The sequence below is a fragment of the Arthrobacter sp. AZCC_0090 genome, from assembly GCF_014207375.1.
Lineage (GTDB): Bacteria > Actinomycetota > Actinomycetes > Actinomycetales > Micrococcaceae > Arthrobacter.
In genome coordinates this window covers 57,387-112,481 of sequence record NZ_JACHEE010000014.1, presented here as the reverse complement: position 1 = coordinate 112,481, position 55,095 = coordinate 57,387, and the positions used below count along the sequence as shown (strand labels likewise).

The 55,095-nt window shown below is 63.1% G+C and carries 59 protein-coding genes and 3 tRNA genes (2 of these 62 running past the window's edge); 41 read left to right on the top strand and 21 right to left on the bottom strand.

The window, feature by feature from the left end; translation table 11 throughout:
• Together HNP00_RS19750 and HNP00_RS19745 are read left to right on the top strand one after the other, a co-directional pair.
• On the top strand, positions 1-179 hold the 3' end of the coding sequence (locus tag HNP00_RS19750) for a LacI family DNA-binding transcriptional regulator (protein WP_260405076.1). The gene continues 874 nt to the left of window position 1, outside the view; only the last 179 of its 1,053 coding nucleotides appear in the window; the start codon falls outside the window, past its left edge; it ends in the stop codon at positions 177-179.
• A 28-nt stretch (positions 180-207) separates the two neighbouring features.
• A complete protein-coding gene (locus HNP00_RS19745; RefSeq protein WP_184741413.1) occupies positions 208-1,131 on the top strand; it encodes a carbohydrate kinase in 924 nt (307 codons plus the stop codon).
• Between the two features lie 63 nt (positions 1,132-1,194).
• On the opposite strand, the gene HNP00_RS19740 is transcribed toward HNP00_RS19745, so the two are convergent.
• The gene (locus HNP00_RS19740; RefSeq protein WP_184741412.1) at positions 1,195-2,103 is read right to left on the bottom strand and encodes a DMT family transporter; all 909 of its coding nucleotides are present in this window, start codon (positions 2,101-2,103) and stop codon (positions 1,195-1,197) included.
• 276 nt (positions 2,104-2,379) lie between these two features.
• On the opposite strand from HNP00_RS19740, the gene HNP00_RS19735 reads away from it, so the two are divergent.
• The 14 genes from HNP00_RS19735 (at position 2,380) to HNP00_RS19670 (ending at position 9,954) form a co-directional block, all read left to right on the top strand.
• A tRNA-Glu gene (locus HNP00_RS19735) sits at positions 2,380-2,452 on the top strand.
• Between the two features lie 84 nt (positions 2,453-2,536).
• Positions 2,537-2,610 (top strand) — tRNA-Asp (locus HNP00_RS19730).
• Between the two features lie 50 nt (positions 2,611-2,660).
• A tRNA-Phe gene (locus tag HNP00_RS19725) sits at positions 2,661-2,736 on the top strand.
• Between the two features lie 1,189 nt (positions 2,737-3,925).
• On the top strand, positions 3,926-4,414 hold the full coding sequence (locus HNP00_RS19720; RefSeq protein ID WP_184741411.1) for a hypothetical protein: 489 nt from the start codon (positions 3,926-3,928) through the stop codon (positions 4,412-4,414).
• Entirely contained in the window at positions 4,411-4,941 is a 531-nt protein-coding gene (locus HNP00_RS19715; protein ID WP_184741410.1) for a hypothetical protein, read from the top strand. The genes HNP00_RS19720 and HNP00_RS19715 overlap by 4 nt, the downstream gene beginning before the upstream one ends.
• A gap of 249 nt (positions 4,942-5,190) precedes the next feature.
• The gene (locus HNP00_RS19710) at positions 5,191-5,814 is read left to right on the top strand and encodes a hypothetical protein (protein ID WP_184741409.1); all 624 of its coding nucleotides are present in this window, start codon (positions 5,191-5,193) and stop codon (positions 5,812-5,814) included.
• A 276-nt stretch (positions 5,815-6,090) separates the two neighbouring features.
• Positions 6,091-6,282 carry a hypothetical protein gene (locus HNP00_RS19705; RefSeq protein WP_184741408.1) on the top strand — a complete coding sequence of 64 codons (192 nt, stop codon included), beginning with the start codon at positions 6,091-6,093 and terminating at the stop codon, positions 6,280-6,282.
• Positions 6,283-6,516: 234 nt separating this feature from the next.
• Positions 6,517-7,017, top strand: a complete 501-nt coding sequence (locus HNP00_RS19700; RefSeq protein ID WP_184741407.1) for a hypothetical protein — start codon at positions 6,517-6,519, stop codon at positions 7,015-7,017.
• A gap of 167 nt (positions 7,018-7,184) precedes the next feature.
• Positions 7,185-7,586: an Asp23/Gls24 family envelope stress response protein gene (locus HNP00_RS19695; protein WP_184741437.1), complete on the top strand. Its 402-nt coding sequence runs from the start codon at positions 7,185-7,187 to the stop codon at positions 7,584-7,586.
• Positions 7,583-7,774 (top strand): DUF2273 domain-containing protein, encoded by a 192-nt coding sequence (locus HNP00_RS19690; protein ID WP_184741406.1) that lies wholly within the window; start codon positions 7,583-7,585, stop codon positions 7,772-7,774. The genes HNP00_RS19695 and HNP00_RS19690 overlap by 4 nt, the downstream gene beginning before the upstream one ends.
• Complete coding sequence (locus tag HNP00_RS19685; protein ID WP_184741405.1) at positions 7,771-8,154, top strand: hypothetical protein; 384 nt, start codon at positions 7,771-7,773, stop codon at positions 8,152-8,154. Before HNP00_RS19690 ends, HNP00_RS19685 begins: the two co-directional genes overlap by 4 nt.
• Positions 8,151-8,837, top strand: coding sequence for a DUF6286 domain-containing protein (locus HNP00_RS19680; RefSeq protein ID WP_221451663.1), 687 nt, complete (start codon positions 8,151-8,153; stop codon positions 8,835-8,837). Before HNP00_RS19685 ends, HNP00_RS19680 begins: the two co-directional genes overlap by 4 nt.
• The gene (locus HNP00_RS19675; RefSeq protein WP_184741404.1) at positions 8,834-9,445 is read left to right on the top strand and encodes a hypothetical protein; all 612 of its coding nucleotides are present in this window, start codon (positions 8,834-8,836) and stop codon (positions 9,443-9,445) included. The genes HNP00_RS19680 and HNP00_RS19675 overlap by 4 nt, the downstream gene beginning before the upstream one ends.
• Before the next feature lie 203 nt (positions 9,446-9,648).
• Positions 9,649-9,954, top strand: a complete 306-nt coding sequence (locus HNP00_RS19670; protein WP_184741403.1) for a hypothetical protein — start codon at positions 9,649-9,651, stop codon at positions 9,952-9,954.
• 122 nt (positions 9,955-10,076) lie between these two features.
• On the opposite strand, the gene HNP00_RS19665 is transcribed toward HNP00_RS19670, so the two are convergent.
• On the bottom strand, positions 10,077-11,870 hold the full coding sequence (locus HNP00_RS19665; RefSeq protein ID WP_184741435.1) for a glycoside hydrolase family 13 protein: 1,794 nt from the start codon (positions 11,868-11,870) through the stop codon (positions 10,077-10,079).
• Positions 11,871-12,108: 238 nt separating this feature from the next.
• Here HNP00_RS19665 and HNP00_RS19660 point away from each other — a divergent pair, with 238 nt between their 5' ends.
• The 5 genes from HNP00_RS19660 (at position 12,109) to HNP00_RS19640 (ending at position 16,791) form a co-directional block, all read left to right on the top strand.
• On the top strand, positions 12,109-13,389 hold the full coding sequence (locus tag HNP00_RS19660; RefSeq protein WP_184741402.1) for an ABC transporter substrate-binding protein: 1,281 nt from the start codon (positions 12,109-12,111) through the stop codon (positions 13,387-13,389).
• A 74-nt stretch (positions 13,390-13,463) separates the two neighbouring features.
• Complete coding sequence (locus tag HNP00_RS19655) at positions 13,464-14,471, top strand: carbohydrate ABC transporter permease (protein ID WP_184741401.1); 1,008 nt, start codon at positions 13,464-13,466, stop codon at positions 14,469-14,471.
• Position 14,472: 1 nt separating this feature from the next.
• A complete protein-coding gene (locus HNP00_RS19650) occupies positions 14,473-15,354 on the top strand; it encodes a carbohydrate ABC transporter permease (RefSeq protein WP_184741400.1) in 882 nt (293 codons plus the stop codon).
• The gene (locus HNP00_RS19645) at positions 15,351-15,608 is read left to right on the top strand and encodes a hypothetical protein (protein ID WP_184741399.1); all 258 of its coding nucleotides are present in this window, start codon (positions 15,351-15,353) and stop codon (positions 15,606-15,608) included. The genes HNP00_RS19650 and HNP00_RS19645 overlap by 4 nt, the downstream gene beginning before the upstream one ends.
• Before the next feature lie 118 nt (positions 15,609-15,726).
• A complete protein-coding gene (locus HNP00_RS19640) occupies positions 15,727-16,791 on the top strand; it encodes a LacI family DNA-binding transcriptional regulator (RefSeq protein ID WP_184741398.1) in 1,065 nt (354 codons plus the stop codon).
• Between the two features lie 12 nt (positions 16,792-16,803).
• On the opposite strand, the gene HNP00_RS19635 is transcribed toward HNP00_RS19640, so the two are convergent.
• The 5 genes from HNP00_RS19635 to HNP00_RS19615 all read right to left on the bottom strand — a co-directional run bounded on the left by HNP00_RS19635 (position 16,804) and on the right by HNP00_RS19615 (position 21,042).
• Positions 16,804-17,673: a hypothetical protein gene (locus HNP00_RS19635; protein WP_184741397.1), complete on the bottom strand. Its 870-nt coding sequence runs from the start codon at positions 17,671-17,673 to the stop codon at positions 16,804-16,806.
• A gap of 34 nt (positions 17,674-17,707) precedes the next feature.
• Complete coding sequence (locus HNP00_RS19630; RefSeq protein WP_184741396.1) at positions 17,708-18,514, bottom strand: exodeoxyribonuclease III; 807 nt, start codon at positions 18,512-18,514, stop codon at positions 17,708-17,710.
• A gap of 65 nt (positions 18,515-18,579) precedes the next feature.
• On the bottom strand, positions 18,580-19,146 hold the full coding sequence (locus HNP00_RS19625) for an HdeD family acid-resistance protein (protein ID WP_184741395.1): 567 nt from the start codon (positions 19,144-19,146) through the stop codon (positions 18,580-18,582).
• A gap of 40 nt (positions 19,147-19,186) precedes the next feature.
• Positions 19,187-19,813, bottom strand: coding sequence for a response regulator transcription factor (locus HNP00_RS19620; protein WP_184741394.1), 627 nt, complete (start codon positions 19,811-19,813; stop codon positions 19,187-19,189).
• Positions 19,810-21,042 carry a sensor histidine kinase gene (locus HNP00_RS19615; protein WP_184741393.1) on the bottom strand — a complete coding sequence of 411 codons (1,233 nt, stop codon included), beginning with the start codon at positions 21,040-21,042 and terminating at the stop codon, positions 19,810-19,812. The genes HNP00_RS19620 and HNP00_RS19615 overlap by 4 nt, the downstream gene beginning before the upstream one ends.
• 161 nt (positions 21,043-21,203) lie before the next feature.
• Between HNP00_RS19615 and HNP00_RS19610 the strand changes: the two genes are divergently transcribed.
• Positions 21,204-21,764, top strand: coding sequence for a heme-binding protein (locus tag HNP00_RS19610; protein WP_184741392.1), 561 nt, complete (start codon positions 21,204-21,206; stop codon positions 21,762-21,764).
• A gap of 113 nt (positions 21,765-21,877) precedes the next feature.
• Here the strand turns inward: HNP00_RS19610 and HNP00_RS19605 are convergent, their stop codons facing one another.
• Genes HNP00_RS19605 through HNP00_RS19595 form a run of 3 tightly spaced genes read right to left on the bottom strand, consistent with a single transcriptional unit; the run spans position 21,878 to position 24,518 of the window.
• Positions 21,878-23,098, bottom strand: coding sequence for an acetyl-CoA acetyltransferase (locus HNP00_RS19605; protein ID WP_184741391.1), 1,221 nt, complete (start codon positions 23,096-23,098; stop codon positions 21,878-21,880).
• Positions 23,095-23,775, bottom strand: coding sequence for a CoA transferase subunit B (locus HNP00_RS19600; RefSeq protein ID WP_184741390.1), 681 nt, complete (start codon positions 23,773-23,775; stop codon positions 23,095-23,097). Before HNP00_RS19600 ends, HNP00_RS19605 begins: the two co-directional genes overlap by 4 nt.
• Before the next feature lie 26 nt (positions 23,776-23,801).
• The gene (locus HNP00_RS19595; protein ID WP_184741389.1) at positions 23,802-24,518 is read right to left on the bottom strand and encodes a CoA transferase subunit A; all 717 of its coding nucleotides are present in this window, start codon (positions 24,516-24,518) and stop codon (positions 23,802-23,804) included.
• A 212-nt stretch (positions 24,519-24,730) separates the two neighbouring features.
• Between HNP00_RS19595 and HNP00_RS19590 the strand changes: the two genes are divergently transcribed.
• From HNP00_RS19590 to HNP00_RS19555, 8 genes are all read left to right on the top strand, one after another.
• Positions 24,731-25,525 (top strand): IclR family transcriptional regulator, encoded by a 795-nt coding sequence (locus tag HNP00_RS19590; protein WP_184741388.1) that lies wholly within the window; start codon positions 24,731-24,733, stop codon positions 25,523-25,525.
• Between the two features lie 617 nt (positions 25,526-26,142).
• Positions 26,143-26,556 (top strand): hypothetical protein, encoded by a 414-nt coding sequence (locus HNP00_RS19585; protein WP_184741387.1) that lies wholly within the window; start codon positions 26,143-26,145, stop codon positions 26,554-26,556.
• 1,039 nt (positions 26,557-27,595) lie between these two features.
• Positions 27,596-28,201 (top strand): ATP-binding cassette domain-containing protein, encoded by a 606-nt coding sequence (locus tag HNP00_RS19580; RefSeq protein WP_184741386.1) that lies wholly within the window; start codon positions 27,596-27,598, stop codon positions 28,199-28,201.
• Positions 28,198-29,289 (top strand): hypothetical protein, encoded by a 1,092-nt coding sequence (locus HNP00_RS19575; RefSeq protein ID WP_184741385.1) that lies wholly within the window; start codon positions 28,198-28,200, stop codon positions 29,287-29,289. Before HNP00_RS19580 ends, HNP00_RS19575 begins: the two co-directional genes overlap by 4 nt.
• Before the next feature lie 219 nt (positions 29,290-29,508).
• Positions 29,509-31,008, top strand: a complete 1,500-nt coding sequence (locus tag HNP00_RS19570; protein WP_184741384.1) for a CoA-acylating methylmalonate-semialdehyde dehydrogenase — start codon at positions 29,509-29,511, stop codon at positions 31,006-31,008.
• The gene (locus HNP00_RS19565) at positions 31,008-32,054 is read left to right on the top strand and encodes an enoyl-CoA hydratase/isomerase family protein (protein ID WP_184741383.1); all 1,047 of its coding nucleotides are present in this window, start codon (positions 31,008-31,010) and stop codon (positions 32,052-32,054) included. Before HNP00_RS19570 ends, HNP00_RS19565 begins: the two co-directional genes overlap by 1 nt.
• Positions 32,047-32,970, top strand: a complete 924-nt coding sequence (gene mmsB, locus HNP00_RS19560) for a 3-hydroxyisobutyrate dehydrogenase (protein WP_184741382.1) — start codon at positions 32,047-32,049, stop codon at positions 32,968-32,970. Before HNP00_RS19565 ends, mmsB begins: the two co-directional genes overlap by 8 nt.
• A 94-nt stretch (positions 32,971-33,064) precedes the next feature.
• Positions 33,065-33,844 (top strand): enoyl-CoA hydratase, encoded by a 780-nt coding sequence (locus HNP00_RS19555; protein WP_184741381.1) that lies wholly within the window; start codon positions 33,065-33,067, stop codon positions 33,842-33,844.
• Between the two features lie 16 nt (positions 33,845-33,860).
• Here the strand turns inward: HNP00_RS19555 and HNP00_RS19550 are convergent, their stop codons facing one another.
• The 6 genes from HNP00_RS19550 to HNP00_RS19525 all read right to left on the bottom strand — a co-directional run bounded on the left by HNP00_RS19550 (position 33,861) and on the right by HNP00_RS19525 (position 40,134).
• Positions 33,861-34,688 carry a sulfurtransferase gene (locus tag HNP00_RS19550; protein ID WP_184741380.1) on the bottom strand — a complete coding sequence of 276 codons (828 nt, stop codon included), beginning with the start codon at positions 34,686-34,688 and terminating at the stop codon, positions 33,861-33,863.
• A gap of 155 nt (positions 34,689-34,843) precedes the next feature.
• On the bottom strand, positions 34,844-35,518 hold the full coding sequence (locus tag HNP00_RS19545; protein ID WP_184741379.1) for a TenA family protein: 675 nt from the start codon (positions 35,516-35,518) through the stop codon (positions 34,844-34,846).
• A 166-nt stretch (positions 35,519-35,684) separates the two neighbouring features.
• Complete coding sequence (locus HNP00_RS19540) at positions 35,685-36,194, bottom strand: MarR family winged helix-turn-helix transcriptional regulator (protein WP_184741378.1); 510 nt, start codon at positions 36,192-36,194, stop codon at positions 35,685-35,687.
• Between the two features lie 29 nt (positions 36,195-36,223).
• A complete protein-coding gene (locus HNP00_RS19535; RefSeq protein WP_184741377.1) occupies positions 36,224-37,963 on the bottom strand; it encodes an AMP-binding protein in 1,740 nt (579 codons plus the stop codon).
• Positions 37,964-38,214: 251 nt separating this feature from the next.
• On the bottom strand, positions 38,215-39,036 hold the full coding sequence (gene nadE / locus HNP00_RS19530; RefSeq protein ID WP_184741376.1) for an ammonia-dependent NAD(+) synthetase: 822 nt from the start codon (positions 39,034-39,036) through the stop codon (positions 38,215-38,217).
• Between the two features lie 75 nt (positions 39,037-39,111).
• Entirely contained in the window at positions 39,112-40,134 is a 1,023-nt protein-coding gene (locus tag HNP00_RS19525) for a LacI family DNA-binding transcriptional regulator (RefSeq protein WP_184741434.1), read from the bottom strand.
• 185 nt (positions 40,135-40,319) lie between these two features.
• Here HNP00_RS19525 and HNP00_RS19520 point away from each other — a divergent pair, with 185 nt between their 5' ends.
• The 6 genes from HNP00_RS19520 (at position 40,320) to HNP00_RS19495 (ending at position 46,570) form a co-directional block, all read left to right on the top strand.
• A complete protein-coding gene (locus HNP00_RS19520) occupies positions 40,320-41,675 on the top strand; it encodes an ABC transporter substrate-binding protein (protein WP_184741375.1) in 1,356 nt (451 codons plus the stop codon).
• Positions 41,676-41,687: 12 nt separating this feature from the next.
• A complete protein-coding gene (locus HNP00_RS19515; protein WP_184741374.1) occupies positions 41,688-42,683 on the top strand; it encodes a carbohydrate ABC transporter permease in 996 nt (331 codons plus the stop codon).
• A gap of 95 nt (positions 42,684-42,778) precedes the next feature.
• Entirely contained in the window at positions 42,779-43,600 is an 822-nt protein-coding gene (locus tag HNP00_RS19510) for a carbohydrate ABC transporter permease (RefSeq protein ID WP_221451671.1), read from the top strand.
• A gap of 2 nt (positions 43,601-43,602) precedes the next feature.
• On the top strand, positions 43,603-44,448 hold the full coding sequence (locus HNP00_RS19505; RefSeq protein WP_184741372.1) for a sugar phosphate isomerase/epimerase: 846 nt from the start codon (positions 43,603-43,605) through the stop codon (positions 44,446-44,448).
• A complete protein-coding gene (locus tag HNP00_RS19500; RefSeq protein WP_184741371.1) occupies positions 44,445-45,662 on the top strand; it encodes a Gfo/Idh/MocA family protein in 1,218 nt (405 codons plus the stop codon). The genes HNP00_RS19505 and HNP00_RS19500 overlap by 4 nt, the downstream gene beginning before the upstream one ends.
• The gene (locus HNP00_RS19495) at positions 45,659-46,570 is read left to right on the top strand and encodes a sugar phosphate isomerase/epimerase (protein WP_184741370.1); all 912 of its coding nucleotides are present in this window, start codon (positions 45,659-45,661) and stop codon (positions 46,568-46,570) included. Before HNP00_RS19500 ends, HNP00_RS19495 begins: the two co-directional genes overlap by 4 nt.
• Before the next feature lie 78 nt (positions 46,571-46,648).
• Here the strand turns inward: HNP00_RS19495 and HNP00_RS19490 are convergent, their stop codons facing one another.
• Complete coding sequence (locus tag HNP00_RS19490; protein WP_184741369.1) at positions 46,649-47,290, bottom strand: NAD(P)-binding domain-containing protein; 642 nt, start codon at positions 47,288-47,290, stop codon at positions 46,649-46,651.
• Positions 47,291-47,536: 246 nt separating this feature from the next.
• Between HNP00_RS19490 and pyrE the strand changes: the two genes are divergently transcribed.
• On the top strand, positions 47,537-48,121 hold the full coding sequence (gene pyrE, locus HNP00_RS19485) for an orotate phosphoribosyltransferase (protein WP_184741368.1): 585 nt from the start codon (positions 47,537-47,539) through the stop codon (positions 48,119-48,121).
• Positions 48,122-48,197: 76 nt separating this feature from the next.
• Complete coding sequence (locus HNP00_RS19480) at positions 48,198-49,247, top strand: thioesterase domain-containing protein (protein WP_311770624.1); 1,050 nt, start codon at positions 48,198-48,200, stop codon at positions 49,245-49,247.
• 65 nt (positions 49,248-49,312) lie between these two features.
• Here the strand turns inward: HNP00_RS19480 and HNP00_RS19475 are convergent, their stop codons facing one another.
• Together HNP00_RS19475 and HNP00_RS19470 are read right to left on the bottom strand one after the other, a co-directional pair.
• Positions 49,313-50,005: a tyrosine-protein phosphatase gene (locus HNP00_RS19475; RefSeq protein ID WP_184741367.1), complete on the bottom strand. Its 693-nt coding sequence runs from the start codon at positions 50,003-50,005 to the stop codon at positions 49,313-49,315.
• A gap of 9 nt (positions 50,006-50,014) precedes the next feature.
• Positions 50,015-50,845, bottom strand: coding sequence for an HAD-IIA family hydrolase (locus HNP00_RS19470; protein ID WP_184741366.1), 831 nt, complete (start codon positions 50,843-50,845; stop codon positions 50,015-50,017).
• A 187-nt stretch (positions 50,846-51,032) separates the two neighbouring features.
• Here HNP00_RS19470 and HNP00_RS19465 point away from each other — a divergent pair, with 187 nt between their 5' ends.
• The 3 genes from HNP00_RS19465 (at position 51,033) to HNP00_RS19455 (ending at position 53,259) form a co-directional block, all read left to right on the top strand.
• Positions 51,033-51,668 carry a TrmH family RNA methyltransferase gene (locus tag HNP00_RS19465; protein WP_184741432.1) on the top strand — a complete coding sequence of 212 codons (636 nt, stop codon included), beginning with the start codon at positions 51,033-51,035 and terminating at the stop codon, positions 51,666-51,668.
• 80 nt (positions 51,669-51,748) lie between these two features.
• Complete coding sequence (gene fbaA / locus HNP00_RS19460) at positions 51,749-52,840, top strand: class II fructose-bisphosphate aldolase (protein WP_260405074.1); 1,092 nt, start codon at positions 51,749-51,751, stop codon at positions 52,838-52,840.
• On the top strand, positions 52,840-53,259 hold the full coding sequence (locus HNP00_RS19455; RefSeq protein ID WP_184741364.1) for a DUF3151 domain-containing protein: 420 nt from the start codon (positions 52,840-52,842) through the stop codon (positions 53,257-53,259). The genes fbaA and HNP00_RS19455 overlap by 1 nt, the downstream gene beginning before the upstream one ends.
• Before the next feature lie 144 nt (positions 53,260-53,403).
• On the opposite strand, the gene HNP00_RS19450 is transcribed toward HNP00_RS19455, so the two are convergent.
• Both HNP00_RS19450 and HNP00_RS19445 read right to left on the bottom strand, forming a co-directional pair.
• Positions 53,404-54,036, bottom strand: a complete 633-nt coding sequence (locus HNP00_RS19450; RefSeq protein WP_184741363.1) for a uracil-DNA glycosylase — start codon at positions 54,034-54,036, stop codon at positions 53,404-53,406.
• 255 nt (positions 54,037-54,291) lie between these two features.
• Positions 54,292-55,095 carry the 3' end of a phospholipase C gene (locus tag HNP00_RS19445; protein WP_184741362.1) on the bottom strand. The gene runs 894 nt beyond the window's last position, so only the last 804 of its 1,698 coding nucleotides appear in the window; the start codon falls outside the window, past its right edge; its stop codon occupies positions 54,292-54,294.

The window sequence follows — 55,095 nt, the reverse complement described above, 5'->3', positions numbered from 1 at the left end:
CCCCTCACTTGCGTCCCGGGCTGACGACGCTTGAGCTGCCGTTTCTGGAAATGGGCCGGCGCGCCGTTGAACTGCTGCTCGCGGGCGCAGACCGCGACGGCAGGACCGAATACTTTGAGTGCCCCCTCGTGGAACGCCATTCCGTGGCGGCGCCACTGAAATTCACTAATAGCCACTGAAACTCCCCAACCAAGGAACAGGAACCGCATGAACCACTTCGCGCCCCTCGCGCCAGAGCCGCTTGACGTCGTCGTGGTCGGCGAAGCGCTCATCGACATCGTCAACTCGTCCGAAGGGCAGACCGAATACCCCGGCGGCTCGCCGGCAAACGTCGCCTACGGCCTCTGGCGGCTCGACGTGAAAGCCGGGCTGCTGACCGCCGTCGGGCGCGACTCCCGCGGTGAGTCCATTGCGGCTCACCTGGCAAGCGCCGGTGTGGTTGTCCTGCCGGGATCGCAATCGCTTGAGAAAACCGCGACGGCGACGGCGGAGATCGCCGCGGACGGTTCGGCCGAGTACACGTTCGACATCGAGTGGAAGCTGGCTCCCGCCGCCCTCCCATACGCCCCGAAGGTGCTCCACACGGGCTCGATCGCCACGTTCCTCGAACCCGGCGCCGGCGTCGTCAGGACCCTCCTGGAACAGGCCCAGGGCGGGTGCATCGTCACGTACGACCCCAACATCCGCGCCGATCTCCTGGGCAGCCACGGCGAGGCGCTCCGCATTTTCGAGGAGCTCGTACCGCTGACCAGCGTGGTGAAACTCAGCGACGAGGACGCATTCTGGCTCTACCCGGGAAAATCCCTGGAGGAGACTGCCAAGCACATCCTGGACCTCGGCGCAGGGCTCGCCGTGGTCACGCGAGGGGCGGAAGGCTCCCTCATGGCGACGCCGCACACCCAGCTGTTGGTTCCGGCTGTAACCTCGGTGGTGGCGGACACCATCGGCGCCGGCGATTCCTACATGTCAGCACTGATCCTCGGACTGCTGCTGCGCGGGAGCCAGGGGCTTGCGCCCACGGTGCTCGAGCGTATCGGCCAGACCGCGTCCATGGCCGCGTCCATTACGGTCGGGCGCCCTGGAGCAAACCCGCCCACGCACCGTGAGCTTCTCGCCGGGATGGCGAGGTAGGGCCGGGTCCCCTCGACGGCGGCGCCGCGGGCGCGCCTTTGCGCCGGCGCGGCGCAGGTGGCCCTAGCGGGACCGTCGACGCGTCAGCCCGACGCCGACGAGGCAGATCACACCGCCCACCAGCCCCCAGATGGTGGGGATCTCCTTGAGCAGTGCCCACGAAATCAAGATGGTGGTGCCCGGAACCAGGTACGTCGTGGCGGCGAGCTTTCCGGCCTCGATGAGGGACAGCGCGTAAGCCCAGGTGGTGAAAGCGATGGCCGTGGGGAAGATTCCCAAGTACACCAGGCCAAGCGTGGCCGGAAGTGGCGCGGCCTGGACTTCAGCCACCAGCTGTCCGGCCCACGGGAGGCAGCACACGGCGCCCACCATGATGCCGAACCACGTGGCTTGCGCAGCCGAGAACGTGCGCAACACTGGCTTCTGGACAATCACGCTCACCGCGGCGAGCACAGCGGCGAGGAGGCACAACAGCACTCCGGCGACGTCCGCCGTCGAGTGCTGTCCCGATCCGAGGGCTATCAGCGCAACCCCGCCGAACGCCACGAGGCTGCCGATGATCAGCCAGCGCGGAAAGCCCTCTTTCAAGATGACGCCGGCGAGGACGGCGATCAGGATAGGCGAGACGTTGATGAGCATGGCGCTGGTTCCGGCGTCCAGCATGTGCTCGGCAGCGTTCAGGGCCAGGTTGTAACCCGCGAACCACATAACGCCGTAGGACAGGATGGGCCACCATTCGCGGCCCTTCGGCCAGCGCTTGAGCCTGGGCAGGGCGACAATGCCGAGCGCGACGGCGGCAACTGCCAGCCGCCCGAGCGTCAAGGAGCCGGGGGAGAAGCTTGGTCCCACGGCGCGGATGCCTACGAAGGCGGACGCCCAGAGGACAACGGTGACGACGACGGCAGCGATGCCGAGCTTGCTGATGGTCCGGGAGCTGGTGGTCGCCGGTGAGGTTGGGGTGCTTGTGGCCATGATGCCAATCTAGTCCGCCAAGGACAGGACGGACTGGCGGAATTCGGACGTCTTCCAACAAGAAACCGCCAACTCTGACCGCGCGGATTTGAACGCTCGGTTGAGGCCTTGGTCTGAGTCCAGGTTGCGTCCTCCGTTTGAGCCTCGTTCGCGTTCCGCAGCGCGCGATTTGGGAATATCCCTGACTATGCTCTAAAGTTTTAGAGTCCAGTTCGGACGAGCGAGAAGCGGAAAACACATAGCGTTGTTGTCTGCCGCGAATTCGGATTGTTCCAGGCCCCCATCGTCTAGCGGCCTAGGACACCGCCCTTTCACGGCGGCGGCACGGGTTCGAATCCCGTTGGGGGTACGCAAGGAACTGGTCAAGCCGGCCTGAAAAGTCTGGTAGGCTGGAAGCCTTGAAAAAAGCGGTAGAGATGCTGCAAACAAGCAAGGCCCTGTAGCGCAGTTGGTTAGCGCGCCGCCCTGTCACGGCGGAGGTCGCGGGTTCAAGTCCCGTCAGGGTCGCTCTGATTGCCGGAAGAAATTCCGGCAATCATGGTGACATTGTCACCTAAGGCTCTGTAGCTCAGTTGGTAGAGCGTTCGACTGAAAATCGAAAGGTCACCGGATCGACGCCGGTCGGAGCCACCAGCTAGAACCCCGCAATTCCCGTGTTTATATGGGAATTGCGGGGTTTTTTCATTGCGGGGGCGACGATTCAGTCCGAAATCAGTCAAGTTCCGGGACGGGCCTTTGGTGTTCCCTTTGGTGGAAAACGAACCGGTTAGGCTGCGACCGACCGGGAGGAGATCCGCGACAAGTGAGCTCCGAGAGGAAGTGGCTCCACGTAATACCCAATCGGAAGGCTACGTACTCTTGGACGAGATGGCGGCTCCTATCTGCGTACACCAATGACTGATAGCGGTTCAGCCATCTCCGGTCGGGGAACTCCAAATGCTGAGCGGTCTTGCTGGGTGCCAGCAAGACCGCTCAGCTGCTTAGCCCTCTCCGCCTGAATGGTAGCTGTTGAGATCCGGATTAGATCGAGAGATCGGGCATCCACCGCTCCCAGATAGCACCGCCGGAATCCGCGAAATTCCGGGGGTCTTTCGATGCCTGGGCAGTCGTGGCCCAGTCGTTCAATCCGTGGCAATTCCTGAGAAATCGCCGCCTTTTTCTCTGAAGGGTGGCTCCAAATTGGCTACGCCGTCAGGTGGTAGTAGTCTTCTGGGATTCGAAAAGGGGGCTCCGGTGAAGCGAATCTTCCCACTTACGCTGGCGTAAGCCGGATCCCGGCTTACGCCGCAAGCTAGAGGGTGAGCCGCAGGCACCTAGGTTACGCCACCCTGTCTTAGAGTGGGGCGCAGGCTACAGCGGAAAAGTTGGGGGATGGAGATATCGGTACTGAGGAAAAGAGCGTGAACCTGTGGTTTGCCGGTAAGGACGTAGATGTTACCTGCTGCGGATCAATCGACGGCCCCTAGCCGGAGAGGGAGCCCATCGGCTCTTTGATGATCAGATGCATGAAGACGTCGCGAAACATGCTCGGGCCGTTCTGGCCCTTTCCGATTCTGCCGAGCTAGGACGGCGGCACAAGCGGCTATGGAGGGTGGGGAACCTTGATTCTGGACCCAACGACGAATGGTTCACTGGCCGGTTGGGAGCTCAGAGCGCTGGCAGTAAGACTGAGTTTGGCTGGAACGACGAGGACAAGTCCTGGGACCAGGAAGTCCGGCCGACCGATCACTCGGTCGTGACGCCGTTTGCATTCCTTCGTGATGGCCGGGTTGTTGCCGTAATGCGGCATCCGGAGATCAAAGAGGGCACGGCCGCGGCAGTCTTGACGGAGCTTCTGAATCAAGGCGAACGTTTGAGTGGTGTTTCCGGGACAGACTGGTCGGTGGACCCTATCCTCGCTGAGGAGGAATTCGACCGGTGGGTGAACTCCGTGGATCGAGTCGTGAAAGTGAAATTTGTTTTCAAGCGGCCCAACCCTGACAAGGCTGACGATCTTGAGATCCTGTCCGACCGCTTGGACGCCTTGAACGCGGAATACATCGCTGAAGAAGTGAAGGCAAAAGACTCACGCATCGGTCTTGATAAGGACGGGCTCAACAACGACACAGAGTTCCGCAAACTCAAGTCGGCCGCGGTGCGCTCGTGGGCCTTCATAACGGCTTTCGGCTACCTGAACAACAAGAAGATCCGGTTCAGTCAGAACTCGGCAGTGGCGCGAGAGACGGCACATTCGGTCGGCCCCACGTGGCAGGATGCTCAAATGGCAACACTTGAGGCTGCAAGGCGAGGACGGAGCGAGAGACTGCCATGAGCAAATTTCGGAGAGAGCACGGGTTCTGGGCCGCAGTCAGTGGGCTGAGACTGAGAGAACTCCTCTCGGCCGAGATACTTGTGGGTGTCCTCATCGGTGCCGGGGTTGCGACGATACAGATGGTGTGGGGCAACAGGGAAGCACGGATAGGGTTGGCCGGCGATTTCTTGTCGATAACATCGGCACTGCTTGGAGTTGTGTTTGCCGCATTTGCGTTGCTGGTGGCGTTCTTCTCCCCGGGTTACGTGTCTCTTCTGAACGCGATACCTTCCGGAGTGAAGGGGTTTCTTCAACCATTTCTGATGGCCATCGGCGTGCAGGTCGCGCTGATCCTTGGCGTCGTCCTATTTAGGTCGTTGCCGGCCACCGTCCCCGACTGGGTGAGCGGCATCGGCTTCTATGCATTGTCAATCACGTTCGCCGCCGTTCTCATGGACGTCGTGGCCTTGGCACGGTCAGTGCTGATACACGGCGTGCTGCGGGGCAAACAGGAAGCGCTGACTAGCAGGAATGACAACAAGCGGTAGAAATGCTGCAAGTGGGCGCAGGGAAAAACGCATGCGATTTCGCGGCCGCCACGATGGGCCTCTAGGCCTCACGCCAGGCATGGGAAGGCTTCGGACATGAATCCGGAGCCTCTCATGTTTGGGCCCGTCATCAGGCCAGCTCCTTAAATAAAACCGGTTATCCGGATTGTTTTAAGCCAATGCCTCCTGTATCGTCTGGCCCACCTGGTAGTCCAGGCTGACATATACAGTTCATTGATTAGGGGAATCATGAAACGCAGTCTCATCGGAATCGGCCTGGCGGCAACAATTTGTATCACTTCGGCATTCCTCGTAGCAGCACCGTCTCGGGCGGAAGATATGTTTGACCCGCTGAAAGTTGTTCAGGAACGCGGCGGTCTCCTCGACTCTCAACTTCAGGTAAAAACAGTGACCCCTCCGCCCCAGGTGAGCGGAGCGCGCGTGTCGACTATCCGCTCGCTTGACATTTCGCCTGTGTCACCCGGCTCAACCAAGCGGATCACGGCGGCCTCCGTCCGTGTTGAAGTCGCAAGGTCGACATCCTATGGATTCGTCACGGGAACCAGAGACAATAGGAACGTCAGCTATATCGTCATAAAAGACGCATCCGCGCCGTCTGACTACCAGTTCACTATTGGCTCCTCTGACGAAGGATTGAAGCTGACTCCGGACAATCGCGGCGGCGTGACAGTTTCAGATTCCACGGGGAGCTTTGTAAATACGATCCTCGCGCCTTGGGCAAAGGATGCCAATGGCGATAGTTTGCGGACAAGCTACTCGGTTTCCGGGAACGTAATCACTCAGCATGTTGATACCAAAGGGGCTGCGTTCCCTGTGGTGGCAGATCCCCAATACGGCTGTGGGTTCGGCTGATGTTCAGTGTATTTTGACAAGCGAGAAACGCATGACATCGCTACGGGAGGAATCGCCGCGCTTGGCGGTGCGACGGCGGCATGTGGCGTAGGCGGGTCGGTAGCCATTGCGGCCTGCGGACTAGCCTCGGGCGCGATCGCGTGGACGGCGATCACCGCGGACAACCATGGCAACTGCGTCGGGTTGTCGTTTTGGGGTGTCTATCCAGCTATCGGATGGAATCCTTTTGAATACAATGGTGTGCAGTGCAGATAACAGCCGAGCTGAGGAGCACTTATGTCTAGGGACAGAATCATCTATTTGGTCGGGGTTACGGTTATCGTCGCCGTAACGTGGTTCCTTTTGGTCCCGATTACTAGAACGACGTACGAAGGACTGCTTTACGCCTTCCTTGCCGTCGGAGCAGGCGCGCTGCTTCGCGTGTGGTATGCGGCCGCCGTTCGCCGCAGAAATGCGCGCAGCCAGTAGCCGACTGAGGTTGCCGGCCCGGGCGCGCGATGTCCGTCCTGACCCTGTTTGCAGCGCGGGAGCCTGTGAATGACGCGACTCGCCGTGTCGCAAACGGTTTCCCAATCCAAAGAAGGTCAGGACGGCCTGGGCTGTCGGGGAATGATCCAGAAGCCCGGCCCTATTCACTCAAGTCTCCGGGGCATATTCTTTCCACATTGGCACGTCTTACGCGCGAAAAAATGGGGAGAAAAAATGAAGAACATGCCGCGGCTGCTGCTTGCCACTTTGGTGGCCTCAACCTTGGCCTTGAGTGGCTGTGCATTCCAATTGCCAACAGCCCAAGGCACCCAATCAGCCCAGAAGACCCAATCAGCCCAGGGCAAGCAACAGTCGTCAGCTGCTCCTACGCCCACACAAAGCAGCGAGCCGAGCGCTGGACCCAGCAGCACGGATGGCTTGTACGGCGCTTTCGGTTCGATGAACGAAGCCTGCGTTTCCGTCAGTGCCACATGGCTCAGCATTTCCCTCCTACCGTTAGCGAGCTTGGCCGGCGGCAACCCCGATGACGTCAAGAAGGCCCAGGACGAGCTGGCCAAGATGCAGGGCAAGGTTCCGGACGAACTGAAGCCGCATTTCGCAAAGCTCAAGGCCTTCATCGATTCAGCCGGCAGTGACTACAGCAAGTACGGGACTGGTGAGTTCGAGGCACTCTCCAAGCCGATCGAGGACTGGGTCAACAAGAACTGCAAGTAATAGGCCTGAGCTGCCGTCTTCCTCTTTGTATTCCCCTTTGTCTCCGCCTTGTCACAGGCAAGCGCTAGGGTGGTACTCAACAGAAGGGAGGCTATATGGAACAGCAGGAAAGCTTTACCTCGCCTGAACCGGAAGCCATTGGGGCTCCGGTTTCGGAGGACCGGCAAATGGTGGCAGGAAGTGGCCGCACAGTGATCTCGGATTCCGCTGTCGCCAAGGTTGCCGGCATTGCCGCGAGGGCGGTTGCGGGTGTTTACTCCCTCGGCTCCGCCCCGTCACGCGCCCTCGGTGCCATCCGCGATGCCGTCGGTAGCCAGGACCATGCTGCGGGCGTCCGCGCCGAGGTCGGCGAAACCCAGGTAGCCGTGGACATCAACCTCGTGGCCGTCTATGGGTACCCTTTGCATGATGTCGCCAACCAGGTCCGGGCGGCCGTCTACAAGGCGGTCGAATCGTTGGTGGGACTGGAAGTCATTGAGGTCAACGTCGAGATCAACGACGTCTACGTTGCCCCAACTGTTAAAGCCGGAACAAAGAGCGCATCATCGGAAAGGGAGCCACTCCAGTGAACATGACCATTGTCGGGATCGGGATCGGCGCCTTCGTGGCGTTCATGGCTTTCCAATTCGGGCTATGGGGTTTTGTCATTGCCCTTCTGTTCATGGGCATCGGCGCGCTTCTGGGCCGCGCGGCAGACGGAAAGCTTGACCTGCGCAGCGTGCTGGACGCGCTCACCGGCCGGCGCTCATCGTCATGAGCTCCATGGCTGAGGCGGTGCAGCCCGCCATCACGATGGCCGGCCACAACCGGATCAGCACCCAGGCCCTCACTACTTTGGCGCAGGCCGCCGCTGCGGAGGCACTGGGTGTCTCGCCGCAGGATGTCCGAGCCGATTGGTCAGACGACGACGGCCTTCTGGCGCTCTCGGTGGCCGCCCCGATCCGCGTGCCCTCGCTGACGGAGGTCCTCGGGGATCCCCAACGGATTGAGGGATTCGGCGGCTCGGTTTGGGACCGCGCTGTGGCTGCCAAGACGGCCATCCTTGAACGCGTCACCGAGCTCAGCGGTTCCACCCTGAGCCGCGTCGATATCCGGATCAGTGGCGCACGCATCAGTGAAGGAGTGCGTGTCCGATGAGCCACGTGCAGACCCCGCACGGCCAGGGGCATCCGGGCGAAATCCAAGTGCCCGACGGCCAGCACCCCGGCAGCCAGGAGCCGGGGACCGCAGAGGGCGGCGATCCGATCGACGCCGGACTCCGGCGCATCCTCAAACGCGAGACGCGGTCCTCTCGTGCGGGAATGTCCGGGCTCGCCGCAGTTCTTGTTATCGGGGCCTGCGTCTATGCACTCCTCGAATCCGCCTTGCGCGCCATTGGCCAACCACCGTGGCTCATTGATCCGCAGACGGCCGCTGAACGTCTCATAGCCCTGCCCGAAGGTATTTCGCCGTTGCTTCTCGGCTCCCTCGGCGGCGTCGTAGCCATGGTGGGATTGATTTTCTTCTTGAATGCCGTTCTGCCCGGCCGGAAGTCCCGGCACTTGCTTGAGGATCCCCGCGCCGGAGTGGTGGTGGATGACGAGGTCATTGCTTCAGCGCTCGCCAGGGCCGCCCGGACAGCGGCGAACGTCACCCAGGAGCAAGTCATGGTGGTTGTTTCGCAGCGTCAGGTGGTAGTCAACGTCCGGCCCACCTCGGGTGTGCCCATACACGAGGAACGGATCATTGCCGCCGTCGAAGATGAACTTCAGAAGATGGCGCCTTCGCCTATGCCGGCTGTCCGCGTCAACGTGACTACCTCCGGGGTGATCGGCGCATGAATGGTACTCCGCACGTCCTCAACCGCATCCTGATCGGAATTCTTGGACTGAAGCTGATGCTGATCGGCATATTCCTGGTGCTGCTCGCCACTGTTCCTGCGGTGAGGCATTGGTGGCAAAGGTGGTCCGCAGGAATCTGGGAGCACGCCAAGTTCCTCTCGGAGCAGACCCGGATTCCAGGCCGTGAGGAAAGTTGGCTCTGGGTTGCCGCGCTAGTGGTGCTGATCGTGCTGATCGTGCTGATGGTGGCTTGGGTATCGCAGCAAGGCAAAGGCCGCGCCAATCTCATCGTGTCGGAATACGACGATCGCCGGACCCCTGGCGATGTTCGCATCGGCGGGAATTTGGCTGAGCAAGCACTGAAGGCGGCGCTCGCCGATCGTCCGGATCTTGCGGGCGTTACGGTGGCAACCTATGAGGTCAAGGGCCGTCCCGGCCTCAAGATCCGGGTCCAGCCCCGTCAAGGCGTATCCCCACGTACCCTAGCCGCGGACGTTTCCCGCCTCGTGGAGGCGCTGGATGTGGTGGTCGGACGCAGGACCCCCGTGTTGATTCATATTGGGGCCGGAGCGCGGGCCAGGTTTAGCAAGGCGGAGCGCGTCCGTTAGGCCCGGAGGCGAGGCCAATGTTAACCGCGCCGCAATGTTCCTACCCGGGCGTTTTGTGTTGCAGAGCTGAGCACGGGGCCATAGTTTGAAGGGTGAAGGGGGAACTCTTCCCTTTGGTTGGGCTTGCCCGGCCGGCACCGGACCCTGGGTCTGAGTCAAGCCGATGGTCCAGAACATTCTGGACCAGGAACAAGGAGAACACCATGAGCGAAGAAGTTAACGACATCAAGAAGACCGCCGAGGCCGCCGCGGAGCACGCGAAGCATGTTGCTGGCGACGCCGTCGGGAACGCGAAGGAGTTCGCTGGCGACGCCGCAGAGAACGCGAAGGAGTTAGCTGGCGACGCCGCAGAGAACGTCAAGGAATTCTTCTCGGGTGACGTGGCTGAGAATGCCAAGGAACTCGCGGGTGACGTAGCCGAGAACGCAAAGGAGATCGCCGGAGACGTAGCCGAAAACGTCAAGGGCTTGGGCTCCAAGATCGCCGGCTTTTTCAAGGGGGGCAAGTAGGCTCCGACTCCGCGACAGTGGCGCCTTCCTGACCCTTTTTGCCCATCGAGCGGGGCCGACACGCAGCAAACTCTGCGCGTCGGCCCCGTTTTTGCGCGAAAGAAGGTCAGGAAGGGCGGCCCTTACTGCGCCAAGAGGTACGCCCCGCTATTCGGGAGAATCGAAGTCCCACCTGATCCGCCGTCACTGGAGAGGCCAACCTGGAAGCCCGCCGGTGCTGCGAGGGCCGTGGTGCCCATGTTGACCACCACCAACACGTCCCGATTGTGGAAGGCAAGGACTCCGTTGGCCGGATCGTGCTCCTCCGCCCACCTGAACGTGCCTGATCCCAGGCGGTGGGCCTTGCGGAACGACAGAATCGAGCGGTATAGCTCAAGGGTGGAACCGTCGACGCCGGCCTGGAGGTCCGCGGCAAGCTCGCCGAACGATTCAGGCTGGGGCAGCCACGTCGCAGGCGCTTTGCTGGTGCTGGCCGCAGGCGCTTTGCCGGCGATCCCCGCAGGCATGTCGCCGTCCGTTGGCGCATCCGCCGAGGCCGCTTCCGAAAATCCGAAGCCCGGCTCGGCGGACCTCCAAGGTAACGGCACCCGGCACCCATCGCGGCCGCGCTCCACACCCTTGGTGCGGAAGAACGTGGGGTCTTGGCGCGCCTCGGCTGGCAAGGACGTGTGCTCTGGCAGGCCAAGTTCCTCACCCTGGTACAGGTAGGCCGAGCCGGGCAGGGCAAGGGACACCATGGAAGCGGCGCGTGCCCGTGCCAGGCCAAGGGTGGCGTCGGGCTGTTCGTCTTCCGCCGCGATTCCCTTGGGGAAGGTAGTGGGGTCTGCCAGGCCGAAGCGGCTGGGGTGACGGACGGTGTCGTGGTTGCTCAGGACCCAGGTGGAGGGCGCTTCAACGGATCCCGCGGCGTCCAGCGACGATTCGATTGCCTCCGCCATGCGCTCTGCGTCCCAGCCGGCCAGCAGGAAATCGAAGTTGAAGGCCTGCTGCATCTCGTCCTTGCGGATGTACCGGGCCAACCGTTCAGCAGGCTCAACCCAAGCCTCGGCAACCAGCATGCGGTCGCCGTCGTACTCTGAGAGGACTTCGTGCCATTCCCGGTAGATGTCGTGGACGCCGTCCTGGTCGAAGAAGGGCGACGGCGGGTCCAGCGGCGGCTTGACCTTGTGTTCGACGGCGGTGGCCACCGTACCCGCGATGTTCCCGGCAGTCGCTTTTCCATCAACGGCGTGGGGATGGGCCGTGTGCGGTTCGAGGGCCTCGCTGTGGGCGCCGGGTGCGGATAACCCACCTTCGACCATGGCGGCAGCGCCGTCCCAGTCCGGCAGTCCTGCTTCCTTGACAAGTCCGTGGGCAACATCCACCCGGAAGCCGTCAACTCCTCGGTCCAGCCAGAAGCGTAGTACCGAGCGCATCTCTTCGTGGACTTCCGGGTTCTCCCAGTTGAGGTCCGGCTGCTTCGTGTCGAAAAGGTGCAGGTACCACTGGCCGGGAGTGCCGTCGTCGTTCGTCAGGCGCGTCCACGCGGGGCCGCCGAAGATGGATCTCCAATTGTTCGGGGCCAAGGCCCCGTCCCCGGAGCCCGGCTTGGAGTCCCTGCCGGGGTGGAACATGTAGCGCTCGCGTTCGGGGGAGCCTGGAGCGGCGGCGAGGGCCTCGCGGAACCAGGCATGCTCATCCGAGGTGTGGTTGGGGACCAGGTCGACGATCACCTTGATCCCCAGGCCGTGCGCCTTGTCCAGCATCGCGTCAAAGTCAGCCAAAGTGCCGAAGAGGGGGTCGACGGCCCGGTAGTCCGCGACGTCGTATCCGGCATCAGCCTGTGGGGATTTGTAGAACGGGGAGAGCCAGACGGCGTCCACACCCAACTCCTGCAAGTACGGCAGTTTCGCCGTGATTCCGGCAAGATCGCCCATCCCGTCGCCGTTGGCGTCGGCGAAGGAACGGGGATAGATCTGGTAGACGACGGCGCTTGCCCACCATGCTGAAATGCTGGAACCGGGGGTTGGGATCGGGGAGCGCGGCACTGGATTCCTCTCGATGACATTTTTTGTGTAAACGCTTGCATTACCAGCAGGAAGCTTACTAGTGTGAGGCTCACCACATCAACCGCACTGCGGAAATACCTGGTCCACTCACTGAGGAGTTCCCAGCATGAACACACGCAAGTACCTTTTGCCGGCGGCTGTTGCCGGCGTGCTCGCCCTCTCCCTGTCCGCCTGTGGTGGCGGCGGTGGCGGCAGCACAGCCTCAAGCGGCGGAGATGCCGCAGCAAACCTCGACGGCCGCGGACCCATTACTTACGTGCAGGGCAAGGACAACAGCAACGTTGTGCGCCCGCTCGTCGATAAATGGAACGCTGCGCACCCGGACCAGAAGGTCACTTTCAAGGAGCAGTCCGACGCAGCCGACCAGCAGCACGACGACCTCGTGCAGCACTTCCAAGGGAAGGATGCGAACTACGACGTCGTCGACGTCGATGTCATCTGGACAGCGGAGTTCGCGGCGAAGGGCTGGCTGCAGCCGCTCAAGGACAAGACAGCATTCGACACCTCGGCCATGCTCCCCGCGACCGTCAAGACGGCCACGTACGGCGGCACCCTTTACGCGGCGCCGCAGACCTCCGACGGCGGCCTGCTGTACTACCGCAAGGATCTCGTCCCCACGCCGCCCAAGACCTGGGACGAAATGATGAGCATGTGCTCGATCGCGAAGCAGAACAACATGGGTTGCTACGCGGGCCAGTTCCAGAAGTACGAGGGCCTGACGGTCAACGCCTCTGAGGCGATCAACTCATGGGGCGGCAAGATCGTAGACGACTCCGGCAAAGCGGCGGTCAACTCGGCCGAGGCGAAGGCAGGTCTCGGCAAGCTCGTAGAGGCGTTCAAGAACGGCAACATCCCGCAGGAGGCCATCACCTACAAAGAGGAAGACAGCCGGACCGCCTTCCAGGACGGAAAGCTCCTGTTCCTCCGCAACTGGCCGTATGTCTACAACATCGCAGGCAAGACCGACGGTTCCTCGAAGGTAGCCGACAAGTTCGGCATCGCCCCGCTTCCCGGCAAGTCCGGCCCGGGCGCCTCGTCCCTCGGCGGTCACAACCTGGCGATGAGCGTTTACTCCAAGAACAAGGCCACGGCGCTGGACTTCATGAAGTTCATGACGAGTGAGGAAACCGAGAAGTTCTACGCGACACAGGGCTCTCTGGCTCCTGTCCTGGGCAGCTTGTACACGGACCCGAGCCTGACGTCGAAGCTCGCCTACCTGCCCGTCCTCAAGACGTCGATCGAGAACGCCGTCCCCCGCCCGGTCACGCCGTTCTACCCGGCCGTGACGAAGGCGGTGGAGGATAACGCTTATGCCGCCCTCAAGGGGGAGAAGACGGTCGACCAGGCAGTGGCAGACATGCAGTCGGCCATCGAAGCTGCCAAGTAGCCAAGTTGTGAGCCGATGGTCCGGGCGGCGGAACCGCCCCCCGGACCATCGGCCCCCTGAACAGGAGAGACTCCATGTCTACGAAACTCCCGGAGCGCACCACAGCCGGGGCACCAGCTCAGACCCACCATATGCCCGGCCGCGAGAGCGCGGACCGGAAACAGGTGACACAAGGTCGCTGGGCCTCCGTCTTGCTGGTCCCGACGCTCGTCCTGCTGGCCGTCGTCATCATCTACCCAGTGGTCAACGCCATCATCATGTCCTTCCAGAAGGACGCGGGCCTCAATCCGGCCACCGGGTTCTTCGAGCAGGGCGGCCCCGCTGGATTCGAGAACTACATGCACTGGCTGTTCCAGCAGTGCAATGGGCAATCCTGCCCGCCAGGAACCCTCGGGTCCCAGTTCTGGAACGCGATGGGCACCACCTTCTTCTTCACGGTCGTAACTGTGGCCCTCGAAACTGTCCTGGGATTCTGGATGGCGATCATCATGACGCGATCCTTCCGCGGGCGAAGCGCAGTCCGCGCCGCCGTTCTCGTCCCATGGGCTATCCCCACGGCCGTCACGGCCAAGCTCTGGTTCTTCATCTTCGCGTTCGACGGCATCGCGAACAAGCTGTTCGGTACCCAGATCCTCTGGACGGGGTCGGAATGGCCTGCCAAATGGGCGGTGGTCATCTCGGACGTCTGGAAGACGACGCCGTTCATGGCACTTCTCATCCTCGCCGGCCTCCAGCTCATTCCGGATGAAGTCTACGAGGCCGCGAAGGTCGACGGCGCAAGCGCATGGCAGCGCTTCACGCAGATCACGTTGCCGCTCGTCAAACCGGCACTCATGGTCGCGATCCTGTTCCGCACGCTGGACGCGCTTCGTATGTTCGACCTGCCGTACATCATGACCCAGGGCGCCAACAACACGACGACGCTCTCGATTCTCGTCGTCGACCAGATCCGCGAAGGGTTCAACAGCGCTGCAGCGCTCTCGACCATCACCTTCATCGTGATCTTCCTCGTCGCGTTCATCTTCGTCCGCTTCCTCGGCGCCAACGCCGTGGGCGCGGCCACCTCCTCGGGAAGGAAGTAACATGGCCGCCACCGCCACGCTTCCGCGCGCTGCAACCGTGCCAGATCGCCGTAAGACCTTCGACTGGTCGCAGCTCCGTACCTATGTCTCCGCAGCTGTCATCCTCGTTTGGTGCCTGGTCCCCGCGTACTGGATGATCGTGACAGCCTTCCGCGACACGGCGTTCACCTTCGATTCGACCTTCTGGCCGACACACGTCACGTGGGACAACTTCGCGACGGTCTTCGACGAGAGCCTCGGCAACCACTTCGGTCGGAACCTGCTCAACAGCCTCATCGTGGCGGGAGCCACCACGATCGTCGCCCTCGTAGTGGGCGTGTTCGCCGCCTACGCCCTGGCACGCCTGAACTTCCGGTTCAAGTTCGCCGTCATGGGTTTCATCCTCGGGGCGTCCATGTTCCCGGGCGTCGCGCTCGTCACCCCGTTGTTCCAGCTGTTCACCAACATCGGCTGGATGGGCTCGTACCAGGCGATGATCATCCCGGATATCTCGTTCACCTTGCCGCTCACGGTCTACACGCTGACGTCGTTCTTCCGTGAGATGCCGTGGGAGCTCGAAGAATCCGCCCGTATCGACGGGTGCACGCAGGGCCAGGCCTTCAGGAAGATCATCCTGCCGCTCGCCGCGCCCGCAACCTTCACCACCGCGATCCTGGCCTTCATCGGGGCATGGAACGAGTTCCTCATCGCAAGCCAGCTATCCTCGGACGCAACTCGCCCGGTCACTGTTGCGATCGCCTACTTTGCAGGGGCGCAGCCGCACCAGGAGCCGTACACTGCCGTCATGGCCGCGGGCACCATCGTTACCATTCCGCTCGTGATCCTTGTGTTGGTGTTCCAGCGCAAGATTGTGGCCGGCCTGACTGCGGGCGCCGTCAAATGAGCGGGGGAGCGCGCGGCAGCGACGCGCACCATCCCGAACTGCGAAGGGTCCGCTCGGGTGAGGACCTGGATATCGTCCTCGGGCTCCTTGGCTTTTGGGCCCTCGTCCTGTTGGTCGTGACCCTCAGTGCGGAGCTCACGGCCCAGCCTGCATTGGGCTGGGCCATGGGTCTGCTGGCAATACTGCTGGCTATGTGGGGGGTGCTCCGTCTTCGCCGTCGGCTCCCCGCACGAACATCGAGGCGCCTCAACTAAGCGGCGATCCGAAATAAGTAGCGCGGAATCGGCGGAGGGCCACCAGGCGGAATACGCTGGCTATCTGCCGTCTGGGAAGGAACCCTCGGCTTCCGCACGGATTCTTGAGGGGGCTCGAGTGGCAAAAACGAATGAACGGTCCCAGCGTGGCGGCCACGCGGGAGCCAGCATTGAGGATGTCGCACTGGCCGCAGGCGTTTCCACCGCCACCGTTTCGCGCGCGGTGCGGGGCCTTCCCCGAGTGTCCCCGGCTACGCGGGAAAAGATCCTGCGGGTCGCCGAGGAACTCGGGTATGTGGCGTCATCGTCCGCTTCGGGCCTGGCCACGGGCCGCACCAAAACGGTGGGCGTCTTGGCCCCCTATGTGGACCGTTGGTTCTTCTTCAAAGCGATCGAGGGCGTAGACCGCGAGCTTCACGCCCGCGGCTACAACCTCTCCCTGTTCAACCTGGGTGGGCAGCGTGGAGCGCGGGAACGCCTGTTCAGCAAGACCATGGTCTACAAGCAAATCGATGCACTCCTGGTCCTGTGCATGTCCCTGACGTCAGAAGAAATCGCCGATCTCCAGCGGATCGACATCCCTTTGGTTATTGTCGGGGGCCCAGTGGAAGACTGCCCGAGCATCGGCATTGACGATTACGCCGCGTCCGTCGAAGCCACCATGCACCTGTTGAACCTGGGCCACCGGGAGATCGCACTGCTTCATGGCCAGGACGACTCCGACTTGAACTTCACCGTGCCGCGGCTGCGCGTTGATGGCTTCACTGATGCCATGACGAGCGCGGGCTTTTCCATGCCACCGGAATGGGACATTTTCGGAAACTTCACCGTGGGTAGCGGCCAGGAAGCCTTCGACGAGCTCTGGGGCAAGCCCGGACGCAAGCCGACGGCGATCTTCTGCGCTTCCGATGAAATGGCGATGGGTGCCATGTTGCAGGCGCGGCGCCGTGGCGTCCGGGTGCCGGAAGACCTGTCCATCATCGGTATCGATAACCACGAATTCGCCGAAGCCATGGGGCTGACCACAGTGGCCCAGGACCCCGTTGAACAAGGCCAACTGGGTACGCGTATGTTGCTGGACGAATTGGCTGGTGCCGCAGGCTCCGTGCGGTCCATGAAGGCGGCCCACCGGTTGATCGTGCGGGAATCCACGGCCCCGCCCGCGCCGAAGCCCAGTAGCTAGGCAGCCCAGTAGCTAGGAAGCGCGGGCCAGCTGCCTGATGGGGATCCAGCGGGAAGCCAGCCTTCGGTAGGCTGCGGCCGCCCCTGTCATGTCCCCCTCGGCGAGGCACTCGATGCCGAGGCGGACGTCCATGGGCGACTCATCTGGGTACACCTTGTCTGCCACCGCGCCGTAGTCCAGCTCCACCATTGACTGCACATGGAACAATTCGAGCCATTCCGTGAGCTGGGTGAGGTCATCCAGCATATCCAGGTCCGGAGCTGCCAGTGCAAGGTTGGCTACGGCGAAGCGTGCGCGGTCCAGGGCGTCAGTCAGTGAGGTCCAAACCCTGACCGTGAGGATGCGGCCTCCCGATTCCACGACGTCCTTGCGGTCCGACTCCTGGAACAGCGAGAACCAGCTGAAAGGGATGCCCCAAGTGGAAGCCCGGGTATGCACCCGCTTCGCGTCGTGGCTGGCATTGATACGGTCGATGCGTGCCTGGTGCCGGTCGCGCTGATCCACAGGAATGAGCAGGTCCGCGAGCGGTCCGTGGATACCTTCCATGAGGGCGTTTGCCGCAAGGCCAGCCCGGATCACCAGTTGGCTGGGGCAATACAGCAGCCGCCCGGCGTCGGAGTCGTTCAGATCTCCGGACGGAACCCGGGTGATGCGGACCAGATCCGTGCTGCCGGTAGGGAAGGGATCCCCGCCCTTACGGGTGACCCGTCCCAGGGACGCAAGCAGCTCGGCATTCTCGACGGCGGCCCGCGAACCGCTACGGGTTCCGCTCGCGACGAGCTGCTGCCGCTGGTCCTCCGGGAAGGCTTCGAGTGGTTCGTAGACGCGCAGCGCTGAAGAGAAGGGCAGTCCCGCCTGACTCCCATATAGCTTTCCGCTCATCGCCGGTCCGCCTCCTCCATCGGTTATTTGCGTCTCAGTCCGTAAGATCCACGATCACCGGAGCGTGGTCAGAGGCACCCTTGCCCTTGCGTTCCTCGCGGTCGATCGAGGCCCCCGTGACACGGGCGGCCAGGGCGGGGGAAGCCATGACGAAGTCGATCCGCATGCCTTCCTTCTTGGGGAACCGCAGTTGGGTGTAGTCCCAATAGGTATAGACGCCGGGACCGGGGGTGTAGGGGCGGACGACGTCGGTGAAACCGGCCGCTTCGAACGCACGGAAGGCCTCGCGTTCGGGTTCGCTGACGTGGGTCATCGCGTTTGCCCGGAAGAAGTCGATGTCCCAGACGTCGTCATCCAACGGGGCGATGTTCCAGTCGCCCATGAGCGCCACCTGCGCCTCGGCGTTCTCCGAGACCCAGCTGGCCGCGTGGCCCTTCAACGTGTCCAGCCATTTGAGCTTGTACGGCATGTGTTCGTCATCCAGGGAACGGCCATTAGGAACGTACAGGCTCCACACCCGTACCCCGCCACACGTTGCGGCGATCGCACGGGCTTCCTGGACGGGGTCCTTGCCGGCTTTTCCGAAGGCGGGCTGGTCAACAAAGGCGCGTTCGACGTCGTCGAGCCCTACCCGGGAGGCGAGCGCCACACCGTTCCACTGGCTCAGTCCGAAGTGGGCAACTTCGTAGCCCATGCGTTCGAAGAGCTCCCAAGGGAAGTTGTCGTCTTTGCACTTGGTTTCCTGCATTGCGAGGACGTCGCAGTCACTGCGCTGCAGCCAGGCCTCTACGCGGTCGGCACGTGCGCGGAGCGAGTTCACATTCCAAGTAGCTATCTTCACAGCCACTAACTTACCGAACTTGGGACCTAGCGCATCCCCTCACGGCGGATTGCTCCCGCAAAGGGCTAATGGGCAAGCATCACCGAAGAGCTGGCACGCCTGCGGAGCTTGATGCCAGAGGCGATCAACAGCAAACCAACGACCGCGGCGTATGTCGCCAGCAGCCCTACCACGCTCAGGAATCCGGCACTGGGATTGACGAGCACAAAAAGCCCGAACAAGGTGGTGACTAAACCTGTCAACATCCAGATCCACCAAGCCCTGATTGTCGACCGCGCATCCATGGCAAGGATGATTTGCGAAATCCCCAGGACCAGGGCCCAAGCTCCTATGAGGAGGCCCAGTGCCGCGGCGGTGATGCCCGGCCACGAAACGGCCACGATGCCAGTCGTCACGGAGATGAAGCCGCCAATCATGCTCCAGCGGGAGTGGCGCGCAGGGTCGTAGAAGTAGTGGGCCATGTCGGTGAGTCCATCGGTGATGGCGTAGACACCGAACACGTAGACAAGCGCAAATACAGTGGCGACCGGCAGCGAAGCAACCAGGAAGGCCAAGAGAAGGGCCAAAGCTCCCCGGAAGATCAGCGCCGTTCCTGAATGCTGAAACAACTTGCGTCCCGCTGCGTCGGACATAGCGTCAGTTTAGACCCGGCGCGGTAGCTGGTGAAGGGCCCTAGCGCATCCCCTCGCGGCGAATGGCCACGGCAATCGCGGCTGCCCGTGTCTCTACGCCAAGCTTGGCGTAGATGTGCGCCAAATGCGTTTTGACCGTGGCCTCGGATATGAACAGCCGTTTGCCGAGCTCACGGTTGCTGAGGCCTCGGGTGAGGAGGCTCAGGAGTTCGGCTTCCCGCGGGGTGAGCACCTCGTCCGGGTTGCGCAATTGCTGGAACAACTTGCTCGCCACGGGTGCGCTCATGACACTCTTGCCTTGCGCTGCGCCCCGGACCGCCGCGAAGATCTCCTCGGGCGCGGCGTCCTTGAGCACGTAGCCCATGGCACCCGCATCCACGGCCCTCACGATGTCGGCATCGGAATCATAGGTAGTGAACACCAGCACCGCTTGCTGCTTGCTCGCTAGGCGCAGCCGCTTGATTGCCTCGATTCCGTCCATGCCCTCGCCCATGGCGAGATCCATCATGACGACGTCGGCCGGGTGCTGTTGCACCGCGGCGAGGGCCTCCTCGCCCGATGCTGCTTCGGCGACCACCGTGATGTCCGGCTGGGTGCCGAGCAGCGCCTTGAGGCCGCTGCGGACTACCAAATGGTCATCTACGAGCAGGACCGAAATCGGCTTCATATAGTGTCTTTCTCGATCCGCACCGATGGTGCGGGATTTGCTTGGCTGGGTTCTGTGCGGGGCAGCGGCAGTTGGGCGGCCACGACGGTTCCCTGGCCGGGCGAGCTCTCCACCGAAAATACCCCGCCGAGTTGTTCCACCCGTTGGCGCATGGCTCGCAGGCCGTAACCGCCCTTGTCCGACGGCGGTGGTACCGCCGCGGGATCAAAGCCGCGGCCGTCGTCGAACACGTCCAGGGTGACCGCCCCGGGGAGGAAGCCCAGCGTCAAGCTCGCGTGTTCGGCCTGCGCGTGAAGTTTGATGTTGGCCGCCGCGCTTTGGGTCACCCGCATCAGGGCATGGCGCACCTCCGCTGGCACTGGATGGGGATCGCCGGTGACCTGGAGGCGCACTGCATCGACGTATTGGCGGGCAGCTTGTTCGAGGGCTTCGGGCAACGGACCGCTGTCCAGCCCCGGCGCGGATAACTCGTGGACCAGGCTGCGGGTGTCGGCCAGGTTCTGGCGCAGGAGGGTGCCGGCCTTCTGCACCTCCACTTTCGCTCCCTCTTCGGGCCATGAGTGTTGCGCGGCTTCGAGCAGCAGCAGGCTGCTGGCAAGGCCTTGGGTGACAGTGTCGTGGATTTCGCGAGAAACACGCTCGCGCTCCACGGCGATCCCGGCCGCACGTTCGCTCGCGGCCAGGCGTTCCTGCGCTCGCGACACCTCGGCATGCAATTGGCGTTGTAGCGCGGCGTCGTGCTCGATCCTGTCGTAGATCAACGTGAGCAGTACGGCTGCTGCGATGGGCCCGAGCAGCATGGCGACGTCGGTGTCCCCGCTCAGACGGAACAGCCCGATAGCCGTCGCAATAGCCGTGACGGCCCCCGCCAGAGAGGCGATCCAACCGCTGAAGGCCACGCGGGACAGGAAGAACAACGCGAAGGAGCACCATGCAAAACTCGGCGCGGCGATGACCAGCACAGCCCAGGCGAGCACGAGCGCGACCATCCACAGCAGCCACGGCTGGCGCCGTTGGGCAAGCACGGCCACCACGGCGTAGAGAACGCACACTGCGGCAGCCAGGGCCACTGTCCAGAGGTTGTCGGCCGGGCTGTGCCGCAGGACGTAGCGCACGCCGGACGCCACCATGAGCACGGCGAAACTGAGGTGAACCACTGCGTCGATCCGACCCATGGTGGGGCGGAAGGCAGGGGGACGGGGGGTCGTCCCGTTCGGAGATTCCGGCATTCTTCCCATGCTAGGCGCGTTCCGGCCCTTGGTCTCTCCGCCTTTTGGCTGATGCCGGGGGCGGAAAGGATGAGGCCAAGGGAGACGAGCGCCGGATGTGCCGCGGAGGCCTGGCCGGAAGCATGGAACTGTACCTGCTGCCGACCTCCCGGAGGACCACCATGAAGAAGTCGAACAAGATCTTTGCCGCCGCTGCCGCCGGAGCCCTGCTCCTGACCGGCGGGGCAACCGCCGTCGCGAATCCTGGGACGCCGGCCGCTGCCAGAACTGCGACGGCCGCCGTCGACGTCAATCCGTCCGCGGAAAACGTCGTCCCGCAGAACCGCATTACCGTGGGTGCTTCCAGTCAGGCGGTCAACGCTGCCTTGGCGAAGTGCCAGGCTGACAAGCTTCCGTTCGTCACCGTTGCCCTCGTGGACCGCTTCGGTACCGTCCAAGCCCTGCTCCGTGGCGACAACGCGGCCGAACACACCATCGAAGCCGCCAAGAAGAAGGCCTACAGTGCCGCCGCCTTCGGTGCCCCCACCAGCGAACTCGCCAAGCGAATCAACGGCAACGGCCCGTCGATCGCCGACCTCCCCGGCACCCTGTTCCTTCCCGGCGGCGTGCCGCTCAAGGTAAACGGCGTCTCGGTGGCCGGGATCGGCGTCGGTGGCGCACCGGACGGTGCCCTGGATGAAGCCTGCGCGGCAGCCGGAGCTGCCGTGCTTGAGGCGAAGTAGCCAGCTCTCGCTGGAATTCCCCACCTTTGGACTTGACCCCGACGGCGGCCCGCGCCACTTAGCGGGAGTCGCCGTCGTCGGGCGCCAAAAGCGGGAGTTCCAGCGGGCATCCGCTAAACAGATTCCAGGATGCTCACGTAGTTCGCGATGCCCACGCCACCCATGTTCTGCACTGCCCCGCGGCGGGCGTGGGGGATTTGCATGGCGCCCGCGGTCCCCGTGAGCTGCATGGCGGCGATGACGTGCTGCGATACGCCGGTGGCGCCCACGGGGTGGCCCTTGGCCTTGAGTCCGCCCGACACATTGATGGGCAGCTTGCCGTCCTTGTAGACCCAGCCCTCCTTAACCGCCCGGGATCCTTCACCGCGCGGCGTCAGCCCCATGGCTTCGTACATGATCAGTTCGGCGATCGTGAAGCAATCGTGCACCTCGGCGAAATCCAGTCCGTCGATCCCGACGCCGGCCATCCCCAGCGCGCGCTCCCAGGAGACCCGCGTGGCGGCGAACTCCGTGGGGTCGCGGCGCTCTGCCGGGAAGAAGTCGTTCGCGTGCCCGAAGCCCGCCAACCGGACGGGTTCAGTAGCAGCGCCCGATGCCGGTCCGAGGGAGAGCGCGACGGCGGCGGCGCCGTCGGACACGGGGGAGCAGTCGGTGCGGCGGAGCGGCTCGGCGACCAGGGGATTCTTCTCGGAAACGGTCCGGCAGAACTCCTCGCCGAAGTCCCTGTGCATTTGCGCGTAGGGGTTGTCCATGCCGTTGTGGTGGTTCTTGGCGGCGATGGATCCAAGGATGTCGCCCAGGCCGGCCCTGGAAAAACCAGAGCGTTCGATGCCCGCGCCATAGCGCTTCTCGTAGTGCTTGGCCACCTCGGCGAACAGCCCCGTGAAGCCGGTGGTGGAGGCCTTTCCGGCCATTTCGTAGGAGGCCCCAAGGAGCGCCGCTCCTACAACGTCGGCTCCCGCGTCGGTCATCTTCTCGGCACCGATCACCAGGACGTTGCGGGCGGTCCCGGCCAACACGGATTTCACGCCCTGTTGGAATGCCGCCGAGCCCGAGGCGCAGGCGTTCTCCGTCCGCGTGGCCGGTACGTTGGCTAGGTCCTCGGATAGCTGCAGGGCCAAGGAAGAGGTGAAGCCCAGGGGCTGCATGCCTGAATTGAACTGGCCGAGGTAGATCTCGTCGATGTCCCGTGGCTCAAGGCCGGAATTCCGAATGGCCTCTGCGGACACCTGGACGATCAGGGACTCCAGCGTCTCGTCCGTGAGTTTGCCGAACTTGCTGTGTCCCCACCCCGTGAGGAGGACATCTTTGCCGAACTGGTCTTTCAGGCTCATGCTGTGGCTCCTTCGAGAGCAGATTCTTCCAAGGAGACCGCGAACGCGGCCTCCGTTTTGCTGCGGAGCTCCTCCACGGTGACGCCGGGGGCGAGTTTTGTCAGGGTAAGCTGCCGGCCGCCGTCGTCCGTCTTTTCAAGGTCAAAGACCGCGAGGTCGCTGACAATGCGGTCCACCACTCCCAGGCCGGTCAGCGGCAGGGTGCATTCCCGGACGATCTTGGCGCTCCCGTCCTTGGCATTGTGTTCGGTGAGGACCACGACGCGCGGGGTCCCGGCCACCAGGTCCATGGCGCCGCCCATGCCCTTGACCATCTTTCCCGGAATGGTCCAGTTGGCCAGGTCGCCGTTGCCGGAAACCTGCATGGAGCCGAGGATGGCAACCTTGACGTGGCCGCCGCGGATCATGCCGAAAGACGTCGCGGAGTCGAAGATGCTGCCGCCGGGCAGGACCGTGACGGTCTGTTTGCCGGCATTGATGAGGTCGGCGTCTTCCTCGCCTTCATAGGGGAAGGGCCCCATGCCGAGCAGCCCGTTCTCGCTTTGCAGCACAACACGCACGCCGTCGGGCAGGTGGTTGGCAACAAGGGTGGGGATGCCGATACCAAGGTTGACGTAATCGCCGTCGTTGAGTTCCTGGGCCGCAATTGCGGCCATTTCGTCGCGGGTCCATGCCATGGTGGTGCTCCTTCGCTGGTGGGTGCTTAGACGGCCAGGACTTCAACGCGTGGACGGACTGTGCGCTGTTCGATGTCCTTTACGCGTGCGCTCGCCTGGACCAGCCGCTGGACGTAGACGCCGGGTGTCACGATGTGGTTGGGGTCAAGTTCGCCCGGCTGCACGATCACCTCGGCTTCGGCGATGGTCATGATTCCCGCCGTCGCTACCACCGGGTTGAAGTTCCGGGCCGTGTAACGGTAGATCAGGTTGCCGTCCGTGTCAGCGGTGTGCGCGTGGACCAGTGCGACGTCGGCAACGATCCCGCGCTCGCGGACGTATGTGACGCCGTCGAACTCTTCCAGGGGCTTGCCTTCGGCGACCAGGGTTCCGACGCCGGTCCGCGTGTAGAAGGCGGGGATGCCGGCCCCGCCGGCGCGGAGTCGCTCGGCCAGGGTGCCCTGGGGAGCGAATTCGACCTCGAGCTGGCCGGAGAGGTACTGCTCGGCGAAGAGTTTGTTCTCGCCCACATACGAGGCGATGACCTTGCGGACCTGGCCGGTTTCGATGAGGACGCCAAGCCCCTTGCCGTCAATGCCCATGTTGTTGGAGACCACGGTCAGGTCCTTGACGCCCGAATCGCAGACGGCGTCGATCAGGTCCGCGGGGATGCCACTGAGCCCGAAGCCGCCGACGGCGATCGTCTGGCCGTCGCGCAGGACGTCCTGGAGGGCTTCAGCGGCGCAGTGTTGGATTTTGGCCATGGCTTGTCCTCGTCTTTGAGTAGCTTATTGAGTCCACTTTGTGGACACGCCGTCTGGATAAGACGTTTGGTATGTCGCGTAGCAAGGAGCTTATGGCGGTCCGGCGCGGACGGTCAACGGCGTGCTAAAGGTACCGCGGACTGAATTTGCACAGTGTGGACGCTAGTCTTTGAAGTGTCCACATTGTGGAGGAAATTTTGAAGGAGACTGTGATGGTGGCTCAGCAGCCGCAAAACAAACCGGTCCAGGGCGCCCAGGTGGTGGGACGTGTTGCCGCGCTCCTGCGGCTTGTGGGGCGCAAGCCGGAGGGCATGTCCATCGCTGGCCTGGTCCGCGAATCAGGACTGACCCGCCCCACGGTGCACCGCTTGCTCGCATCCCTCGCCGCCGAAGGCCTGCTGGACCACGATCAGCGGACCGGCAACTGGATCTTGGGTCCGGAGATCTTCCTGCTGGGATCCGTGGCGGCAGCGCGGTTCCCGTTTGAGGACCTTGCCCGGCCCAGCCTGCGCCGCCTGGCCGAGGAGAGCGGAGAGAGTTCCTTCTATTCCATCCGGCGAGGGCACGAAACGGTGTGCGTGTTGCGTGAAGAAGGCAGCTTTCCCGTGCGCTCGTTCGTGTTGCACGAGGGCGTCAGGTTCCCCCTCGGCGTGGCGTCAGCGGGCACGGCAATCATGGCCTTCCTGCCGGAAGACGAGCAGGCCGCCATCCTGTCTGGCTGGGAACGCCATGCAGGGGGCTTCGCCGTCGGCCACACCGAGAGTGTGGTTCGCGGGAACCTTGAGCAGACCCGAATGGCCGGGTACTCGGTGAATCCCGGCTTGGTCCTGGAAGGTAGCTGGGGGATGGGCGCCGCCGTTTTCGACCAACTGGGTAGGCCCATCGGGGCGTTGTCCCTCACGGGCATCGAGCCGCGATTCCGCCCGGAGCGCCAGGAATTCCTCGGCAAATTGCTCATGGAAGAAGCCCACAAAATGAGCTCGGCTGTAGGTCGACACGAGCCCTGACAATGTGATCAATCTCACTTGGCTTCCAGGTTGGGTCTGGCTCCGTTATGTTCTCGGTACTCGGGCGACAACGTCCGGGAATGAATATATTGGGGATCCAAATGGGTTTGATTGAGCTTAAAACGGGCGTGGCTAAAAAGGGTGGAGCCGCGACCGTAGTTGTCGGGCTTCTTGTCGTCGGAGAACTCGCCGCAGCCCAGCCCGCCGCGGCCGTCCCGGGGCTTTGTGGCGATTACAACACTAGTCGGGCAGTCAATGCCGTCTGCAGTTTCCCGATCAAGAGCAGAGTGACGGTCAACTTTGGGACTCGTTACGAAGGGCCGGCAGCTTACCGTGGGCAATCGTCTTGGCAATTGAAGAACTACGTCAACATCACTTCCTATGGGTGGGCTCGGGTGTAGTAGGTCGTGGTGCGTTCCCGGCATTTGCACCGAACCGTTTTGATCCTGGTTGCGTTGGTATTTTCGATCGCCGGCTGCTCGAGCGGCGGGAACGATGTTCAGGGGGGCGGTCCAGGGTCTCAACAGAAGGGGGACGTTCCGACGTTCCATGGACCGTGGGCCGACTACTTCCGCTCGGCCTACACGACCGCAACTACCGAGCTGCAGAGGAAGATCTTGTCGGACGAAAAAATTACCGACCAAGAGAACCATGAGGTAAGGACAGAATTCGTTTCCTGCATGGCGGCGTTTGATATCCAAATTGAGCTTCAGGAAAGTGACTCCATCAAATCAACTTCCCCGGCCGGTATGACTGATGCGAAATACGATGAACTCAGCAAGAACTGCCGGGCGGAAACGTCTGGGCAGATATCGAGTCTTTATTTCCAAATCAATAGAAACCCTGAAAACAAGGACGAGTTCGCTATCATGGTCGAATGCCTTTCGCGTAGCGGCCTGGCCGAGCGGGGTTACTCTGCCAAAGACTATGAAGCGGCTTTTGGTGAACAGAATTTCCCTTTCGATGTTGGTGATCCGAGATTCCGAGCCTGCAGCCTAGATCCGCTTAATCGTGAAGGAACCATCCCTTGATGTGGCGGAAATTTGGACGCGAACAAGGGCAGACGCGGAGAGCCAGTGCATTGGCAGCCGTTCTGGCAAGCGCACTGGCGTTCGCTTCCGGGCTCGCCGTGGCTCCCACGACGACGCCGGACTCACTTAGTCGACCGACTCAGGCCACGGCTGTAAAGGTCTCAGCGACTGACTTCAAGGATTCAAGGACTGTTCAAGTTGCGGTCGAGCAATCTGGACCGCGAAGCTTAATTGCCGGGCTTGGCGGGACTGTCACCTCGTCGGCCTGTACGGAGGGCGGTTTACTGAGGTCAGGCACCGCTGCTTTTGCGATCGATGGGGAACCTCTGCTCAGCCTCGCTACAACAACACCCTTGTGGCGCGACCTGCATCCTGGCGATTCCGGCGCTGACGTGCGCTCGCTGCAGGCTGAGCTCAATCAGCTCGGGCATGGGATCGGAACAACGGCAACTGTCACCTCAGAGACACTTGAAGCGTACGCTGCATTGGCTGCCTCCCTTGGCTCGCGAACCAACGGTGCCGTCATCGAAAGAAGTCGGATCGTGTGGCTCCCTGACCGGGAGCAGCCCGTTCAGAAATGCACTGCGTCGGTGGGATCCGTCGTCGGCCAGGGGCAGGGCTTGGCGGAACTTCCACCACAAGCTACTGGCGCAAGAATCACCAATTTGCCGCAGCGTGCGGCCCCGGGCGAGCGTCGAATCGCGATCGACTCATCAGATTTCCCGATGCCTGCCGATGGTAGGATTTCGGATCCCGGCGCACTGGGCAAGCTGATCAGGACACCGAGTTTCCTTGCATCACAAACCTCTGACAGGCCAGGGATTTTCGCCGCGCGGTACGAACTTGCCCATTCCGTGAGGGTCCTTGGGGTTCCTCCTGGAGCAATCTTCGGCCTAAATGCAACCGCTGGCTGTATCTCCTCCCGCAAAGAGGTCCATCGCGTAGTGATTCTAGGCTCGCAGCTTGGTGTCACGTTCGTGTCTGGCGTAGGCGTCGACGCACTAAGCGAGATTGACCTCAAACCAGAACCTGGAGTGCTGTGCGAATAAGCCTTGAACGCGTCGGGTGTGGCTTCGGCGGGCAGTTGCCCCTTTTCGAGGAGCTAAGCCACGATTTCTTCCCAGGTCACAAGTATGCGTTGACTGGTCCTTCAGGGTCCGGCAAGAGCACCCTGTTGAGCATCATTGCAGGCTGGATGAAACCCACATCCGGCACTGTGGCGATTGAAGGAATCACTCGGATTTCGTGGGTATTCCAGAACCCCCACGGGGTCGGTCCACGCACCGCCTTGGATCACGTCGCTTTACCGCTCCTTGCCCAAGGGCATCGGAGGGTTGATGCCGAAGCTAGGGCGTTGGCACTTATGGATTCCGTCGATCTCACGTCGGTTGCGGGCCGGCGTTTCCGGCAGCTGTCCGGCGGCGAAGCACAGAGGCTAATGCTGGCTCGCGCAATCGCCGCGGCCCCCCAGCTGCTTCTGGTTGATGAACCTACTGCCCAGTTGGACCCCCGCACCGGGGCATCAGTAAATTCAGCGCTTCAAGCGATCTCCGCCAATGGTGCGATCATCATTGTCGCTACCCACGATCCGGCCACGCGCGACGCCTGCACAGATGTCCTTGATCTGGGGAATATCGGCAAATGAACAGGGCCGAGACCTTCAGCGAGGCCTGGAGGAACATCATGTCCGGAGCATCCAGGGCGGTCTGGTTCGCCTTTGCTTTGGCGTTCCTGGGGTCGGGGCTGGGGATCGCGGACATTGCGGCGACCCAGTCGCTGATTTCACAGGCGAACTCGTATAAGGGGTCCGGGGCAAACGTCACCACCTTCGTCGCTGCCGGCGCGATTGACGGCGAGAAATGCGAACAACTCGCTGGACTGCCTGGAGTCACCGCCGCCGGCGCGCTGCGATCTGCCCCGGATGCGAAGTTCTTGGCGTTGCCTGGATCAACCGTCCCGGCTAAGGAGGTCACCAGTGGATTCCTGCGTTTTTTTGGTGCGCAGGCATCGGCCGAGGTGGATGGCATTGTTGTCTCCAACGACGTCGCCGAGGCGCTGGATATCAATTCGCCCGCCCTTGAGCCGAAGCAAAGGATCGAGACCGAGCAAGGGACTGCCGTGGTTCGCGGGGTGTACGACTATCCTGCAGACGGGCGTCGCGCCGGATTTGCTTACGGGATTTTAGTGCCCGTCCCGGCGATCAGTGCCTTTGACGAATGCTGGGTCAGCTCCTGGCCGCAGCATCCCGAATTGCGGACACTCATTCGGTTGTCGATGATCCCGGCCGAAGATGAACCGAACACAGACCCACCTGTCGTCGGCCAGTTGAATACGCGCAACGGGTTGAACTTCGATGGCGCGGCTCAGTTCGATCAGCGCATCACCCGCTTGGGCGCCATGGCGGCCCTTGCCGTAGGAGTGGTTCTGGGCTATCTATCGGTCCGTGCCCGACGCCTCGAACTAGCATCGGCCAAGCACAGTGGTGTCACGACCGTCGGTCAAACAGTGCAGATTGCTATTGAATGCGGAGTAATAGGGCTGATGTCCTGGATCCTTGCAATACCGCTGATCCTGTACGCCTCAGGCACTGTTGGCGGGCAAGATCTCTTGACCATCAGGGTTTTGGGGATCAAGCCCCCACTCATGGCGGCCATGGCTTTCATGATCGGTGCCACAGCCGCGGTAGGCATGACCAGGGAAAGGCACCTCTTCCGATACTTCAAGAACAGGTGAAAAGCGTCAACTTCCGAAACCCACCCTTCCACCGGCAATACCTCCGTTGCCCAAGCGTTTGTGCGCAGACCGCGTCAACCTCCGGGACGCAAGAGACCCCTAGAAATTAGTAGGAAGTCCGAGTATATTCGGGATCAAAGACGTCCCGAAGCACAGGTGAGCACGGCTGGACATGTGCCTTCGAGGCCGCGGGTAGTCACATATGCAAAGGAGCATTCCATGGTGCGCGAACTTTCCCACTACATTGACGGCCAGAGGATCGACGGGACCTCCGGGCGCTTCAGCGATGTCTACGATCCCTGCACCGGCGAGGTCCAGGCAAAGCTTCCGCTGGCCAGTGCTGATGAGGTCAGGAACGCGATTGCGAACGCGGAGAAGGGGCAGCTCGAATGGGCCGCCATGAACCCGCAGCGCCGCGGCCGGATCCTGCTGAAGTTCGTGGACCTGGTCAACGAACACATGGACGAGCTCGCCACGCTCCTGTCGTCCGAGCACGGCAAGACCTTCCCGGATGCCAAGGGCGATATCCAGCGCGGCATCGAAGTGGTGGAGTTCGCCGCCGGCGCTCCGCACATGCTCAAGGGCGAATTCTCGGATAGCGCCGGCACTGGAATCGACGTCCACTCGCTGCGCCAGCCGCTCGGCGTCGTCGCGGGCATCACCCCCTTCAACTTCCCGGCCATGATTCCCCTCTGGAAGTCCGGACCAGCGCTCGCGGCCGGCAACGCCTTCATCCTCAAGCCCTCGGAACGCGACCCTTCGGTGCCACTGCGTCTGGCTGAACTCTTCACCGAGGCAGGCCTGCCGAACGGCGTCTTCAATGTCATCAACGGCGACAAGGAAGCCGTTGACACGCTCCTTGAGGATCCGCGCGTGAAAGCCATCGGCTTTGTCGGTTCCACGCCGATTGCCCAGTACATTTACGCCACGGCAGCGGCCCACGGCAAGCGCGCCCAGTGCTTCGGCGGCGCCAAGAACCACATGGTGATCATGCCCGACGCCGATCTCGACATGGCCGCGGATGCCCTCATCGGTGCCGGCTTCGGCTCAGCCGGCGAGCGTTGCATGGCCATTTCCGTGGCGGTGCCGGTTGGCCAGGAGACTGCTGATCAGCTGGTCTCCAAGCTGCAGGATCGCATCAAGGTCCTCAAGGTGGGTCCCAGCCTGGCCAAGGACTCGGACTTCGGCCCGGTGGTGGCCGCCTCCGCCAAGGAACGGATCGAGGGTTACATCCAGGCCGGCGTGGACCAAGGCGCCACGCTGGTCACGGACGGGCGCGGCCTCACAGTGGACGGCTACGACGGTGGTTTCTGGGTTGGCCCGACGCTCTTCGACAACGTGACGAAGGACATGTCCATCTACAAGGAGGAGATCTTCGGCCCTGTCCTGAGCGTCCTCCGCGCGGCCGACTACGAAGAAGCGCTGCGTCTCTGCTCCGAGCATGAGTTCGGCAACGGCGTCGCGATCTTCACTCGCGACGGCGACGCCGCCCGCGACTTCGCCAGCCGCGTCGAAGTGGGCATGGTGGGTATCAACGTCCCCATTCCCGTCCCGATCGCCTACTACACCTTCGGAGGCTGGAAGGCCTCGGGCTTTGGCGACCTCAACCAGCACGGCGCGGACGCCTTCCGTTTCTACACCAAGACCAAGACGGTCACCACCCGTTGGCCCTCCGGCATCCGCCAAGGCGCCAGCTTCGTGATGCCGGCCGGCAGCTGATGGCTGAGGTTCTGTTCGAGAAGCGCGGCCACCTCGGCGTCGTCACCCTGAACCGTCCCAAGGCCGTCAACGCCCTCACCGCCGGGATGGTGAAAGCCATGCTGGAGCAACTCACCGAGTGGGCGGACGACGACGCCGTCAAGACGGTTTTGGTGCGCGGCGCCGGGGACCGCGGGCTGTGCGCGGGTGGAGACATCGTAGCGATCTACGACGATCTGCTACGCCATGGGGACCAAACGGCGGACTTCTGGGCAGCGGAGTACCGTTTGAACTCGCTCATTGCCCGCTACCCGAAGCCCTACGTGGCTTTCATGGACGGGCTCGTGCTCGGGGGCGGTGTCGGGATTTCCGCCCACGGCTCAGTGCGCGTGGTCACCGAGCGGACCCGTACCGGCATGCCGGAAACCACCATAGGTTTTGTGCCCGACGTCGGAGGGACCCTCCTGCTGTCCCGCTCGCCTGGCGAATCGGGCACCCATGCGGCTTTGACGGGTGCCCACTTGGATGGAGCCGATGCCCTGTTCCTCGGGCTCGCGGACCATTTCGTGTCGTCCGAAAAGCTGCCGGCGCTGGCGGAAGCGCTGGAAACCTCGACGGCGGAAGCCGCCGTCGCGCGCTTCGCGCAAGAACCGCCGGCCTCCGTTTTGGAAGCCCAGCGCGAGTGGATCGACGCAGCTTATGCCGCCGACGACGCCGAGGACATCGTCGGTAGCTTGCGCGCGGCCGGTGGGGACGCCGCTACAGCCGCGCAAACTATCGAGGCGAAGTCGCCCACGGCCGTGAAAGTCACGCTCGAATCGTTGCGGCGCGTGCGGGGGCTCTCGCTCGAGGAGGCGTTGGAACAGGAATACCGCGTGGGGATCCGATGCCTGACCGGGCCGGATTTCCGCGAGGGGATCCGCGCCCAAGTGGTGGACAAGGACCGAAACCCACAATGGAAGCCAGCTTCACTGGCAGAGGTGACGCCGGCCGCCGTCGAGGGCTTCTTCGCGCCGCTCGGCGACCGTGAACTCAAACTTCATTCAAAGGAGTCCGACCATGTCTGAAAACGCAGCTTCCGGCACCATCGCTTTCCTCGGCCTTGGCCACATGGGTGGCCCCATGGCCGTGAATCTGGTCAAAGCAGGGCATCAAGTGGTCGCGTACGATCCCGTGCCGGCAGCGCTCGAGGCGGCCCGCGAACACGGCATTGACACAGTGGATTCCGCTGAGGAAGCCGTTGCCGGAGCGGCCGTGGTCCTGACCATGCTGCCCAGCGGCAAACACGTCCTGGACGCCTACCGGGGGGTGGACGGAACCCAGGGTCTGCTTTCGGTGGCTGCGCCGGACACCCTGTTCCTGGACTGCTCCACCATCAACGTTGACGAGGCACGCGAAGCCGCGGCCATTGCGTTGGAAGCTGGCCACCGTTCCGTGGATGCGCCCGTTTCCGGAGGCGTCGTGGGTGCCGAAGCCGGGACCCTGACCTTCATGGTGGGGGCGCTGCCCGAGGACTTCGAAACGGTGAAGCCGATCCTGGAGCTCATGGGCCGGAGGATCGTTCACTGCGGGGATCACGGAGCCGGGCAGGCAGCCAAGGTCTGCAACAACATGATCCTGGGCGTCTCCATGATTGCCGTCAGCGAGGCGTTCGTCCTGGGTGAGAAGCTGGGCCTGACGCACCAAGCGTTGTTCGACGTCGCCTCCAACGCCTCGGGGCAGTGCTGGGCGCTGACCACCAACTGCCCGGTTCCCGGACCGGTTCCCACCAGCCCGGCCAACCGCGACTACCAGCCCGGATTTGCCGGAGCGCTCATGGCGAAGGACCTGCGGCTGGCGGTCAACGCGCTCGAGAGCACCGGGGTGGACGGTCAAATGGGGCACCTGGCATCGCAGATTTACGATGCCTTCGCGGCCGAAGGCGGAGCCGGGCGCGATTTCTCCGGCATCATCACGGACATCCGGGACAAGTCCGCCAAGTAGCCTTGGCGGGTAGGTCATGGGCAACTGACAAACTTGGGCAACTGACAAACGTAGGCAACAGCGAAACTTGGGCAACCGACAAAAGGGGCACGGCTTGGCGCAGCAGTACGAAAACATCCTGGTGGAACTCCGTGGACGGGTGGGCCTGGTGACCCTGAACCGGCCCAAGGCGCTCAATGCGTTGAACCAGGCCACCATGGATGAGTTGGTGGCTTCTGTTTCCGCGATGGATTGCGATCCTGGTGTCGGCGCGGTGGTGATCACCGGCTCCGAGAAGGCGTTCGCCGCTGGAGCGGACATCAAGGAGATGGCCTCCAAGGGGTACATGGAGATGTACGCAGCCGACTGGTTCCGCGGCTGGGAGAACCTCACCCGCTTGCGCATTCCCGTGATTGCCGCGGTGTCCGGCTTTGCCTTGGGCGGCGGCTGCGAATTGGCCATGATGTGCGATTTCATCATTGCCGGGGACAACGCCAAGTTCGGTCAGCCGGAGATCAACCTCGGTGTGATTCCGGGCATGGGCGGCTCGCAGCGGCTCACCCGCGCCGTGGGCAAGGCCAAAGCGATGGACATGATCCTCACTGGGCGGTTCATGGATGCAGAGGAAGCCGAGCGGGCGGGACTCGTTTCCCGCGTAGTATCGGCTGATTCCGTGGTGGAGGAGGCGCTCAAGGCCGCCGAGGTGATTGCTTCCAAGTCCAAACCGGTTGCCATGGTTGCCAAGGAAGCCGTCAACGCTACCTTCGAAACCGGCCTGTCCCAGGGTGTCCTGTTTGAGCGTCGTGTCTTCCACTCATTGTTCGCCACCGAGGACCAGAAGGAAGGCATGGCCGCGTTCACCGAGAAGCGCCAGCCGGAGTTCAAGCAGCGCTGAGTCCCCACGGGCCCTGCTACGCGGGTCCAAGCTCGACCGGGAGTTCGAGCGCGTGGCCGTATTGGGACCACCCGCCCGTGAAGAGCCTGCCGCGTCCGAGGCCGGCGAATTCCAGGGCCAAAAGATTGTGGCAAGCCGTCACTCCGGAGCCGCAATAGCTGATGACGTTCTCGGCCGATGCGATGCCTGCCGCAGCGAAGATGCGCAGCAACTCAGCCTTGCTGTGCAGTTTCCCGGAAGCATCCAGGTTCTCCCTGCACGGTACGTTGCGCGCGCCCGGGACATGCCCCGGCCTGGGATCGATGGGGTCCTGCTTGCCTTCGAAGCGGTCGCGGTTGCGTGCGTCCACCACGAGATTTGCTTCGGTTGAGAGCTCGTGGATTTCGGCCAGTCGGGCGCTGGGCCACGGTTTGGCGGTGAAATGTCCGGTGGGCCTCGAAGGATGTTCGGTTTCCAGGGGCCCTTTATAGCTGGCCATGCCGCCATCCAGAATTGCCGAATTGTGACCTGTGGCGCGCAGCATCCAGACTAAGCGTGCGGCGATGACTCCGCCGGCGTCGTCATACGCGACCACGATGTCATCGTCGCTGATTCCCACTTCCCGCATCCCGAGGGCAAAATCATGCGGGGCAGGCAGCGGGTTCCGTCCTTCGAGCGGCGAGCCTTCAGCCGAAAGCCATCGATCCAGGTCGACGAAAACGGCCCCGGGGATATGCCCGCCGTCGTAGGCCTCCCGGCCAGGGCTGCCGTCGAGGTACCAGCGCACATCCGCCAGCACCACGCGGCGACGGTTTTGCTTGCACCATTCGACGTCGACAAAGGGTTCCACGGCTTCACGTTTCATACCCACGACACTAAATCATCGTCTCATTATTTGATATGAGAATCTCACCATGCGGTCCTGCGTGGAATCCGAAGGCTCGCTGCTGGGCCTCGCCGGAGCGAAGAGCTAGGGACCAGGGGTTGATCGAACTCGAATACGCCATCCGCAGGAGGGGGCTAACGGGCCTCAGCATGGCTGTCCGCAGGGACCAGCGCTGCGTCGAAGAATGCGCGTTCCAGCCGGACGGCCTCGGCGAACGTCCCGGCCACGCGGGCACGGCCTTCGGCCGAGACGGGCTCGACGGCGTTGAACTCTGCCCGCAACCACTCAACCCACGTGTTGTACTCGGGGTTGTTGTGCAGGCGGATCCACTCCGAATGCTTCGCTGCTGTCGGCCATAGAGCGGGGTCGCCGGCCCGGGTCGCCCAGTCGCCGTACAACCATTCCGCCACCAGTACCACAGCCAACACGTCCGGGTAGGAGCGCGTGGCGATAGCGCTCCGCATGAGGGCATCGAAGTCGCGGGTCACAGGACCCAGTGAAGGCGCTATCCGGTCGGACTCAGGTACGGATAACTCCTCAAGGCAATCCTGGAAGTACGTGTTCTCGTCCGAGGCGAAAGCCCCGAGCACCCGTGCGAACACGAGCCGCGAAGGAAGCGACGGTGATGAGGCAACTGCCTGGCCTAGGAGCGCTGTGAACGCATCGCAGAACTGGTAATCCTGCACGAGGTAGCGGCGCAGGTCATCGTCGGAAAGGCTCCCGTCCAAGAGCTGATCCACGAACGGATGGTTGACGGCTGCGTCCCAATCTGCGGCGCAGTTGTTCCTGAGTACTTCGGCAAAGCCCACAGTGTTCCTCCTGGAAGTTCAGAACCGGAGCCTAGCAGCCGGCGCCGGCAGGCAAGCCTGGATGACGCAGAAAGTCCGAACTGTGGGGCGCCGCGCCTGTGGGGGAAACGATGGGGGGTGTTGCCCCGGGGGACGACATGGGGCGTCACTCGACACAGGCAACGCGTCAGCCGTCCGTGAAGTCGCCCGCGGCCTTGCGGAAGTCTCCCAGGACGCGGATCAGGTGCTCCACGTCTTCGTCGCCGAAACCGGACTGGCCGAACACCTCGCTGTTGAGTGCCGCCGTCGCGCGCTTCGCGAGGGTGCGGCCCTCCGCGGTGAGCTCGATCAGCGTGGTGCGCCCGTCCGTGGGGTGCGGGGATCGGAGGACGAGGGCGGCCTTTTCGAGGCGGTCGACGGCGTTGGTGACCGACGTCGGATGCACCTGGAGCAGGGCACTGGCTTTGTTCATGGGCAGCGCGCCGCTGCGGGCGAAACTGAGCAGCGCCAAGAGCTCGTAACGCGCGAAGGTGAGGCCGAACGGCTTCAACACGCCTTCGATCCGGGCCAGCAGGATCTGCTGGGTGCGCATGATCGCGGTGATGGCCGCCATGGGCGCGGCGACTTCGCCCCAGCCGTGGCGTTCCCAGTTTCGCTGGGCGTCGGCGATGGGGTCGCGGGGGAGCGGGCTGCCCACGGTGCCTCCTGACATTGGTTGGTGGCTGCCTATTCTTTCAGGCTCGGGAACTCGTCCTCGGTGTACTCGACGCCCAGGCCGGCAGGTAGCGGGCCGTCGCCGTGGCGGGCTACCTCCGTGCCTCGAAGTTCGACACGCCGAATCTTGCCGGAAATCGTCTTCGGCAACTCGCCGAATTCGAGCCGACGGATGCGCTTAAACGGCGCCAGATGCTGCCGGCAGTACCTGAGGATGTCCTCAGCCACGGCCGGACCGGGCTCGTACCCTGCGGCCAGCACCACGAATGCCTTGGGTACCGAGAGCTTGACCGGATCCGGAGAAGGCACGACGGCGGCCTCCGCCACTGCGGGGTGTTCGATCAGGACGCTTTCGAGCTCGAAGGGTGACAAGCGGTAGTCAGAGGACTTGAAGACGTCGTCGCCGCGTCCGACGTAGGTGATGACGCCGTTCTCGTCCCGGCTGGCCATGTCGCCCGTGTGGTAGTAGCCGTCGCGGAAGGCTTCGGCCGTCTTGTCAGGATCGCCGAAGTAGGACTTCATGAGTCCCGCGGGCCGGGGGTCCAAACGCAAGCACAGCTCGCCGTCGTCGGCCTCTTCGCCGGTGGCCGGGTCCACAAGCACGACGTCGTAGCCCGGCAGCGGCCGTCCCATGGAGCCGGTCTTGACCGGCTGTCCCGGGGTGTTCGCGACCTGGACCGTCGATTCCGTTTGTCCGAAGCCGTCGCGGATGGTCTGGCCCCAAGCCCTCTCCACTTGCCCGATCACCTCGGCGTTGAGCGGTTCGCCAGCCGAAACCACCTTGGTGGGCGGAGTCTTCAGTAGGGTCAGGTCCGCCTGGATGAGCATGCGCCATACGGTGGGCGGAGCACAGAAACTCGTGACTCGCTCGCGCTCCATCTGTTCCATGAGGGCCTTCGCGTCGAAGCGATCGTAGTTGTAAACGAAAACGCAGGCCTCGGCGATCCACGGCGTGAAAACGTTGGACCACGCGTGTTTTGCCCAGCCGGGGGAGGCCACATTGAGGTGGACATCCCCGGGTTCCAGGCCGATCCAATACATCGTGGAGAGGTGCCCTACGGGGTACGACGTGTGGGTGTGCTCCACCAGCTTGGCCCGGGAGGTGGTGCCCGACGTGAAGTAGAGGAGCATCGTTTCGTCGGCGGCAGTGGGGGCATCCGGGATGAATTCGGTCTCGGCCGAGTCGGATTCGGCGTACTGGAGGGCTGCGCCGCGCGGGCTGCCCGATTCGGTGCCCTTGCCGCCGTCGCCCACTTCAATCAGGGCGTAGTCGCCCGGCACCTCGGCGAACTTGGCGATGTTAGCGGTCCCGACGGCGGCCCAGCGGGCGCCGCCGCGCTCCACGCGATCTGCGATGTCACGTGGGCCCATGAGCGTGGTAGTGGGGATCAGGACCAGTCCGAGTTTGATCCCGGCGAGCATGAGTTCCCACAGCTCCACCTGGTTGCCTAGCATGATGATCATACGGTCGCCACGGCGGACGCCCTTCCCTCGGAGCCAGTTGGCAAGCTGCGAGGACCGTGCAGAGAGCTCCGAGAAGCTGCGGCGCGTGGAACTTCCGTCCTGTTCGACGATGACCAGCGCAGGATTGTTGGCGGTGCCGGGGTTGGCTGCGATCTGGTCGAACCAGTCGAGGGCGAAGTTGAACTCACTGAAGCGGGGCCACTGGAACTCGCTGTGTGCCTGGGAGTAGTCAGTGCGCAGCTCGAGGAGCCGGTCGCGGGCTGCGCGGAAGTCGTCGGTGACTGTCATTGTCTGCCTTTCGCCTGCGCGGACGGGATCTGTGCGGACCGGGACAAGTTGGCCGTGTGATCCGCCTCACCTGCAATATACTAGGACATCCAAGGGTTTGGAAGAGGCGGTGTTTTGCGGCTGCGTCCCGTCACGCCGGGCACGCTTTTGCGGGATTACGACGGCGGCGCCCCAGCAACGGCGCGGCAGGCCGCCGTCGTGCGCTGCAAAAAGTCGCTCAGCGTGACGGAGGCCCGGGGTTCAGGCGACTGCTACTTCCACCAGGTGTCGAAAATGGTGACCGGAACGGTCCGCTTGTGCTTGGTCCGCAGGTACTTCTGCTCGATCACCATTGCGGCGGCTTCGGGGATGTCACGGCCCTCAAGGTAATCGTCGATCTGGTCGTAGCTGACACCGAGTTCATCCTCGTCGGTGCGTCCGGGCGTGCCGTCGAGGAGGTCCGCCGTCGGAATCTTCTCCCAAACCCGCGCAGGGGCCCCCAGTTCCGCGAGGAGCGCGCGGTTCTGCCGCTTGTTCAGGCCGAAAAGCGGCAGGATGTCCGCGCCCCCGTCGCCGAACTTGGTGAAGAATCCGGTGACGGACTCGGCTCCGTGGTCCGTGCCGATCACCAGGTAGTTGTATTCGCCGGCGAGGGCGTACTGGGCGGTCATGCGTGCCCGGGCCTTCGTGTTGCCCTTGTGGAAGTCCGAGATGCGCGCGCCCGTGGTCTTTTCGAACTCGTCCTCGAAGCCGTCAACGGCCCGGGAGATGTTGAACGTCCATTCGGTCTTGGCCTGGATGAAGTCCAGCGCGGCCTGGGCGTCGTCCTCGTCGTGCTGGGTGCCATAGGGGAGCCGAACCGCTACAAAGTTCGCCTCGATGCCCTCGGTTTCGAGTTCCTCGACGGCCAGCTGTGCGAGCCGCCCGGCGAGGGAGGAGTCCAGCCCGCCGGAGATACCAAGGACGAAGCCCTTGGTTTGCGTGGCCTTGAGGTACTCCTTCAAGAACGTGACGCGTTTGCGGACCTCCTCGGCAGGGTCGATCCGGGGCTGGACGCCCATTTCCGCAATGATCGTGGCCTGGAGTGTGCGCATGTCTCCAACACTAGTAATGAGTGCTTGAAACACTCAACTGTGTCACTTCATGCGCATGCCGCGCACCCGGGCTATTTACCGCTCCGGTGCCGGCCCCGTCGACGCACGAACAGTGAGGTGCGTGGGCATGACGGCCAAACGCCGGCTGGTGCCGCCGTACTGGGGATTCAGCCGGGAAAGGAGCATGGAGACGGCTACGCGTCCAGCCTGTTCGATGGGTGATGCCATGGTGGTCAGCGGCGGGTTGCAGAAATCGGCTCCGAAGATGTCGTCGCAACCCACAATGCTCATGTCTTCTGGCACCCGGATGCCACGTTCGCGCAAGCGCTGCAGCATGCCTATGGCCAACAGGTCATTGAAGACGATGCATGCCGTGGCTCCTGTGTGCACTGCGGCGTCCGCTGCAGCCGCGCCGGATGTCGTCTTGGGCGCGAACGGCCCCACCCTGGATGTGGTCAATTCCCGCTCCTTGGTCTCGACCTGGAACGCCTGCCACCGTTTGGCGTTGGACCAAGAGGTAGCCGGGCCACCGACGAAGCAAATCCTCGTGTGGCCCAGTGAGACCAGGTGTTCCAGCGCCTGGATGATGGCCGACGGCGTATCGATCACCACCGTGGGCGCAATGGCGGGAGCCCGGTTGATGGTGACCAGGGGCTGCTGTGCCGCTGCTTCGGTGAGCTGTTCGTCCGTCAGTCGGGACGCGGCAAGGATGAAGCCATCCGCTGAGCGGCGCATCTTTTGTAGGGCATCTGCCTCCATCTCCGCTGATTCCTCGGTGTCGACGAGCAGCTGTGTGTAGCCTGCGGCCTTGAGTTGGTGCTGCGTGCCGCGGATGATGTCGAAGTAGAACGGGTTGGTGATGTCCGGAACCAGGACGGCGACCGTTTGCGTGCGTCCGGAACTGAGCCCGCGGGCCTGCGAGCTTGGAATGTAGTTCAATTTCGCGGCTGCCTCTTCGATCCGCTCGCGCGTCACATGGTTCACCCTCCCGGGTTTGGTCAGGGCCCGCGAGACAGTGGACGTAGCTACTCCCGCGAGCTCGGCGACGTCCCGGATAGTGGGCTGCTTGCCCGGTGACTGGAGCTGGAGTTCTGCCATGGTCTGGGTGTTCCTCATCTGCCGCAGCCCCTCAACGACGAGTGACTTGTCCCACAATTGCAGCACCGATGACAATTTTTGGCAATCGCTTGTCATCCTTGTTGCGCGTGCCTAGACTCGGAGAAATCACCCGATGTGACGCGCACCACGCCATTGAGGCCATCGGGTCTCCAGGGAGGAAAACAATGAAGTTTGCATCGTCCGCCAAATTTGCCGCTGTTGCAGTAGCAGCGGCCCTGGCTTTGACCGCCTGCGGAGGCGGGAGCACCAGCTCCGGGGGGAGCGCCGGCCCCGTTGACGGAAAGGGCAAGAAGCTGAGCGTCCTGGTCAACTCCAACGCAAACTATCCGGCACAGCAGAAGCAGTGGTTCACTGACATTGCCGCCAAGTTCAAGGCACAGACCGGCGCCGACGTCGAATTCGAAACGTTCGCGACGGCCAACGATGAACTGACCCGGATCCAGACCTCTGTGGTGTCGGGTCAAGGTCCGGACGTCTACAGCCTGGGTACCACCTTCACCCCCACGGCATATGCAACCAAGGCCTTCGTGACGTTGTCCGACGACGACTGGAAGAAAGTGGGCGGCAAGGACCGGTTCAACCAGGCAGCCCTGGGCATCTCCGGTCCGGACGCCCAGCACCAGGCAGGCATTCCGTTCGTCAGCCGGCCGTTCGTGATGGCCTACAACAAGGACCTTTTGAAGGCCGCCGGAATCGACAAGCCCGCCACCAGCTGGGACGAGCTCGCAGTCCAGGCCAAGAAAATGACCAACCCCGGCACCGGTACTTTCGGCCTTGCCACCGGGTACAAGGACAACTTTGATCCGTGGAAATTCATCTGGGCTATGTCCGTTCAGGCAGGCAATCCGCTGGTGGACGGCAAGTCGCTCAAGCTCGACGACCCCACAGTCAAGAAGGCCTACGAAACGTACTTCGGATGGCTCACCAAAGATAAGGTTGTCGATCCGGCCTCTGTTGGCTGGAGCAACAGCAACGCCCTGGCGGCATTCGCGAGCGGCAAGGCCGGCTATCTGATGATGACCACCTCAAGTTCCGTCCCGACGCTCGAGAAGTCCGTTGTTGCTGGTAAGTATGCCTACGCAACCATGCCGACCACGGCCCCGGGCGAGACCTCTCCGAAGGGCGACGCAGCCAACGCGGCCAGCATCCTCTCCGGTGACAACGTGGTTGTTGCCGATTACTCGAAGCAAAAAGACCTGGCCTTCGCTTACATCAACCTCATCACGTCCAAGGACGAGCAGCTGAACTACCAGAAGATCTTCGGAGACCTGCCCGCCAACGCAGAGGCACTGAAGTCCCTGAGTAACCCAACGCTCCAACCGGTTGCCGATACTGCTGCCAAGTCCAAGGCAACGCCTTTCACCGGCGCTTGGGGCGACATTCAGTTGGCCCTCGTCAACGTAGTGGTCCAGTCGATCCCCGATCTCTCCAAGGGTTCCGTGGACGATTCGAGCCTGCAGGCTCGCCTCAAGGACGCACAAACCAAGGGCCAGGCCTCACTTGACCGGGCTTCAAAGTAAGTAGGAACTGACATGTCCACCGATTCATTGACTGCGGGCAAGCCATCGCGCCGCAAATCGTCCCATGCTGCCACGCCGGGCCCGCAGTCGCCGGAGAACGCGCCGCAGCGCCGCAAGGGGCTGAGCGAGCGCAACCGCCCCTTGTGGATGCTCATCCCAGGCGGCCTGCTGATGGTGATCATCATCGTGGTACCGCTCCTGCTCGGCATCTTCATGTCAGGGCTGGACCTGGACCAGTACTCGCTGCGCAAATGGGTCAGCGCTCCGTTCATCGGAGTGCAGAACTTCGTCGAAGCGCTGACCGCGTCACCTTTGTTGCACGCCATCTGGCTCAGCGTCAGCTACTCGCTGCTCGCCATGGTGGTCACTATCCCGCTCGGCATAGCAGGAGCAGTCGCGACCCAGAACGCATTCAAGGGCCGCGCAGTGATCCGCTCCGTCTTCCTGATCCCCTATGTCCTGCCATCCTTCGTGGTGGCCACGGTGTGGCGGACAATGTTCCAGCCGGGCAGCGTCATCGACTCGGCGCTGCATTCGGTAGGTATCGACCCCGGACTCTGGCTCAACGGGCCCCAGTCATATTGGACGCTGATCCTGGTCCAGATCTGGGCATCGTGGCCGTTCGTCTACCTGCTGGCCTTGTCCGGGCTGCAGTCCGTGGACCATGAAGTCCACGAAGCTTCGGCCCTGGACGGTGCCCTCTGGTGGAACAAGCTCCGCTATGTGGTCTTCCCTTACCTCAAGGGCCCGCTCGCCTTGGCGTTCCTGATCGGCATGCTGCACCACATCAACAACTTCACCTTGCCGTTCGTCCTGTTCGGTGTGCCGGCACCGTCCGATGTGGAGCTCCTCCCGATCCTCACCTACGTCACCAGCTTCCAGAGCTTCAGGTTCGGGCTCAGCGCCGCCATGGCGTTCATTTCGCTGATCCTGATCGCGATCCCCTTGTTCGTCTATCTGCGGGCCGTCAAACTCGACGACGCCGAAACCCCCGGAGGCAAAAAGTGAGCACCACAACTACCGCCGTCGGACGCCAATCGAGCGAAGACTTCCGTCCGGGCTCCAAACGCCAGCACGAAGTCACCAAGCTCCTGCCAGGTCCCATGCTTGCCATCATCTTGACGGCGTTGTGTGCCCTGGTGCTTATTCCGGTGGTCTACATCTTCCTGGCGTCCGTGAACTCGGACATCGGCGTTGCCCGGGGCGAGTTCTTCCCTTCCACGTTCTCCTTTGAGAATTACTCCACGATCTGGTCGAGCGTCGGCCTGGCCACCGGCTTGGCCAACAGCGTTCTCGTGGCCGGTTCCACCGCCGTGGTCTCCGCGCTGATGTCGATCGCCACCGCCTACGTCCTGGTCCGCTACCAGTTCCGCGGCCGCCTCACGATCCTTCGCGGGCTGCTCGCGCTGCAATCGGTGCCAGGTACCCTCATGGTGCTGCCGGTCTTCGTGCTGTTCTCTTCGGCCGCCAGCTACCTTGGCATCCAGGTCATCGGCACGCAGTGGGGCCTGTTCGTGACCTACCTGACGTTCGCGATGCCGTTCTCCACCTGGGTGATGGTCACCTATCTGCGCGGCCTGCCGCGCGAACTCGAAGAGGCGGCAAGGATCGACGGCGCCAGTAACCTGGGCGTGCTGGTGCGGATCATCCTCCCGCTGAGCTGGCCCGGCGTCGTCGTTTCCGGTATTTTCGCCTTCCTGCTCGGCTGGAACGACGTCCTCTTCGCCTCTGTCATGACCCGACCCGAAAGCCAGACCGCCGCCGTCGCGCTCCAAGTCTTCGGTGCTTCGCAAGAAGGCGGCGCGATTCCCTTCTACGGCCAGATGATGGCAGCCTCCCTTGTGTGTGCTGCCCCGGTGGTCATCCTGTACCTGATTTTCCAGCGTTACCTAGTGGGCGGCCTGACCGCCGGAGGAGTTAAGTAGTTATGAGCACGCCAGCTGTTGAATGGGAGCTCTCGGGCTTCGGTGACGAGATCGACGACGACCCCAAGATCCAGATTGCCGTGATGCAGGCATTGGGCGCCAACCACATTGAAGTCCGCAGCGCCTGGGGCACCAACATCGTGGATCTGGATGACGCGCAGCTCCGTGAACTGAAGTCTTTGCTGGATGCCGCGGACATGAAGGTTTCCGCGATCGCCTCGCCGATCGGGAAAGTGGACGTTTCCCTACCCGTGGAGCACGAGGTGGAACGGCTCCGCCGCGCAGTCAACGCCGCGCGTGTCCTGGAATCCCGCTACATCCGGATCTTCTCCTTCTACTACGGCGAAGACGTAGCGGTGGAGAGCATCCGGGATGACGTCATCGAACGCATGCGTGCCCTCGCGGAGGTGGCGGAAGGGGCCGGCGTCGTCCTGCTGCACGAAAACGAGAAGGACATTTTCGGTGACATCCCGGAGCGCGTCCTGGACATCATCGAAACCGTCGCCTCTCCCGCACTCAAAGTGGCTTGGGATCCGGCCAACTTCGTCCAGGTGGGCGTCAAGCCCTTCGACGAGGGTTACGCGAAGCTGCGGCCGCACCTTGAATACCTGCAGGTCAAAGATGCATTGTTTTCGAACGCCACGGTGGTCCCGGCGGGCGAAGGCGACGGCGATGTCCTCCGCACGGTTGAAGCACTGAAGGCCGACGGCTACACCGGCTTCGCCAGCCTCGAACCGCATCTTGCCGGTGCCCATGGCCTGGGCGGTTTCTCCGGCCCGACGGCGTTTGGCATCGCCGCAAGGGCGTTCGCAAAAGTCCTCAATGAAGCAGGAGTGGAAACCAAATGACTGAGGGAAAAAAGAACACCAACGCACCCATCCAGGCAGTAATCGTGGGGTGCGGCGTCATCGGCCGTACGCACGCGGCTGCGGTCCGTGAGTTCCCGGAGGTCGTCATCACGGCGCTCGTGGACGAGATTCCCGAGGCTTCCGAGGCGCTTGCCGCCAAGATCGAAGACCAGGGAGACCCGAAGCCCGCGGTCTTCCTGACGCTGCGCGAGGCGTTCGCGAGCGCTCCGGTGGACCTGGTCATCATCGCGACACCCAGTGGGCTGCACATCCAGCAAGCGCTGGAAGCGCTCGACGCCGGCAAGCACGTCGTGATCGAAAAGCCGCTTGATGTCGACTTGAGCCGGGTGGACGAAATCCTGGCTGCGGCCAAGGCTGCGGAGGCCAAGGGCTTGGTGGCGAGCGTCATCAGCCAACACCGCTTCGATCCGGCCAGCCGGGTGGTGGACGAGGCTCGCCGTGCCGGACGCTTCGGCACGCTGACCTCCGCCGTGGCCTCGGTCAGTTGGTGGCGGAGCCAGGGCTATTACGATTCCGGCGCCTGGCGTGGAACGTGGGCCATGGACGGCGGTGGCGCCATCATGAACCAGGGTGTCCACACCGTGGATCTGCTTCTGTGGTTCCTGGGCCGGCCTGTCGAGATCAGCGCGCAAACTGCATTGCTCGCCCACGAAGGCGTGGAGGTGGAGGACACCGCCGTGGCCACCGTGACCTTTGAATCCGGCGCACTTGCCGTATTGCACGCGACGACGGCGGCGTATCCGGGCTTGACCGTCCGCCTCCAGGTGATGGGCAGCAAGGGCTCCGCAGTGATCGACAACGACAACCTTGAGTACTTCCACGCGTCCGACGCTGCCGATCCTTCGCAAAGCAGCGCCATGGGCATCCTCGGCGGCGGAAACCAGGCCGCCGTCGAACTCGCCAAATACCCGGACGACAAAGTGGAGGCGCTGGACCCCACCGTGTACCCTGCTGGTCATGTCCGCCAGTACCGCGACATCGTCGCAGCGATCCGGGAAGGACGCCCCGCGGGCGTCACTGTGCAGGACGCCGTGACAGCATTGGCTACCGTGCGTGCCTTGTATGTCTCCGCCACCCTGGGCCTGCCCGTGCTGATCGCCGATGTCATCGCTGGCAAGTACAACAACGTGGAGGTCCGCACGGGCAGCGCCGACGCTAACTCTGCTTCCCACCGCGAAGGGGTTTCGGCATGAAGTTTTCGGTGTTCACTGCATCCACACCCGAATGGTCGCCGCAAGAAGCCGCCACGAAGCTTGCAGCCCAGGGGTGGGACGGCATCGAATGGCGCGTCACGGACCAAGCCGAGGCGGCGGAGCCGGGCTTCTGGGCGGGGAATCGTGCTACGTGGCCGATGACGGGTTTGGAAGACTCGATCCCTGAGATTGCCCGCCTCACCGCTGAGTCAGGGCTGGAATTCTCGGGTCTCGGCGGCTATGCACGCTGCGACAACCACGACGACGTCGATCGCGTCCTCGCTGCCACTGCAGCTTTGGGTGCCAAACAAGTCCGCGTGAACGTGCTGCCGCTGGGCAACTCGAATATGGGCGGCCAGGAACCGACAGGACTGTCCTACCCGGATCTCTTCGCTGCTACCCGGGAACACTATGAGTGGGTTGCTGCCCGCGCAGCACACCATGGCGTCAAGGCGCTCGTGGAACTGCACCATGGAACCGTGACCGCGTCTGCCTCCTCGGCCCGGCGATTGCTGGAAGGCATGGATCCCCAGCACGTCGGCGTCATCCATGACCTCGGCAATTTGCTCATCGAGGGCTGGGAATCGCCTTTGCCTGCGCTCCAGCTCCTCGGCCCTTATTTGGCACATGTCCATGTGAAGAACGCCCGCTGGGTCCGCACCGACACGAAGGACGAATCGGGCGCAGCCGTCTGGGTCAACGAATGGGCTCCCTTGGCCGAGGGCCAGGCAAGCGTCCTCGGCTACTTCCGGGCGCTCGCAGATGTTGGCTACGACTCCTGGGTCACGCTGGAGGACTTTTCCACCGAGCTTCCCTTGGAGGAGCGGACCGCGTCTAACTTGGAGTACGTCCGCAAGGCAGCCGCTTTGGCTGGGCTCGCCGTCGTCGATCGCTCTCCGGCATCCTGACGGCGCCACTCTCCTTAAGCGCTCAAGCAGCCGCTTGCTCTTCGGAAGCAAGCGGCTGCTGTGTTGTTTGAGGGTCGCTCAGATGGTGCGCGTTGCCTTAGCCAGGTTGTCCTTGAGTTCGGCGGCGTTCTGCCGAATCACATACGCAGGGCGGTCACGCTCCGCGCGCCAGCTCTCGTCGAGCGGTCCAATGTTGACGGTGTCGAAGCCGAACTCGTCGTAGAGCTTCGCCACGAGCTCGGAGGCCTCAGGGTAGTCGCTGGCTGTGGCAAGCGCGCGACGGTTCACGGTGCCTGCCGGGGTGCCGTCGGAGGTGATCTCCTTCGCCATGATGTGGTTGAAGCCCTTGGCCACTTTGGACGTGGGCAGGTGCTTTTGCAGCAGCCCGGACGTGGTGGCTTCGCCGGCGTCCAAGGCCGGGATACGGCCATCGCGCTCCCAGTAGTAGTTGTTCGTGTCGATCACAATCTTGCCCTCGAGCGGTTCCGCGGGGATGTCCTGGTAGCTCTTAAGGGGAAGGGTGACGACGGCGAAATCGCCCGCCGCTGCTGCCTCGGCCGGTGTTGCGGCGCGGGCCCGTGGGCCTAGCTCCGTCACCAGTTCTGCAAGGGTTTCCGGCCCCCGCGAGTTGCTGATCACTACGTCATAGCCGAGTTCAACCGCTTTGCGGGCGACCTGGCTGCCAATGTGTCCTGCACCGATGATTCCGATTGTTGTCATGTTTGCGCCAACACCGGCCCCTGCGCGGATATTTCGAAGGTTACGGTGGGTGACGCGTGGGACGTGCGGACCGGAGCAGCGCCCCGGCGACGCGGGATTTTCTTCGCGCCACCCAGAATGCCCCACGACACCGGAATTCCGGCGTCGCCGGGCATTCAGCGTGTCGAAGGTCGTGACGCGCGTCGTGGACATTGCCTGACGCCGCCCGTTCTGTCGCCTCCAACGGCTTTACGTAGAATAGGCACCATGACTCCCGCCAGTATCCCTGCAGCTGACGCTGCCGCCGCCCGTGCCCGCCTCCTTGAATTGATCAAAGAACTGGCGGTGGTTCGCGGCAAGGTGATCCTTTCCAGCGGTGCCGAGGCGGACTACTACATCGACTTGCGGCGCATCACCCTCCACCACGAGGCGTCCAAGCTGGTTGGCCAGGTCATGTTGTCCATGATCGACGACGCCGGAATTGCCGTTGAGTGCGCCGGTGGCCTGACGATGGGAGCGGACCCGGTGGGGACCGCCGTGATGCACGCAGCTGCTGATGCCGGCCGCGCCGTTGACGCCTTCGTCGTACGCAAGGCCCAGAAGTCCTACGGCATGGGCCGGCAGGTGGAGGGCCCCTCCGTCGAAGGCCGCAACGTGGTGGTTCTCGAGGACACGTCCACCACCGGGGGCTCGGCACTGACCGCCGTCGAAGGTGTCCGCAAGGCCGGTGGCAACGTGGTGGCGGTAGCCGTGATCGTGGACCGCAACACCGGTGCCAAGGAAAAGATCGAAGCCGAAACCGGCGTGCCCTACCTCTTCGCCTTCGGCAAGGACGAGCTCGGCCTCGACTAACTGGCCCAGACTAGCTGAGGCTCGAACGCGCTTGAAGGGCCGTGTGCCGGTCGGCCGAAACGCCTAAGCTGGCTGCGTGAACTTTCAGGCGGGGAAAATCCCTCGTAAGCAGCGCTGGCAGGACCCGGGCTCCCTTGCCCAGGTTCTCCGCCATGCTGCCGAGCTGAAGAGTTTTTCCCGTCGGACCTTCCTGATTGGCGCTGGCGCTTCGACGGCGCTGGCGGCGGACATGCTGTTTACCCGCCAGGTCCAGGCCGAGCGCCGCACCACCAAGATTCTCCCCGTGGGGGATGACTTCGCGGAGTCCTCTTACCCCAACTCGAGTTGGATACTCTTTCCCGGTTACAAGACCAGCTGGGAAGAAGCCCAATGGATCCTCAACTCCCTCCGAGGATCGCTGAGGCAGAGGGGCCAGCTGGCCGCCGTCGGGTACTCCAACCTGGGGTTGGACGTCGCTGAGGTGGCGGACGCGGTGATCGGCTATATCAATGAGCGGAAGCTGAACACGCTCTACTTCTATGGCCACAGTTTCGGCGGCATGCTGGCCACCGAAGTGGCCGCCCTCCTGCGTGAACGGGACGACGTCGGCGTCAAACTGGTCCTGTTGGATTCTTCGCCGTTCAGTAAGTACGACATCCTCGACCAAAGCTGGTTCGACGGCGTGGTGTTCTTGTACGAGAGTGGCTTCCAGGTTCCGTCGGTGCTCCGCGGCGGTTACGAACTGGGCGAGCGCGTGGTGAACAAACATGAACGCACGTGGGGGCAGATTTGGGACCAGACCCTCGAGCAGCTATCGCCGATCGCACCGTCGAGTGTCCTGATTCAAAGTGAATCGGACTATATCTACCACTTCGACGGCACTCGGTTCACGGACAGGCTGGGGGATACCCGCCTGGCCTTCATCGGAAACCCCCGCGATGACACAGTGAACTACGAGACTGCCCGGGCGGCGTGGGCCAAAACGTTCCCGCTCAACATAGCCTCCACGGGCCTCAGGACCGACGGCGCCCGGCCCGCCCACGCGAGTCCCCAGTGGAACCCCTTTGTCTATAATCCGATCATCGATGACCTGCAGAACGAGCTTTTCCCCTTGCCCAGGGCCGGCTCGCGGGTGGTCATCAATTGACCGATCCCCGCCGCCCCCTAACCTCGCTTCGCTCGGCCAGGGAACCCTGGCGGCGTGGGCCCTGGCTAGGCCATCCGCAGCGCATCCAGCTCTGCGCCGCTCAGTCCGGCGTCGTGCAGGTAGTCTGCCGCACTTCCGAACTCGCGCCCGAACACGTCCAGGAAGTACTCCATGGCAGCCTCAGGGGATTGCAGCAGCATGAGCGAGGGACTGAACGCGTCCTCCGGAACTTCGGGGACGGCCAGCCGCCACGCCGCCGCCATGGTCTCCAACATCAGCGGCAGGGCTGCAGTGCTGGCCGCGTAGTCCGCTACAACGGCTGCGTGGTCCGTGCCGGTCGCGAGGAGCGCCAATGCGGATACGACGCCGGTGCGGTCCTTGCCGAGGGAGCAGTGGATGAGTGTCCGCTTGCCTTGGGCCGCGGGACGGAGGGATTCCGCTACCCAATCAGGGCGTGTCCGGACCCAACCCAGGTACAGCTCCCCAAGGTCTTCGACTGTGTGGATCGTTTGGAGCCCGGCCGAGGCGACACGCGGATCGAGGGGGTTCTCCACGAGCTCCACTGGAGTGTTGGACCCCGTGCCGTTGGCCAGTCGCCACGGCACGATGGCGCGTTCGTACCCGCTGCGCAAATCCATGACCGTCTGGATCCCATGCAGTTCAAAGAAGGCGGCGGTCGCCGCCGCGTCCATGCCGAATGGCTGGCTGCCTCTGAGGATCCGGCCGCCGGCCAGGGAACGCAGGTTCAGCACAGCCATGGTTCGACCTTAGATCTGGTTCTTGAGATCGGCCACTGAGTTCAGGACTTGGTTCGGCCTGAACGGGAAAGCAGCGATGTCCTCGCGTTGGGTGATGCCGCTAAGCACCAGGACGGTGTGCAGCCCGGCCTCCATGCCGGCGATGATGTCCGTGTCCATGCGGTCACCGATCATGGCGGTGGTCTCGGAATGCGCGTCGATCTGGTTCATCGCCGAACGGAACATCATGGGGTTTGGCTTGCCCACAATGTAGGGCTCGCGGCCGGTGGCTTTGGAGATCAGCGCTGCGATGGCGCCGGTGGCGGGCATCGGACCGTCTTTCGACGGGCCCGTGGCATCCGGGTTGGTGGCAATGAAGCGGGCTCCGGCGAGGATCAGCCGGATGGCCATGGTGATTGCTTCGAAAGAGTACGTGCGGGTTTCACCGAGCACCACGAAGTCCGGGTTCTGGTCGGTGAGGATGAAGCCCGCCTCGTGGAGCGCCGTCGTGAGCCCTGCCTCACCGATGGTGTAGGCGCGGTTCCCGGAGTCCGAGCCCCGCACCTGGTCCTTCAGGAACTGTGCCGTGGCAAGCGCCGAAGTCCAAATGTTCTCCTCCGGGATTTCCAAGCCCGAGGAGCTCAGGCGGGCCGCCAAGTCCCTCGGCGTGAAGATGGAGTTGTTGGTGAGCACGAGGAATCGCTTGGAGGTATCCACCCAGCGTTGGATTAGTTCGGCCGCTCCGGGAACCGCCTGGTTCTCGTGAACCAGCACTCCGTCCATGTCGGTGAGCCAGCATTCAATCTCGTGTCCGTTGCGGTAGAGGGATGAGCTCTCCGGGGCCTCGGTTTCGTTCTCCATGCTTTTCCTCCGCGTATTGGCTGGTTCTCGTCCCAAGTCTTTCATCTTTCGGTTCTTGAGACACCCGGGTGTCCAGCGTTACGGCACTGGGTTTCGGCGCCGCAGGCGGTACTGCCCGGGCTAGGGTTGAGGAGTGACTGACCGGCCCCAGAACCCAGCCCCTACCGATACCACTGCTGTCTCGTCTATCGACCGTGAGCTAGACGCGAAGCCGGAGGTCGGCGTCGGGCCCTGGGAAGGTGATTGGCCGGAAGGCGAGCAATGGGATCCGGACCTCCTGGCGGACGGCGACCGCCGCAACGTGGTGGACAAATACCGGTACTGGAAGCACGAAGCGATCGTGGCGGATCTGGACGCCCACCGGCACGATTTCCACATCGCCATTGAGAATTGGCAGCACGACCTGAACATCGGCACCGTGGTGCGCACCGCCAACGCGTTCCTCGCCAAAGAGGTCCACATCATCGGACGACGCCGGTGGAACCGTCGCGGGGCCATGGTCACCGACCGCTACCAGCACGTCCGCCACCACCCCACTGTGGAGGACTTCGTGGCGTGGGCGCAGGGGGAGGGGTTGGCGATCATCGGCATCGACATTTTCCCGGATTCCGTGCCGCTGGAAACCTACGACCTTCCGCGCAACTGCGTGCTCGTGTTCGGACAGGAAGGCCCCGGATTGACGCCCGAGGTGCACGACGCCGCCGTTGCCACCCTGTCGATCGAGCAGTACGGTTCTACTCGCTCGATGAATGCGGCGTCGGCTGCGGCAATCGCGATGCACGCCTGGATTCGTCGGCACAACTTCGGGCAGCGGGTCTCCTGACGCCTTTTCTTACAGACGGTCCGCAAGTGTTACCCGTCTCCGTGACCGGAAACACGGTGCCGGATTCTTCAGTCGCTAGGATGGTGTCTAGCCGTATAGGTCTACTCCAGGGTCAACAAAACCCACGGACGAAAATCAGCATAGGAGTCAGCATGCCCATCGCAACCCCAGAGATTTACTCCGAGATGATCGACCGCGCGAAGGCCGGTGGATATGCGTTCCCGGCAGTGAACGTCACCTCGTCGCAGACCCTGAACGCCGCCATCCGCGGCTTTGCCGAGGCCGAATCGGACGGCATCATCCAGGTCTCCACCGGTGGTGCGGCCTACTGGTCCGGCGCATCCGTCAAGGACATGGTTGCCGGCTCCCTGGGCTTCGCGGCTTTCGCCCGCGAGGTCGCCAAGAACTACAACGTGAACATCGCCCTGCACACGGACCACTGCCCGCAGGACAAGCTCGCGGACTTCGTGCTCCCGCTGCTGGCTGCTTCCGAGGAAGCCGTCAAGGCCGGCAAGGACCCCATCTTCAACTCGCACATGTGGGACGGCTCGCACGAGACGTTGGAAGACAACTTGCGCATCGGTCGCGAACTCTTGGAGCGCGCAGCTGCCGCCAAGATCATCCTCGAGGTTGAAATCGGCACGGTTGGCGGCGAGGAAGACGGCGTCGAGAACGAGATCAACGAGAAGCTGTACACCACCACTGCAGACGCCCTCGCCACCATCGAGGCCCTCGGCGCCGGCGAGAACGGCCGCTACCTGACGGCCCTGACCTTCGGTAACGTCCACGGCGTGTACAAGCCGGGCAACGTCAAGCTCCGCCCCGAACTGCTCAAGCAGATCCAGGCCGAGGTCGGTGCGAAGATCGGCAAGACCAACCCGTTCGACCTCGTCTTCCACGGCGGCTCCGGCTCCACCGAGCAGGAAATCGCGGATGCTGTTTCCTACGGTGTCATCAAGATGAACATCGACACCGACACCCAATACGCGTTTACCCGCCCGGTTGCCGGTCACATGTTCTCGAACTACGACGGCGTCCTGAAGGTCGACGGCGAAATGGGCAACAAGAAGACCTACGACCCCCGCGTCTGGGGAGCCTCCGCCGAGGCCGGCATGGCTGCCCGGATCGTGGAAGCCGCCAAGCAGCTCGGTTCGGTCGGCAAGACCTTCTAATGTCCGACGAATTCCGCAAGAACCTGATGGGCCCGGAGCCGACGCTCCTCCCTCCCGAGACCGAGGTGTACCAGCACCTTGCGTTGGGGCAGGAGGCCCTGGATCTCGTAGCCAAGTACCCCACGTCTTCGTTGCTGTGGGCGATCCTGGCCGAGGAAGCCTGGGCTGAAGGACGAACCATCGATTCGTACGCGTATTCGCGTGTGGGTTACCACCGTGGACTGGATTCGCTGCGCCGCAACGGTTGGCGCGGCGTCGGGCCCATCCCGTGGGAGCACGAGCCCAACAGGGGATTCCTGCGCGCTCTGTACTCCCTCGGCCGGGCATCCGCCGCCATTGGCGAAGCCGAGGAACCGGAGCGGATCGAGAAGTTCCTGAACGACTCCGATCCTGCTGCGAAGGCAGCGATCGAAGGCTAGAAAAGCTGAGAAGACGCCGACGGCGGCCGCCCACGTAAGGTGGGGCGGCCGCCGTCGCGCTTTCCTCGCCCAACTGACTCGCAGTTAACGTCGTTTAGACGCCTCATAACGACATTAACTGCGAGTCAGTTGGGATTGCGGGTCCTAGGAGACGGGGGTGAGGCCGGTCCGGGCCATCGCCTCGGCGTAAGCGCCATGGATGAGGTCCAGGTACTCCTGCTGGCGCGTAGGGGAGCCCGCGAAAGAGCGCCCACCCAGGGAGCGGACCTTGAACGTCTTGAAGCCGCGGCGGTGGATGCTCTGCGGGGCGGCCTTCATGAGCTGGTCTGCCAAGCGGTGGGCTTCATTGCCGTGGGCTACCAGCACGGAGGTGCGCGGCACGATCGCGAGCAAACGCAGGAGCGGCTTGAGGCCTTCGGTGATGTCGGCGGGAGTCAGCTTGCCCGGCTCTCCGTCCGGTTCGATCCACGGGTACACGTTCCACGGCATCATGAGTTCCGGACGCAGGCCCAACTGCCACTGCATGCCCACCATGCGGCTGGTGGCTTCTGCGTCACCCGGGACAATGAAGCCCGAGCCCTCCGTGGTGCGGGTGTTGGAGAAAAGGCTGATGATGCGGCATTCGTCAACGCTGTGGGCGGGGTCCACGTAGAGGACTTCGCTGCCCGGCTTCTGTTCTTTGAGGGAATCGCAAAGCCCCGTGACCTCGGCGATGTGGGGTTCGAAACGTCGGTTCCAGAGCTGCTCTTCGAGTGAATCAGTCGCCAGGTCTTGCATATGGGCTTTGGTCTCCTACGTGTAGCGAGGCGCACTTATCCGGCCGGGAACGGTTGGCCGCGACCGGTCGGGGTTGGGTGCTGTGTTGGGGGCTGGTTAACTCTACCGGAACGGCGGTGAGCTGTGGGGTGAATCGGGACTTCTGTGGTGGGACTCTCGACGGCGGCAAGCGGCGCGACCGTTTAGCTGCGGCCGGGTTAACTGAAACGGCACCGCCTCGATGAGCTCGAGACCGTGCCGTTTTCGAAACGCCTGTTACTGCTTGTTGTCGTTCTGGTCGTGGTTTTCCTTGGTGCGGGAAACCACCGTACCGTTCGATTCATTCAGGATGAACTTGACGTCCCGCACGTTGTCAAAGTTGAACATCGCGTTGATGGATCCGGCTTTGGCGTCTGCCGACGAGTCGCCAATCTGGCCCGTGCGCCAGTTGTCCTCGATGAAGCGAAGGATAGAAGCCTGGTCCGTCTGGGTGTGGTCCACGAAGTTCTTCTTGGCGAAGGGGGAAATCACCACAAGCGGCTGGCGGGGGCCGGGGCCGCAACGGTCGGCATAGCCTCCGGCCATAGGCACACCCTTGTTGTATGCGTTGAGGCACCATGCGGCGTCGTCAGTGGTGTTCGAGGAGTTCTTCACACCGGCAGCGACGTGGTCGTACCAGCCGTCCGAGTCATCGTAGGCCAGGACGATGGCAGTGTTTTCCCAGTTCTTCGAGTTCTGGATGGCGTTCACCTGTTGCGTGATGAACTTCTGCTCGTCCAGGGGGTCGGAGTAGCCAGCGTGGCCGTCCTGGTAGTTTCCCGCCTTCAGGAAGGAGACGGCAGGCATGTTGTCCGAGTTGACCACCTTGGCGAAGTCCGTGGTGTCGTACTGGTGGTTGGCCTGACCGTTGTGTCCGATCTCGTCCACGCTGGCCGGAGCAAGGTGGTGCGGGTTGGACGTTGACTTGTAGTACTGGAACGGTTGGTGGTGCGGGTTGTAGTCCGTCACGGTGGCGCCTGCAATGTTGGTGTGAGTGGCTATGCAGGCCGCCGGAGTGGTGGCCGTCGCCGCCGTCGTCGG

Coding starts and splice junctions, on each gene's coding strand:
- HNP00_RS19495 (WP_184741370.1), top strand. CDS start 45,659: ATGAAGTTTTCGGTGTTCACTGCATCCACACCCGAATGGTCGCCGCAA.
- pyrE (WP_184741368.1), top strand. CDS start 47,537: ATGACTCCCGCCAGTATCCCTGCAGCTGACGCTGCCGCCGCCCGTGCC.
- HNP00_RS19600 (WP_184741390.1), bottom strand. CDS start 23,775: ATGGCATGGACCCGCGACGAAATGGCCGCAATTGCGGCCCAGGAACTC.
- HNP00_RS19625 (WP_184741395.1), bottom strand. CDS start 19,146: ATGTCCGACGCAGCGGGACGCAAGTTGTTTCAGCATTCAGGAACGGCG.
- fbaA (WP_260405074.1), top strand. CDS start 51,749: ATGGTGTCTAGCCGTATAGGTCTACTCCAGGGTCAACAAAACCCACGG.
- HNP00_RS19685 (WP_184741405.1), top strand. CDS start 7,771: ATGAGCTCCATGGCTGAGGCGGTGCAGCCCGCCATCACGATGGCCGGC.
- HNP00_RS19650 (WP_184741400.1), top strand. CDS start 14,473: ATGGCCGCCACCGCCACGCTTCCGCGCGCTGCAACCGTGCCAGATCGC.
- HNP00_RS19475 (WP_184741367.1), bottom strand. CDS start 50,005: ATGGCTGTGCTGAACCTGCGTTCCCTGGCCGGCGGCCGGATCCTCAGA.
- HNP00_RS19615 (WP_184741393.1), bottom strand. CDS start 21,042: ATGCCGGAATCTCCGAACGGGACGACCCCCCGTCCCCCTGCCTTCCGC.
- HNP00_RS19705 (WP_184741408.1), top strand. CDS start 6,091: ATGTCTAGGGACAGAATCATCTATTTGGTCGGGGTTACGGTTATCGTC.
- HNP00_RS19595 (WP_184741389.1), bottom strand. CDS start 24,518: ATGGCCAAAATCCAACACTGCGCCGCTGAAGCCCTCCAGGACGTCCTG.
- HNP00_RS19605 (WP_184741391.1), bottom strand. CDS start 23,098: ATGAGCCTGAAAGACCAGTTCGGCAAAGATGTCCTCCTCACGGGGTGG.
- HNP00_RS19740 (WP_184741412.1), bottom strand. CDS start 2,103: ATGGCCACAAGCACCCCAACCTCACCGGCGACCACCAGCTCCCGGACC.
- HNP00_RS19565 (WP_184741383.1), top strand. CDS start 31,008: ATGGCTGAGGTTCTGTTCGAGAAGCGCGGCCACCTCGGCGTCGTCACC.
- HNP00_RS19710 (WP_184741409.1), top strand. CDS start 5,191: ATGAAACGCAGTCTCATCGGAATCGGCCTGGCGGCAACAATTTGTATC.
- HNP00_RS19665 (WP_184741435.1), bottom strand. CDS start 11,870: ATGGGCGATCTTGCCGGAATCACGGCGAAACTGCCGTACTTGCAGGAG.
- HNP00_RS19610 (WP_184741392.1), top strand. CDS start 21,204: ATGAAGAAGTCGAACAAGATCTTTGCCGCCGCTGCCGCCGGAGCCCTG.
- HNP00_RS19575 (WP_184741385.1), top strand. CDS start 28,198: ATGAACAGGGCCGAGACCTTCAGCGAGGCCTGGAGGAACATCATGTCC.
- HNP00_RS19550 (WP_184741380.1), bottom strand. CDS start 34,688: ATGAAACGTGAAGCCGTGGAACCCTTTGTCGACGTCGAATGGTGCAAG.
- HNP00_RS19590 (WP_184741388.1), top strand. CDS start 24,731: ATGGTGGCTCAGCAGCCGCAAAACAAACCGGTCCAGGGCGCCCAGGTG.
- HNP00_RS19645 (WP_184741399.1), top strand. CDS start 15,351: ATGAGCGGGGGAGCGCGCGGCAGCGACGCGCACCATCCCGAACTGCGA.
- HNP00_RS19455 (WP_184741364.1), top strand. CDS start 52,840: ATGTCCGACGAATTCCGCAAGAACCTGATGGGCCCGGAGCCGACGCTC.
- HNP00_RS19695 (WP_184741437.1), top strand. CDS start 7,185: ATGGTGGCAGGAAGTGGCCGCACAGTGATCTCGGATTCCGCTGTCGCC.
- HNP00_RS19655 (WP_184741401.1), top strand. CDS start 13,464: ATGTCTACGAAACTCCCGGAGCGCACCACAGCCGGGGCACCAGCTCAG.
- HNP00_RS19535 (WP_184741377.1), bottom strand. CDS start 37,963: ATGACAGTCACCGACGACTTCCGCGCAGCCCGCGACCGGCTCCTCGAG.
- mmsB (WP_184741382.1), top strand. CDS start 32,047: ATGTCTGAAAACGCAGCTTCCGGCACCATCGCTTTCCTCGGCCTTGGC.
- HNP00_RS19635 (WP_184741397.1), bottom strand. CDS start 17,673: ATGAGCGGAAAGCTATATGGGAGTCAGGCGGGACTGCCCTTCTCTTCA.
- HNP00_RS19715 (WP_184741410.1), top strand. CDS start 4,411: ATGAGCAAATTTCGGAGAGAGCACGGGTTCTGGGCCGCAGTCAGTGGG.
- HNP00_RS19745 (WP_184741413.1), top strand. CDS start 208: ATGAACCACTTCGCGCCCCTCGCGCCAGAGCCGCTTGACGTCGTCGTG.
- HNP00_RS19510 (WP_221451671.1), top strand. CDS start 42,779: ATGCTTGCCATCATCTTGACGGCGTTGTGTGCCCTGGTGCTTATTCCG.
- HNP00_RS19675 (WP_184741404.1), top strand. CDS start 8,834: ATGAATGGTACTCCGCACGTCCTCAACCGCATCCTGATCGGAATTCTT.
- HNP00_RS19520 (WP_184741375.1), top strand. CDS start 40,320: ATGAAGTTTGCATCGTCCGCCAAATTTGCCGCTGTTGCAGTAGCAGCG.
- HNP00_RS19490 (WP_184741369.1), bottom strand. CDS start 47,290: ATGACAACAATCGGAATCATCGGTGCAGGACACATTGGCAGCCAGGTC.
- HNP00_RS19500 (WP_184741371.1), top strand. CDS start 44,445: ATGACTGAGGGAAAAAAGAACACCAACGCACCCATCCAGGCAGTAATC.
- HNP00_RS19450 (WP_184741363.1), bottom strand. CDS start 54,036: ATGCAAGACCTGGCGACTGATTCACTCGAAGAGCAGCTCTGGAACCGA.
- HNP00_RS19670 (WP_184741403.1), top strand. CDS start 9,649: ATGAGCGAAGAAGTTAACGACATCAAGAAGACCGCCGAGGCCGCCGCG.
- HNP00_RS19525 (WP_184741434.1), bottom strand. CDS start 40,134: ATGGCAGAACTCCAGCTCCAGTCACCGGGCAAGCAGCCCACTATCCGG.
- nadE (WP_184741376.1), bottom strand. CDS start 39,036: ATGCGCACACTCCAGGCCACGATCATTGCGGAAATGGGCGTCCAGCCC.
- HNP00_RS19620 (WP_184741394.1), bottom strand. CDS start 19,813: ATGAAGCCGATTTCGGTCCTGCTCGTAGATGACCATTTGGTAGTCCGC.
- HNP00_RS19660 (WP_184741402.1), top strand. CDS start 12,109: ATGAACACACGCAAGTACCTTTTGCCGGCGGCTGTTGCCGGCGTGCTC.
- HNP00_RS19700 (WP_184741407.1), top strand. CDS start 6,517: ATGAAGAACATGCCGCGGCTGCTGCTTGCCACTTTGGTGGCCTCAACC.
- HNP00_RS19515 (WP_184741374.1), top strand. CDS start 41,688: ATGTCCACCGATTCATTGACTGCGGGCAAGCCATCGCGCCGCAAATCG.
- HNP00_RS19505 (WP_184741372.1), top strand. CDS start 43,603: ATGAGCACGCCAGCTGTTGAATGGGAGCTCTCGGGCTTCGGTGACGAG.
- HNP00_RS19680 (WP_221451663.1), top strand. CDS start 8,151: ATGAGCCACGTGCAGACCCCGCACGGCCAGGGGCATCCGGGCGAAATC.
- HNP00_RS19570 (WP_184741384.1), top strand. CDS start 29,509: ATGGTGCGCGAACTTTCCCACTACATTGACGGCCAGAGGATCGACGGG.
- HNP00_RS19470 (WP_184741366.1), bottom strand. CDS start 50,845: ATGGAGAACGAAACCGAGGCCCCGGAGAGCTCATCCCTCTACCGCAAC.